The 57,451-nt window shown below is 34.7% G+C and carries 62 protein-coding genes, 5 pseudogenes and 1 riboswitch (2 of these 68 only partly in view); of the genes and pseudogenes, 25 read left to right on the forward strand and 42 right to left on the reverse strand.

Going from position 1 to position 57,451, the window contains the following annotated elements; translation table 11 throughout:
- Window positions 1-50 carry the start of an iron-sulfur cluster biosynthesis family protein gene (locus NLJ82_RS23410; RefSeq protein WP_000289578.1) on the reverse strand. 274 nt of this gene lie to the left of the window's left edge, so only the first 50 of its 324 coding nucleotides appear in the window; the start codon lies at window positions 48-50; its stop codon lies beyond the left edge, outside the window.
- Window positions 51-422: 372 nt separating this feature from the next.
- A complete protein-coding gene (locus NLJ82_RS28700; protein ID WP_088294454.1) occupies window positions 423-617 on the reverse strand; it encodes a hypothetical protein in 195 nt (64 codons plus the stop codon).
- A gap of 472 nt (window positions 618-1,089) precedes the next feature.
- On the opposite strand from NLJ82_RS28700, the gene NLJ82_RS28950 reads away from it, so the two are divergent.
- Entirely contained in the window at window positions 1,090-2,022 is a 933-nt protein-coding gene (locus NLJ82_RS28950; protein ID WP_411267625.1) for a collagen-like domain-containing protein, read from the forward strand.
- 238 nt (window positions 2,023-2,260) lie between these two features.
- Here NLJ82_RS28950 and NLJ82_RS23425 read toward each other — a convergent pair.
- A pseudogene (locus NLJ82_RS23425) lies at window positions 2,261-3,489 on the reverse strand (ATP-binding protein).
- Window positions 3,486-4,742, reverse strand: a complete 1,257-nt coding sequence (locus NLJ82_RS23430; protein ID WP_000664872.1) for an ATP-binding protein — start codon at window positions 4,740-4,742, stop codon at window positions 3,486-3,488. Before NLJ82_RS23430 ends, NLJ82_RS23425 begins: the two are co-directional and overlap by 4 nt.
- Window positions 4,743-5,010: 268 nt before the next feature.
- Between NLJ82_RS23430 and NLJ82_RS23435 the strand changes: the two genes are divergently transcribed.
- Window positions 5,011-5,820, forward strand: coding sequence for an alpha/beta fold hydrolase (locus tag NLJ82_RS23435; protein WP_000498290.1), 810 nt, complete (start codon window positions 5,011-5,013; stop codon window positions 5,818-5,820).
- Window positions 5,821-6,026: 206 nt separating this feature from the next.
- On the opposite strand, the gene NLJ82_RS23440 is transcribed toward NLJ82_RS23435, so the two are convergent.
- A complete protein-coding gene (locus NLJ82_RS23440) occupies window positions 6,027-8,096 on the reverse strand; it encodes an LTA synthase family protein (RefSeq protein WP_000873609.1) in 2,070 nt (689 codons plus the stop codon).
- 289 nt (window positions 8,097-8,385) lie between these two features.
- On the opposite strand from NLJ82_RS23440, the gene NLJ82_RS23445 reads away from it, so the two are divergent.
- Window positions 8,386-9,639 carry a glycosyltransferase family 39 protein gene (locus tag NLJ82_RS23445; protein WP_000956217.1) on the forward strand — a complete coding sequence of 418 codons (1,254 nt, stop codon included), beginning with the start codon at window positions 8,386-8,388 and terminating at the stop codon, window positions 9,637-9,639.
- An 82-nt stretch (window positions 9,640-9,721) separates the two neighbouring features.
- Here NLJ82_RS23445 and NLJ82_RS23450 read toward each other — a convergent pair.
- From NLJ82_RS23450 to NLJ82_RS23460, 3 genes and pseudogenes are all read right to left on the reverse strand, one after another.
- Window positions 9,722-9,796 (reverse strand): annotated as a pseudogene (locus tag NLJ82_RS23450) (DUF2196 domain-containing protein); the annotation flags it as partial.
- Between the two features lie 106 nt (window positions 9,797-9,902).
- Window positions 9,903-10,133 (reverse strand): hypothetical protein, encoded by a 231-nt coding sequence (locus NLJ82_RS23455; protein ID WP_000227427.1) that lies wholly within the window; start codon window positions 10,131-10,133, stop codon window positions 9,903-9,905.
- Between the two features lie 11 nt (window positions 10,134-10,144).
- The gene (locus tag NLJ82_RS23460) at window positions 10,145-10,441 is read right to left on the reverse strand and encodes a DUF3986 family protein (RefSeq protein WP_000455569.1); all 297 of its coding nucleotides are present in this window, start codon (window positions 10,439-10,441) and stop codon (window positions 10,145-10,147) included.
- Between the two features lie 120 nt (window positions 10,442-10,561).
- On the opposite strand from NLJ82_RS23460, the gene NLJ82_RS23465 reads away from it, so the two are divergent.
- Genes NLJ82_RS23465 through NLJ82_RS23475 form a run of 3 tightly spaced genes read left to right on the forward strand, consistent with a single transcriptional unit; the run spans window position 10,562 to window position 13,144 of the window.
- Entirely contained in the window at window positions 10,562-11,569 is a 1,008-nt protein-coding gene (locus tag NLJ82_RS23465) for an ABC transporter substrate-binding protein (protein ID WP_000733153.1), read from the forward strand.
- Between the two features lie 11 nt (window positions 11,570-11,580).
- Window positions 11,581-12,345: an ABC transporter ATP-binding protein gene (locus tag NLJ82_RS23470; RefSeq protein ID WP_000009047.1), complete on the forward strand. Its 765-nt coding sequence runs from the start codon at window positions 11,581-11,583 to the stop codon at window positions 12,343-12,345.
- Window positions 12,338-13,144: an ABC transporter permease gene (locus tag NLJ82_RS23475; protein WP_000368784.1), complete on the forward strand. Its 807-nt coding sequence runs from the start codon at window positions 12,338-12,340 to the stop codon at window positions 13,142-13,144. The genes NLJ82_RS23470 and NLJ82_RS23475 overlap by 8 nt, the downstream gene beginning before the upstream one ends.
- 34 nt (window positions 13,145-13,178) lie before the next feature.
- Here the strand turns inward: NLJ82_RS23475 and NLJ82_RS23480 are convergent, their stop codons facing one another.
- Together NLJ82_RS23480 and NLJ82_RS23485 are read right to left on the reverse strand one after the other, a co-directional pair.
- Window positions 13,179-13,406, reverse strand: a complete 228-nt coding sequence (locus NLJ82_RS23480) for a hypothetical protein (RefSeq protein ID WP_000849109.1) — start codon at window positions 13,404-13,406, stop codon at window positions 13,179-13,181.
- A gap of 214 nt (window positions 13,407-13,620) precedes the next feature.
- Window positions 13,621-14,736: a hypothetical protein gene (locus NLJ82_RS23485; RefSeq protein WP_000827054.1), complete on the reverse strand. Its 1,116-nt coding sequence runs from the start codon at window positions 14,734-14,736 to the stop codon at window positions 13,621-13,623.
- A gap of 93 nt (window positions 14,737-14,829) precedes the next feature.
- Between NLJ82_RS23485 and NLJ82_RS23490 the strand changes: the two genes are divergently transcribed.
- Entirely contained in the window at window positions 14,830-15,504 is a 675-nt protein-coding gene (locus NLJ82_RS23490) for an HAD family hydrolase (protein WP_000617303.1), read from the forward strand.
- Window positions 15,505-15,542: 38 nt separating this feature from the next.
- On the opposite strand, the gene NLJ82_RS23495 is transcribed toward NLJ82_RS23490, so the two are convergent.
- From NLJ82_RS23495 to NLJ82_RS23505, 3 genes are all read right to left on the reverse strand, one after another.
- Complete coding sequence (locus NLJ82_RS23495; RefSeq protein WP_000370315.1) at window positions 15,543-16,082, reverse strand: DUF3267 domain-containing protein; 540 nt, start codon at window positions 16,080-16,082, stop codon at window positions 15,543-15,545.
- Between the two features lie 108 nt (window positions 16,083-16,190).
- Entirely contained in the window at window positions 16,191-16,670 is a 480-nt protein-coding gene (gene mutTA / locus NLJ82_RS23500; protein ID WP_000276386.1) for an antimutator 8-oxo-(dGTP/GTP)ase, read from the reverse strand.
- An 84-nt stretch (window positions 16,671-16,754) separates the two neighbouring features.
- A complete protein-coding gene (locus NLJ82_RS23505; protein ID WP_000435818.1) occupies window positions 16,755-17,072 on the reverse strand; it encodes a hypothetical protein in 318 nt (105 codons plus the stop codon).
- A gap of 83 nt (window positions 17,073-17,155) precedes the next feature.
- On the opposite strand from NLJ82_RS23505, the gene ytzI reads away from it, so the two are divergent.
- From ytzI to NLJ82_RS23520, 3 genes are read left to right on the forward strand one after another with little or no spacing between them, the layout of a single operon-like run.
- Entirely contained in the window at window positions 17,156-17,305 is a 150-nt protein-coding gene (ytzI, locus tag NLJ82_RS23510; RefSeq protein ID WP_000472802.1) for a YtzI protein, read from the forward strand.
- Entirely contained in the window at window positions 17,298-17,504 is a 207-nt protein-coding gene (locus NLJ82_RS23515; RefSeq protein WP_046940845.1) for a DUF3953 domain-containing protein, read from the forward strand. Before ytzI ends, NLJ82_RS23515 begins: the two co-directional genes overlap by 8 nt.
- Window positions 17,505-17,518: 14 nt before the next feature.
- Complete coding sequence (locus tag NLJ82_RS23520) at window positions 17,519-17,749, forward strand: YczI family protein (RefSeq protein WP_000911961.1); 231 nt, start codon at window positions 17,519-17,521, stop codon at window positions 17,747-17,749.
- Window positions 17,750-18,243: 494 nt separating this feature from the next.
- On the opposite strand, the gene luxS is transcribed toward NLJ82_RS23520, so the two are convergent.
- Window positions 18,244-18,717 carry an S-ribosylhomocysteine lyase LuxS gene (luxS, locus tag NLJ82_RS23525; RefSeq protein WP_001141369.1) on the reverse strand — a complete coding sequence of 158 codons (474 nt, stop codon included), beginning with the start codon at window positions 18,715-18,717 and terminating at the stop codon, window positions 18,244-18,246.
- A 128-nt stretch (window positions 18,718-18,845) separates the two neighbouring features.
- Here luxS and yidD point away from each other — a divergent pair, with 128 nt between their 5' ends.
- A complete protein-coding gene (gene yidD, locus NLJ82_RS23530) occupies window positions 18,846-19,082 on the forward strand; it encodes a membrane protein insertion efficiency factor YidD (protein WP_000809333.1) in 237 nt (78 codons plus the stop codon).
- Here the strand turns inward: yidD and NLJ82_RS23535 are convergent.
- Window positions 19,079-19,642 carry a beta-class carbonic anhydrase gene (locus NLJ82_RS23535; protein ID WP_000838159.1) on the reverse strand — a complete coding sequence of 188 codons (564 nt, stop codon included), beginning with the start codon at window positions 19,640-19,642 and terminating at the stop codon, window positions 19,079-19,081. The two genes, yidD and NLJ82_RS23535, sit on opposite strands and share 4 nt — an antisense overlap.
- Before the next feature lie 224 nt (window positions 19,643-19,866).
- On the opposite strand from NLJ82_RS23535, the gene cydA reads away from it, so the two are divergent.
- Window positions 19,867-21,216 carry a cytochrome ubiquinol oxidase subunit I gene (gene cydA / locus NLJ82_RS23540; protein ID WP_001286199.1) on the forward strand — a complete coding sequence of 450 codons (1,350 nt, stop codon included), beginning with the start codon at window positions 19,867-19,869 and terminating at the stop codon, window positions 21,214-21,216.
- A complete protein-coding gene (cydB, locus tag NLJ82_RS23545) occupies window positions 21,206-22,234 on the forward strand; it encodes a cytochrome d ubiquinol oxidase subunit II (RefSeq protein ID WP_000017662.1) in 1,029 nt (342 codons plus the stop codon). Before cydA ends, cydB begins: the two co-directional genes overlap by 11 nt.
- Window positions 22,235-22,400: 166 nt before the next feature.
- On the opposite strand, the gene NLJ82_RS23550 is transcribed toward cydB, so the two are convergent.
- Together NLJ82_RS23550 and NLJ82_RS23555 are read right to left on the reverse strand one after the other, a co-directional pair.
- Window positions 22,401-22,634: a spore germination protein gene (locus tag NLJ82_RS23550; RefSeq protein ID WP_002028687.1), complete on the reverse strand. Its 234-nt coding sequence runs from the start codon at window positions 22,632-22,634 to the stop codon at window positions 22,401-22,403.
- A gap of 82 nt (window positions 22,635-22,716) precedes the next feature.
- On the reverse strand, window positions 22,717-23,535 hold the full coding sequence (locus tag NLJ82_RS23555) for an S-layer homology domain-containing protein (protein ID WP_001211242.1): 819 nt from the start codon (window positions 23,533-23,535) through the stop codon (window positions 22,717-22,719).
- 710 nt (window positions 23,536-24,245) lie between these two features.
- On the opposite strand from NLJ82_RS23555, the gene NLJ82_RS23560 reads away from it, so the two are divergent.
- Both NLJ82_RS23560 and NLJ82_RS23565 read left to right on the forward strand, forming a co-directional pair.
- Complete coding sequence (locus tag NLJ82_RS23560) at window positions 24,246-25,280, forward strand: YdcF family protein (RefSeq protein WP_000007819.1); 1,035 nt, start codon at window positions 24,246-24,248, stop codon at window positions 25,278-25,280.
- Window positions 25,281-25,467: 187 nt separating this feature from the next.
- Complete coding sequence (locus NLJ82_RS23565) at window positions 25,468-26,340, forward strand: YitT family protein (RefSeq protein WP_000411240.1); 873 nt, start codon at window positions 25,468-25,470, stop codon at window positions 26,338-26,340.
- 96 nt (window positions 26,341-26,436) lie between these two features.
- Here NLJ82_RS23565 and NLJ82_RS23570 read toward each other — a convergent pair whose 3' ends face one another.
- The 5 genes from NLJ82_RS23570 to NLJ82_RS23590 form a co-directional block, all read right to left on the reverse strand.
- Window positions 26,437-26,655 carry a hypothetical protein gene (locus NLJ82_RS23570; RefSeq protein WP_000180109.1) on the reverse strand — a complete coding sequence of 73 codons (219 nt, stop codon included), beginning with the start codon at window positions 26,653-26,655 and terminating at the stop codon, window positions 26,437-26,439.
- Window positions 26,656-26,752: 97 nt separating this feature from the next.
- Window positions 26,753-27,568 carry a DUF4247 domain-containing protein gene (locus NLJ82_RS23575; RefSeq protein WP_000071209.1) on the reverse strand — a complete coding sequence of 272 codons (816 nt, stop codon included), beginning with the start codon at window positions 27,566-27,568 and terminating at the stop codon, window positions 26,753-26,755.
- A gap of 12 nt (window positions 27,569-27,580) precedes the next feature.
- Window positions 27,581-28,087 (reverse strand): DUF4178 domain-containing protein, encoded by a 507-nt coding sequence (locus tag NLJ82_RS23580; protein ID WP_000051759.1) that lies wholly within the window; start codon window positions 28,085-28,087, stop codon window positions 27,581-27,583.
- Window positions 28,088-28,108: 21 nt separating this feature from the next.
- Window positions 28,109-28,513: a DUF350 domain-containing protein gene (locus NLJ82_RS23585; RefSeq protein WP_000220322.1), complete on the reverse strand. Its 405-nt coding sequence runs from the start codon at window positions 28,511-28,513 to the stop codon at window positions 28,109-28,111.
- Window positions 28,514-28,741: 228 nt separating this feature from the next.
- Window positions 28,742-29,407 carry a PspA/IM30 family protein gene (locus tag NLJ82_RS23590; protein ID WP_000110282.1) on the reverse strand — a complete coding sequence of 222 codons (666 nt, stop codon included), beginning with the start codon at window positions 29,405-29,407 and terminating at the stop codon, window positions 28,742-28,744.
- Window positions 29,408-29,811: 404 nt separating this feature from the next.
- Between NLJ82_RS23590 and NLJ82_RS23595 the strand changes: the two genes are divergently transcribed.
- Together NLJ82_RS23595 and NLJ82_RS23600 are read left to right on the forward strand one after the other, a co-directional pair.
- Window positions 29,812-30,390 (forward strand): lipoprotein BA_5634 family protein, encoded by a 579-nt coding sequence (locus NLJ82_RS23595; protein ID WP_000737506.1) that lies wholly within the window; start codon window positions 29,812-29,814, stop codon window positions 30,388-30,390.
- Window positions 30,391-30,504: 114 nt separating this feature from the next.
- Window positions 30,505-30,624 (forward strand): annotated as a pseudogene (locus NLJ82_RS23600) (IS3 family transposase); the annotation flags it as partial.
- Window positions 30,625-30,680: 56 nt separating this feature from the next.
- On the opposite strand, the gene NLJ82_RS23605 reads toward NLJ82_RS23600, so the two are convergent.
- Genes NLJ82_RS23605 through NLJ82_RS23615 form a run of 3 tightly spaced genes read right to left on the reverse strand, consistent with a single transcriptional unit; the run spans window position 30,681 to window position 33,077 of the window.
- Entirely contained in the window at window positions 30,681-30,848 is a 168-nt protein-coding gene (locus NLJ82_RS23605; protein WP_000989595.1) for a FeoB-associated Cys-rich membrane protein, read from the reverse strand.
- A gap of 16 nt (window positions 30,849-30,864) precedes the next feature.
- Window positions 30,865-32,853, reverse strand: a complete 1,989-nt coding sequence (gene feoB / locus NLJ82_RS23610) for a ferrous iron transport protein B (RefSeq protein WP_001044826.1) — start codon at window positions 32,851-32,853, stop codon at window positions 30,865-30,867.
- On the reverse strand, window positions 32,850-33,077 hold the full coding sequence (locus NLJ82_RS23615) for a FeoA family protein (protein ID WP_000060512.1): 228 nt from the start codon (window positions 33,075-33,077) through the stop codon (window positions 32,850-32,852). The genes feoB and NLJ82_RS23615 overlap by 4 nt, the downstream gene beginning before the upstream one ends.
- Before the next feature lie 194 nt (window positions 33,078-33,271).
- A riboswitch (TPP riboswitch) is annotated at window positions 33,272-33,373 on the forward strand.
- An 87-nt stretch (window positions 33,374-33,460) separates the two neighbouring features.
- Between NLJ82_RS23615 and thiT the strand changes: the two genes are divergently transcribed.
- Window positions 33,461-34,129, forward strand: coding sequence for an energy-coupled thiamine transporter ThiT (gene thiT / locus NLJ82_RS23620; protein WP_001246599.1), 669 nt, complete (start codon window positions 33,461-33,463; stop codon window positions 34,127-34,129).
- A gap of 207 nt (window positions 34,130-34,336) precedes the next feature.
- Here the strand turns inward: thiT and NLJ82_RS23625 are convergent, their stop codons facing one another.
- From NLJ82_RS23625 to NLJ82_RS23655, 7 genes are all read right to left on the reverse strand, one after another.
- A complete protein-coding gene (locus tag NLJ82_RS23625; RefSeq protein ID WP_001225363.1) occupies window positions 34,337-36,190 on the reverse strand; it encodes a sensor histidine kinase in 1,854 nt (617 codons plus the stop codon).
- Entirely contained in the window at window positions 36,187-36,876 is a 690-nt protein-coding gene (locus NLJ82_RS23630; RefSeq protein WP_001097108.1) for a response regulator transcription factor, read from the reverse strand. Before NLJ82_RS23630 ends, NLJ82_RS23625 begins: the two co-directional genes overlap by 4 nt.
- Before the next feature lie 37 nt (window positions 36,877-36,913).
- Entirely contained in the window at window positions 36,914-37,534 is a 621-nt protein-coding gene (gene srtD / locus NLJ82_RS23635; protein WP_000771566.1) for a class D sortase, LPxTATN-specific, read from the reverse strand.
- A gap of 89 nt (window positions 37,535-37,623) precedes the next feature.
- Window positions 37,624-38,028: an LPXTG cell wall anchor domain-containing protein gene (locus NLJ82_RS23640; protein ID WP_000728037.1), complete on the reverse strand. Its 405-nt coding sequence runs from the start codon at window positions 38,026-38,028 to the stop codon at window positions 37,624-37,626.
- A 160-nt stretch (window positions 38,029-38,188) separates the two neighbouring features.
- A complete protein-coding gene (locus NLJ82_RS23645) occupies window positions 38,189-40,930 on the reverse strand; it encodes an S-layer homology domain-containing protein (RefSeq protein WP_000760939.1) in 2,742 nt (913 codons plus the stop codon).
- Window positions 40,931-41,101: 171 nt separating this feature from the next.
- Window positions 41,102-41,434, reverse strand: coding sequence for a hypothetical protein (locus NLJ82_RS23650; protein ID WP_000415604.1), 333 nt, complete (start codon window positions 41,432-41,434; stop codon window positions 41,102-41,104).
- Window positions 41,435-41,618: 184 nt separating this feature from the next.
- Window positions 41,619-41,834: a hypothetical protein gene (locus NLJ82_RS23655; RefSeq protein WP_002156638.1), complete on the reverse strand. Its 216-nt coding sequence runs from the start codon at window positions 41,832-41,834 to the stop codon at window positions 41,619-41,621.
- 160 nt (window positions 41,835-41,994) lie between these two features.
- On the opposite strand from NLJ82_RS23655, the gene hpt reads away from it, so the two are divergent.
- The gene (hpt, locus tag NLJ82_RS23660) at window positions 41,995-42,522 is read left to right on the forward strand and encodes a hypoxanthine phosphoribosyltransferase (protein ID WP_001019304.1); all 528 of its coding nucleotides are present in this window, start codon (window positions 41,995-41,997) and stop codon (window positions 42,520-42,522) included.
- A gap of 257 nt (window positions 42,523-42,779) precedes the next feature.
- Window positions 42,780-43,682, forward strand: a complete 903-nt coding sequence (locus tag NLJ82_RS23665; RefSeq protein WP_000167906.1) for a diacylglycerol/lipid kinase family protein — start codon at window positions 42,780-42,782, stop codon at window positions 43,680-43,682.
- Window positions 43,683-43,742: 60 nt separating this feature from the next.
- On the opposite strand, the gene NLJ82_RS23670 is transcribed toward NLJ82_RS23665, so the two are convergent.
- Window positions 43,743-44,423, reverse strand: a complete 681-nt coding sequence (locus NLJ82_RS23670; protein ID WP_001168098.1) for a DUF7003 family protein — start codon at window positions 44,421-44,423, stop codon at window positions 43,743-43,745.
- Between the two features lie 181 nt (window positions 44,424-44,604).
- Here NLJ82_RS23670 and NLJ82_RS23675 point away from each other — a divergent pair.
- Together NLJ82_RS23675 and NLJ82_RS23680 are read left to right on the forward strand one after the other, a co-directional pair.
- Window positions 44,605-44,886 (forward strand): annotated as a pseudogene (locus NLJ82_RS23675) (Rpn family recombination-promoting nuclease/putative transposase); the annotation flags it as partial.
- 152 nt (window positions 44,887-45,038) lie between these two features.
- Window positions 45,039-45,728 (forward strand): annotated as a pseudogene (locus NLJ82_RS23680) (Rpn family recombination-promoting nuclease/putative transposase); the annotation flags it as partial.
- Window positions 45,729-45,781: 53 nt separating this feature from the next.
- Here the strand turns inward: NLJ82_RS23680 and NLJ82_RS23685 are convergent.
- The 6 genes from NLJ82_RS23685 to NLJ82_RS23710 all read right to left on the reverse strand — a co-directional run bounded on the left by NLJ82_RS23685 (window position 45,782) and on the right by NLJ82_RS23710 (window position 50,727).
- Window positions 45,782-47,686, reverse strand: a complete 1,905-nt coding sequence (locus NLJ82_RS23685) for an ABC transporter permease (RefSeq protein ID WP_000059448.1) — start codon at window positions 47,684-47,686, stop codon at window positions 45,782-45,784.
- Window positions 47,673-48,443, reverse strand: coding sequence for an ABC transporter ATP-binding protein (locus NLJ82_RS23690; protein ID WP_000855637.1), 771 nt, complete (start codon window positions 48,441-48,443; stop codon window positions 47,673-47,675). Before NLJ82_RS23690 ends, NLJ82_RS23685 begins: the two co-directional genes overlap by 14 nt.
- A 215-nt stretch (window positions 48,444-48,658) precedes the next feature.
- Window positions 48,659-48,838, reverse strand: coding sequence for a hypothetical protein (locus NLJ82_RS23695; protein WP_000924669.1), 180 nt, complete (start codon window positions 48,836-48,838; stop codon window positions 48,659-48,661).
- A 75-nt stretch (window positions 48,839-48,913) separates the two neighbouring features.
- On the reverse strand, window positions 48,914-49,261 hold the full coding sequence (locus NLJ82_RS23700) for a YxeA family protein (protein ID WP_000819354.1): 348 nt from the start codon (window positions 49,259-49,261) through the stop codon (window positions 48,914-48,916).
- A 297-nt stretch (window positions 49,262-49,558) separates the two neighbouring features.
- Window positions 49,559-50,149, reverse strand: a complete 591-nt coding sequence (locus NLJ82_RS23705) for a DedA family protein (protein ID WP_000418911.1) — start codon at window positions 50,147-50,149, stop codon at window positions 49,559-49,561.
- Window positions 50,149-50,727, reverse strand: a complete 579-nt coding sequence (locus tag NLJ82_RS23710; protein ID WP_001176059.1) for a class I SAM-dependent methyltransferase — start codon at window positions 50,725-50,727, stop codon at window positions 50,149-50,151. Before NLJ82_RS23710 ends, NLJ82_RS23705 begins: the two co-directional genes overlap by 1 nt.
- A gap of 380 nt (window positions 50,728-51,107) precedes the next feature.
- Here NLJ82_RS23710 and NLJ82_RS23715 point away from each other — a divergent pair, with 380 nt between their 5' ends.
- Both NLJ82_RS23715 and NLJ82_RS23720 read left to right on the forward strand, forming a co-directional pair.
- On the forward strand, window positions 51,108-52,337 hold the full coding sequence (locus NLJ82_RS23715; RefSeq protein WP_001065630.1) for a helix-turn-helix domain-containing protein: 1,230 nt from the start codon (window positions 51,108-51,110) through the stop codon (window positions 52,335-52,337).
- Between the two features lie 413 nt (window positions 52,338-52,750).
- Window positions 52,751-53,050: a YolD-like family protein gene (locus NLJ82_RS23720; protein ID WP_000099610.1), complete on the forward strand. Its 300-nt coding sequence runs from the start codon at window positions 52,751-52,753 to the stop codon at window positions 53,048-53,050.
- Window positions 53,051-53,142: 92 nt separating this feature from the next.
- Here NLJ82_RS23720 and NLJ82_RS23725 read toward each other — a convergent pair whose 3' ends face one another.
- A complete protein-coding gene (locus NLJ82_RS23725) occupies window positions 53,143-55,092 on the reverse strand; it encodes an ABC transporter permease (RefSeq protein WP_000176118.1) in 1,950 nt (649 codons plus the stop codon).
- Window positions 55,079-55,849 (reverse strand): ABC transporter ATP-binding protein, encoded by a 771-nt coding sequence (locus tag NLJ82_RS23730; RefSeq protein ID WP_000859654.1) that lies wholly within the window; start codon window positions 55,847-55,849, stop codon window positions 55,079-55,081. Before NLJ82_RS23730 ends, NLJ82_RS23725 begins: the two co-directional genes overlap by 14 nt.
- Window positions 55,850-56,154: 305 nt before the next feature.
- On the opposite strand from NLJ82_RS23730, the gene NLJ82_RS23735 reads away from it, so the two are divergent.
- Window positions 56,155-57,027, forward strand: coding sequence for an AraC family transcriptional regulator (locus tag NLJ82_RS23735; RefSeq protein WP_000377683.1), 873 nt, complete (start codon window positions 56,155-56,157; stop codon window positions 57,025-57,027).
- A gap of 42 nt (window positions 57,028-57,069) precedes the next feature.
- Here NLJ82_RS23735 and NLJ82_RS23740 read toward each other — a convergent pair whose 3' ends face one another.
- On the reverse strand, window positions 57,070-57,451 hold the 3' portion of the coding sequence (locus tag NLJ82_RS23740) for an SdpI family protein (protein ID WP_001225533.1). Its footprint extends 254 nt past the window's final position; only the last 382 of its 636 coding nucleotides appear in the window; its start codon lies off the right edge, out of view; its stop codon occupies window positions 57,070-57,072.

The raw sequence follows: 57,451 nt of genomic DNA on the forward strand, positions 1-57,451 counted from the left end.
ATCGTATCCACAATCTTTTTATATGCTGCTTCTGTTACAGTAACGTACATACTCTAATCTTCATCCTCTCTTCTCGTATCCTTCATATATTGTACCACCATTTTTCTTTTAAAATATATACAGAAAATTATGAACAATATACAATGTATGTAGTAAGTGAAAGAAACATTGATGTATGATTGGTTTAAAGAGAATTTTGAAGTGGATGTTACTTTGGTTCCACAGGAAAAATGGTGGTTATAAATTTTTAAAGAGATAGCTAATTTAGCTATCTCTTTTTACTAAACTTAAAATAGAAAAAAATTCGATATACAATACACTTTCACCCTACTGTTAAAATCTAAACACACTATACAATCAACCGCACAAAAATATAGAATTTCTAATATACATATAGTAGTTCTATTTTAAAAACTAGATTTTCAAAATATAGAAAGGAGAACATACATGTACCGACGTAATTGTTTTAGTTGCGATGGCAGACGCCCCAGTGGTTCTAACGGGAATACTGGACCCACTGGCATCACCGGACCTACCGGCATCACTGGACCTTCTGGCATCACCGGATCCACTGGCATCACTGGACCCACTGGCATCACTGGAAGTACCGGACCCACTGGAGCTACCGGCGCTACTGGGGGTACAGGAGCTGGTTTACAAAGTACTACCGCCTTTAGTCTTGCAGCCGCTCCAAACTATAAAGCCGGACAAGTTGTTACTTATACGAGCAGCGGCTATGTTGTAAAAAAGGATGCACCTCAAGGATTTCCTAATGTATCTCCAGATTATATTGTCTTAGTAGAAAGTGGGGCTACTGGAAGCACCGGACCTACCGGGAATACTGGATCCACTGGGAATACCGGATCTACTGGAAGCACCGGACCCACTGGCATCACTGGACCTTCTGGTAACACCGGATCTACCGGAAGCACTGGACCTTCTGGTAACACCGGATCTACCGGAAGCACTGGACCCACTGGGAACACCGGATCTACTGGAAGCACCGGATCTACCGGAAGCACCGGACCCACTGGCATCACCGGATCTACTGGCATCACCGGATCTACTGGAAGCACTGGACCCACTGGCATCACTGGACCCACTGGCATCACTGGATCTACTGGCATCACTGGACCCACCGGCGTCACCGGATCTACCGGAAGCACTGGACCCACTGGCATCACTGGATCTACTGGCATCACTGGATCCACCGGCGTCACCGGATCTACCGGAAGCACTGGACCCACTGGCATCACTGGATCTACCGGAAGCACTGGACCCACTGGCATCACTGGACCTTCTGGTAACACCGGATCTACCGGAAGCACTGGACCCACTGGCATCACTGGACCTTCTGGTAACACCGGATCTACCGGAAGCACTGGACCCACTGGCATCACTGGGCCCACTGGCATCACTGGACCCACCGGGAATACTGGACCTACCGGAAACACCGGATCTACCGGAAGCACCGGACCCACTGGCATCACCGGACCCACCGGCATCACTGGAAGTACTGGACCCACTGGCTCCGCTGGTAGTGCTTCAGCAAAAAGTATTGTGTTTCAAGGAACAAATGCTGGTTTTCAACGTATAGCGGGCTCCCCTGGAATTGACTCTAATGTTATTCCATATGTCACTGCTGGATTTGGTAGTATAGTTGGGTTTACGGCGTCTATAAATGTAAATAACTTACCTGCTGCTGCTTATACGATTGATATTTGCAGGAATGTCCCCACAAACCTCACCGCTCCTACTTCCAGTTACATTCTAACTACTATTACTTTAACTACCACAAACAAAATTACCGGAACTATAGTATTTTCCATTAAACCGACGGATACTGGATCGGGACAAATTCAAGTATTTAATCCTACTCCCGTAGTAGGTCCCGCTACTGTAACTTGGACTAGTATTACCACTGGAAACCTTGTTTCGAGAGGAGATGCTATATCCCTTTATATTAACCCTGGAATTACTGCCAGTGCTGTATATTCTGTTTTTTTAATCACTGACATATAACTCACACTTAAAACAATTCATTCCACAAAAAAGACCCGAGATTCGGGTCAACAAATAACAATACAAATGAATTAAAACAAATAACAGACAAGTTCATTATATACTTTCACTGCAAAATAACCATATTTCGAATTTTATTTTCCATATACTGCACTAATAGTGTGAACAATTTTGAATTTTTATTCAAAAAAAAGGAGTTCACTCTCAAATAAGTGATCTCCCTTTTTAAAATAACTTTTCATGATATCGGCAATACAACCTTCACCGTCGTTCCAACCCCAACTTCACTTTCAAAACTCATTTTACCGTTGTGGTCTTTAATAATTTTTTCTGTAACTACTAAACCTAAACCTGTTCCAGTTTCTTTCGTTGTGTAAAATGCTTCATTTAGCTTCGGAATTTTATCTTTTGGAATACCGCAACCCTCATCCTTAACTTGAATAATGATTGCATCTTCTACAGTCACTTAGTCACTTTAATCGTAATCGTTCCGCCAACTGACATTGCTTCAATCGCATTTTTAATTAAATTAAAAAACACTTGTTTTAATCGTTTTTCATCGCATGTAATCGATGGTATGTCTTTACTATAAATACCTTGTATGTGTACGCCTTGATTTAAAGCAGGCTTCCCCATAACTCGAATAACATAAGCGATAATTTCTTCTATATTATGAACTTCTGATTCTATTGATTTAGATTTCTCAAATCCACTAAGTTCTGTAGCGATTGTATGAATTCGTTCTACTTCTTGTTTCATAATATCACTATATATTTTATCCTCTGGATATTTACTCGCTTGCTTATTTACAAATTTATCTAAATTCGCTAGAGGTCTTCTAATTTTGTAACCAATAACTGTAGCCATTTTCCCAACAGTTGCTAGCTTTTCTGTTTGTTGTATTTCTTTATTCATCATCTCAAGCGTACGAACGTAAGATTGGAACCTTAAAAACATAATCCAACATATGATAGTAAATACGCTATATAATGCCATCGGAATTAAAACGAGTGATGAATGAATAATGATTCCTATAAGAGCATATTTGCCAACCAGTATGCTCGGAACTAACCAAAAATATCTTTTATTCACAAAGAGTGGGGCAAATAAAATAAAAAATCCTTCTACTATATTCCCACCATCAAACTCAGCATCACTACCGTAGTAAATCATAAAATTATGGATAAAATCTAATAGATTATATCCAATTAGAATAATATACTTTACTGCAAATGGATTTTTCCATTTCATAAAGTATATTCCAGTACAAAATAGAACCACCATCAGAAAATAAAGCCATAAACCTAAACCATCTTCAAATTGTCCTACTCCTTCTTGCTCTCCTCCTATTAAAGGTACAATAAATTCGTAGGCAAGATCGTATACAAAAAATATAATGAAAAATAAACTTAAATATATTTTCAGCGCCTTCATTTCTTCATTTTTAAATATATCGTCTTTATTCATATGGTAACTCCTAGCTTTTCTCCCCCTTGGATTTCACTATTTCCACGTTGCTTCGGGAGAATGATATCTATTCTAGTTCCAATATCTCTTTTACTTGAAATATGTAATTCACCAAGATGCTGCTCCGTAACAAGCCGATTCGCTACCGTAAGTCCCAAACCAATTTTATCTTGTTTCGTTGTATAAAAAGCTTCTGTAACACGAGCCAAATTTTCTTTCTTAATACCGTAACCAGTATCGATTACACTTAGCATTACATAATCTTGTCCTTTATTTTCTAATCGTAACTCTAGTGTGCCACCTTGCTCCATTGCCTCCAGAGCATTTTTTATGACATAGAGAAAGACTCCTCGTATTTTCCGCTCATCACATTCAACTTCTATTATCTTTTCTTCTATATTAGAAATAAGCTGGACACTAGATTCATTCATTTTTTCTCGAAGAATTGCTACTGCTTGTAATGCAATCTCACCTATATTATGTTTCTTATAAATAGAGGGTTTACATGTAGCAACTTCCATCAATTCACTTATCATATTATTCATATTTTCTATTTCAAAAATCATCTGTTTGTAAATAGGGTCCTCCCCATGCTTCTCTCGTTGTAATTGCGTAAATCCTTTTAATGAAGCAAGGGGATTTTTAATTTCATGTCCCACTGTCGCTGCCATTTTTCCGATTACTGCTAATTTTTGTGATTCACTAGCAATCTTAATACTTTCCTTTACCGCTGAAAGGTATTGTATAAATCGATTTAAAATGATGTATGCTGCTATTAATACGAGTGTATACATAATGAGGAACATAAATCCTTTTACTTCTTTTAATACAAATAAATAAATCACATATTTCACTACAATAGTTGAAAGTACAAACACAAAATATTTTTTATTTAAAAATATAGGTACAAAGAAGATGAGAATAATTTCTATTATATTTACCCCATCAAATGCCGCCTTATTATAAAGCATATACGAAAGTATATTAGCAATTTCTATTCCTATGTATGCAAATAAACATGCATATTTAACAAGATTCGCTTTCTCTTTTTTTATTAAATATACATTCACACCGAGTATTACAGTTCCCCAAATTACTTGCCATATTATGCTATGTCCCTTATCCGTTAGTGATTTATTCTCTAATACGATTGCATATAAAACTTGGTATGAAATAACAATGACGTATAGCACCCACAAAAAGATTTTGGCATTCCTTTCTTCTTCTTTATATGATAGAAAACTTTCTTTCACTTCAACACCCCTTCAACATAATATCTCGAAGAATACCATTTATTATAATAAATGATTTTCTTATACAAACAAAGATAAATCGAACATTTGAGGAAAATCATCCCAACGTTTTGATATTTTCAGACGATATGTAATCATAAAAATTATAAACAATAATACGTATATTATGTAGGAGAGATTTTATATAAATGGTAAAAAATGAAGGAAAGCTTGATGTCTTAATAGAACGAAATCCTACGCTTCTGGCGTATGAATAGGAGGCTCATTCATGTTTGTTACCGTCGAGAAAGATGTGCATATTTTTGTGCAAGATGTTAATCCCGGTCCTGGTAGTAAAACTGTGTTCTTCGTCCATGGTTGGCCTTTAAATCATCAAATGTACCAATATCAACTCAACGTGTTACCACAGCACGGTTTCCGCTGCATCGCTATGGATATACGCGGAAATGGGCAGTCTGATAAACCATGGACTGGTTACACATACGATCGTTTAGCAGACGATATCGCCATCGTTTTAGAAGCACTTCAAGTCGAAAATGCTACATTAGTCGGTTTCTCAGTAGGCGGTGCCCTTTCTATTCGGTACATGTCTCGCTATAATGGTCAGCGTATTTCTAAACTTGTATTAGTCGATGCCGTTTCCCCCTCTTTCGTTAAAAATCAAGAATCTCCCTATGGTGTCCCAAAAGAACAAGCAGATACTCTCATTAATCAAATGTATGCCAATCTCCCTAAATTTTTAAATGATGTATCTTTATCATTTTTTAATAGAAACTTAGGATCTGCTACGTTAGAATGGTTTTCTTATCTCGGTATGCAGTCTGCTTCCTATGCCCTCATCAAAATATTGCAAGCAGCTGCAAATGAAGATGTAACGAAAGATTTAAGTAAAATTAACGTGCCAACAAAAATATTCCACGGTATTCACGATCAACTTATCCCATACAAAAGCGCTGAACTTACACAAAAACAGATTAAAAATTCTCAGTTACATCCTCTCACCAATAGTGGTCACGGCTCCCCAATCGATCAAGCGGATGAATTAAACGAAGAACTTATAAAGTTTTTACATTCATAAAAACCTATGCCAAATCATATCGATAGGAACGTAGTTTTCAAAAACATTAAAATTCACACATTTCTCACAAATCAACTAATACAACGATTACATTTTCATTTATACTAAAGGTACAAGTAATACTCCCTAAACCCAGCTTGTCTGGTTACCCCGTTAAATACTATAAAAAAGAACTTGTATCGTTATACAAGTTCTTTTTGTTTCTTTTATTTAAAAAGGATATCTTTACTATATTGATTTCCGACGAGTAAATCATATTGGAGCATTTTATATTGCTCTAACATTTCTTTTTGTTTCTTTGTTAAATCATTGATTACTTCTCCATTTTTATCAACTTTTAATTCATCTCTAAGCACCGGTATTTCCTTATAAAATTCGGATAAAAATTGATAAAATAAGGATTTATTTAATCCTGCATAATCAAAAATAAGATTAGAAAAATAAATTGGACTTACTACACCTAAATTATCATTTGGCATATCAAAGTTTGCGTACATTAATAGCGGCGTTTGCGCCATCGCTAAACGTTCATTCGGTGTTTTTTCATTCGTTATATACCCATTTTCTTTATAAAAAGATTTATTTGTTCCTAATGATGGAAGATGATCTCCAAAAAATACTAATAATGTAGGTCTATCTAAATTATCTAGTTGTTCTATTAAATATTGAAGGGCCTCATCTGAACGTCTTAACCCTTCTGTATACGTCTCTAATTCTCCCTTTGATTCTTCATTTTCTAGCCCGCTAATTTCTATTAGGTTTTCACCAAATCGTCCCTCTGTAAATGGAAAATGATTTTGCATCGTAACTGCATGAATAAATGTAGGTTGTTTTTGTTTCTCTAACTCAGCAATTATCTCTTTACTCATCGCTAAATCACTAATATAATCTCCATCAATATCTACATTTTCCATCGTATCCTCTGCATTAAACTTATCAAACCCTAACACTCTGTATACGTCATCGCGTTTGAAAAATGAGCGACCAAATGAATGAATTGCACTTGTGTAATACCCTTCTTTTTTCAACGCCGTAGGGATTGATGGAATTTCTTTCTTATTTGTAATAACCTGCTGATATGGTATAGAACCTGGCTTTAACAAACTCATTGAATAACTCGTTAACGCTTCAAATTCGACGTTCGCCGTATTACCTCCAAATGTAGGAGAAATAGTTTGTCCACCAGGAAAATTTTCTATATAATGATGCAAATTTGGTACAGGATCTTCACTAAAAGAAAGATTTGTTACTTTCGTCGGATCCCAAAACGATTCACTCATTACAAAAATAATATTCGGTTTCTCTTTTTTCTTTTGATTCCCTATATTTCCACTATATTGTTGTTTTATATCGTTTGCTATTTGAAGCATATTTTCTTTAGAATAATTGTTTGGTTTTTCCATAACTGTTGTATCTAAATTGCTAATAAACCCAAGTACAAAACCATTTGAAGCATAGTTCTCATTTTGATCCCACAAAACAAAATCTACACCTGATTTTTGAAATACTTTATTCATAAATGTGTTCGCAAAATTACCGTACGCATATAGAACAAAAATAGATCCTACTACTAATAAGGCTCTTATTCCTAAATGAATCTTTACATTTTGAATATACCTTCTCATATATATCCCTGCTACAATACAAGCCACGATACTTAAGATAATGACAAAAATATAACTCCAGCTAAAATAGTCCATCACCATCGGTATAACAGATTGCATATGCATAATTTGTGTGAAATCAGAAGGATACAGCGGATCACCTCTAAAAATAAGCTTTAAATAATTCACAATACCTAAAATGACTAACGTACAGCTCGTTAAAATCATACTTAGAAAAACCTTGCCTATTAAATTATAAACAAGAATGTATATTGCATAAATTGCTACAACACTTAATATAAACTGCATGTTATAAAAGTAAATCCAATTCATTGCCTCTATGAAACTCATATTAACTTGCATGAAAATATAAAATAACGCTACTGTATGAGCTAGTAAAAATAATATAAAATGCACTCGTAGGGATTCCCTAAGTATAGACATCTCTTTTTTATTAAAATGTGAAATATAAAATGTTATGCCCCATATGAAAATCATCATAACAATTAAAACAAGATTTTGATTTAAATGAGCTTTCATTATGTCTAAATTAAAAACCTTTAAAATCATAAACAGCATAGTTATTACCAATAAAGTCACCATACTACTTATAATACTAGAAATTAATATATTTCTTTTTGGAAGATCAAAAAGTGTAGAACCATACTTCAATTCATTCCCTCGTTTCTATGTCTTAATTTCCCCGCATCGAAAGAACTATTTCTATTAAAATAACATATATGACATATTTCGTCTGCATACTTGCTTCTATCATAAATGTATTGTCTTAATATTCCCTTAATCACCAGTTAAATTGTGGCATACAAATTACTCATTCTTGAAAAACTTAATTTCAGCATTCCACTTTATGATATAATAACTATGTTTTGGAAATCCTTAATACTATTAAAGATTTCACATGAAAATACGAAAGAATTAATAAAAAAGGAGTTGCTCATTTTTGCTTACTAAGTTTAAGAGTTTGCCTAAAGCGGTATATGCAATTTTGGCGCTTTCTTTCCTGTTGCACGTTTTTTGTTTAGTAAAACAGCCAGGATTAGATGGAGAGTTAGTCAAAGTAACATATGGTGCAAATGATGCCTTTAACTATTCGTTAACAGCTGAACAACTATTAAAACATGGTGTATTTGGTTATGTGTATTTAGAACCTAGTGAAGTTCCAGGGAAAAATGCATATATTACACCAGGTCAGCCATTACTATTAGCTGGCGCTATGATTATTTCTGATATTACATCAATTCCTTACTATTACGTAGCAACTGTTATTAACATGATCATGAACCTTTGCACAGTGCTATTAGTATTCTTAATAGGAAAAGAATTGTTCGAAAAAAACATTTATGGAATTGTTGCAAGTATTTTATATGCTATTTATCCAAGTAACTATACATACTTCCGTACATTGCTAACAGAAGTTCCATCCATATTCTTATTGGCGTTATGTGTATATGTATTTGTTCTTGCATGGAAATACAATAAAGTGAAATTCCATATATGGTTTGGAATTGTCGTTTCAATTTTACTTATGTTCCGTCCAAATCCAGCTCCAATGATGCTCATTCCTGTTCTTGTTGTGTTATTTACATATGGATTTAAAGACTCCATTCGAATCGGATTGTTATGGTTTATCGGACCTTTCTTTATTATTGGTGCATGGGTTGTTCGTAACTATTTAGCACTCAACCAATTTATTTTATTCTCAACCCAAGGTGCTGATCCACTAATTGCCGGTGCTGATCCATTTAATAAAATTGGATATGAAAATATAGTAAATGAAATGAGAGCCAAAGGCTTAGATGACAAAGGGGCATACGCAAAAGAATTAATCAAGAACGGCTTTAAGACGGACTTCACTTATTGGTTCTCTTGGTTCACTGTCGGTAAAACAATTGAATTATTCAAAACAGCTCCTGCTGTAGATCAATACCGTATTCACAACTTTATGCAACTATGTCATAGAGTGTTTATTATCGGTACATTCTTGAGCAGCTTCTGCTTCATGCTAAATTCATTTAAACATAAACGCGTTATGATGCTAGTAGCAAGTTCTATTATTTACATTATCTTCTCAAACTTATTCTTAGCAATTAATCGCTATGGATTTTTCATTAATCCCCTTATGTGCTTAATTCTTGCATACGGATTAATTCACATTGTGCAGAAGCTTCCATTCTTCCGCACGAACCAAGCATAATAAGAAAGAGGTCGTCCAACAGTGGACGACCTCTTTCTTATTACCCCACACTTTGCACACAGCCAATTTGTCCATTCTGTAATCACACTTTAATTCCGTATGTATGTGTTTCTGTATTTGTCAAAATATCTTTCACAACACTACTCACTATTTTACTTATAACTGCAAGTTTTTTACAACTATTACTATAACGAAAAAATCCTGCCACAAGACAGGTTCTTTTCGTTATTTTATGATAAAAGAAAAAATCATTAGCATGTGTATTATATAAAAGGAAACAGCCATATTTTCCATACGATACATACGAGTACAATAACTACAAAATCAAAAAAATCTAATCTCGGACCCTTTTTCATATTCATCTCTAGCCACATATGAATCCATTTTGTTTTTGTATATTTTTGGATGTTTTTCTTTGCAAATCGGTAAATGAGCACTTGCATAATAAAAAATCCCACTACAAAAATGAATAAGAAAATGAGAAAATCGACCACAAAATTCCTCCTTATTTTTGCAGCGATTTTTCTACGATATGATTTTTCAAAACCCACTCTTCAAATTGAGCACTTCCCAATTCCCAACTAAGATCACGAGCATGTACAGAAAAAACGTAATAGCCAGCATATTCGTCCATAAATTTACCCGTCTCGATCCCATCTTTCTGAAGACCATATGCTCCAAAATTAAAATATACATCCCACACGTCTTCATTCTTCCGCTTATAAGCAATCGATTCCAGATCACATTCTGTTCCGAAATAATCAAGATGTAAATGTACGCTATCATCATATTCGTACTCCATTTTATCACCCCTTATATTTGTACTTCTTTATCCCCCAAAAAATTCCTGCTATCTACACTCACATATGGGCACTTACCTACATATCATGCTTGTAGAGTGACTTCTAGGAGGTGTTATATAGTGAAAAAATTAATAGCTATTTTTTGTATCATGTTACTAGCTGTTTTCACATTTGCTGCTTGCAGTAGTAAAAAAGAAAGTACGAAAGAACAAACTCAAAACGTTCGCGTCGGCGAAGTTACCCATTCTCTCTTCTATGCCCCGTTATATGTCGGGATTGAAAAAGGATTTTTTAAAGAGGAAGGATTAAATATTGACCTTCAAACGACAGCTGGCGGAGATAAAACGATGACCGCCTTATTATCTGGCGGGATTGATATTGCTCTCGTCGGTTCTGAAACGTCCATTTACGTTCATCAACAAGGCGCAAAAGACCCTGTCATTAACTTCGCACAACTTACACAAACAGATGGAACATTTTTAGTTTCGCGTAAAAAATTAGACTCTTTTAATTGGAATGACGTAAAAGGTGTTACGTTTTTAGGACAACGTAAAGGCGGCATGCCGCAAATGGTTGGAGAATACGTTTTAAAGAAAAATGGCATTGATCCTCACAAAGATACAAACTTAATTCAAAACATCGAATTTGCTAATATTGCAAATGCCTACGCATCTGGTACGGGGGAATTTGTACAGCTCTTTGAACCGACTGCAAGTATATTTGAAAAAGAAGGAAAAGGATATATCGTCGCTTCGTTCGGAAATGAATCTGGTACTGTTCCATATACATCGTTCATGGCAAAGGAAAGTTTCTTAAAGAAAGATAAAGCTGCTGCTGAAAAATTCACACGTGCTCTCTATAAAGCGCAACAATGGGTTGATACTCATAGTCCAGAAGAGATTGCTGATGCCGTTTCTCCGTTATTTAAAGATACTTCAAAAGACATTACAGTAAAAGTAATTGAACGGTATAAAAAGCAACATTCTTATGCGACAAATCCGCTATTAGATGCTGAAGAATGGAAACAGCTCCAAACGATTATGAAAGACGCTGGCGAATTACAAAAAGAAGTTCCACATGAAGCGCTCGTCAATACAAAAATTGCCGAGAGCGTTATTAAGAAATAGAGGCGAAGTGTATGAGCTTTTTACAAATACGTAACGTTTCTCACTGCTTTTTCGCAAAAGAGAATGCCAAATTGATTCTCGAAGATATGAGTTTACAAGTGGAAGAAGGCGAATTCATTTCGATACTCGGCCCAAGTGGTTGCGGCAAAACGACACTTCTCTCCATTATTGCCGGGCTGCTTGATCCAATTGAAGGTATCGTCTTTTTAGATGGCGAGCCCATTACAACGAAAACTTCATCTATGGGGTATATGTTGCAGCAAGACTACTTGTTCCCTTGGAAGACAATTGAAGAAAATATTATGCTTGGACTTCATATCCGAAACATTTACGATGAACAGACGAAAGAACATACTTTACAGCTTTTAAAGCAAGTCGGTCTACATGATGTAGAGCAGCAATACCCTCGTGAACTATCCGGTGGTATGCGTCAACGTGCCGCCCTCGTTCGAACGTTAGCGACCGATCCAAAAATTTTATTGCTAGATGAACCTTTTTCGGCACTCGATTATCAAACGAAATTGAAACTAGAAGATCTCGTTTTCAGCTTACTTCACAAATATAAGAAAACTTCACTACTCGTGACGCATGATATTGAGGAAGCAATTGCGATGAGTGATCGTATTTATTTACTACAAGCGAATCCCGGAAAAATTGCAAAAACATTTATCGTCCCAGAAAGCATCCGTTCCTTATCACCGTTAGAATCACGCCACCACCATGACTTCCCATCCCTCTTCCAAAATATATGGAAGGAGCTGGAGCGCCTTGGATAATATAAAGCAACTACATGAACAGTTTCGGAAAAAAGAACGCAGGCGCGCATGGTTAGCACGCTCTTTGCAGCTTTTACTGCTCATTCTTTTCTTTGCACTATGGGAAATCGCTAGCAAAAAAGAATGGATTGATCCTTTACTCTTTAGCTCTCCTTCAAGCATTTGGGATCTCTTCCTTAATAAATGGATGGACGGTTCGCTTTGGGTCCACATATGGACGACATTACTTGAAACGGGGGTAGGCTTCATTCTTGGAACAGTGCTCGGAGCCATTATCGCTACTTTCCTTTGGTGGATACCACTTCTCGCCCGCGTACTTGATCCATATCTCGTCGTCCTAAACGCCATGCCAAAAGTGGCACTTGGGCCAATTATCATTGTAATCTTCGGCCCAAATATTTCTTCGTCAATTGCAATGGGAGTAATCATTTCTATCATCATTACCATTCTCGTTATTTACAGCGCATTTCAAGAAGTCGATTCTAACTATATAAAAGTGATGGACACATTTGGCGCAAATAAATGGCAATGTTATAAACAAGTCGTTCTCCCTGCATCTTTCCCAGCCATTATTTCAACATTAAAAGTGAACGTTGGATTATCGTGGGTCGGTGTTATATTCGGCGAACTTCTCGTCTCTAAACAAGGCCTTGGCTACTTAATTAGCTACGGATTCCAAGTATTTAATTTCACACTTGTCTTACTAAGCGTACTACTCACATGCGTCCTCGCAACACTTATGTATGTGTTTGTTGAGGCATTTGAAAAACTTCTAATTGGGAAACGAAAAAGAAGCTGACTTAGAGCGATAGACTATAGTCAGCTTCTTTCTTTTACTTTTTATCACACATCTTTGTTTCATTTTTAACATTTCCATCCGCAACCGTAACTGTATGGAAACAATCTTTCACACGTACTGTAACGACATTATCTTTTCGATCTATCACATGATAATCATTAAACTTTTTATCCAATGCACTACGAATTTGCTCCCCTTCAAAAATCGGAAAACCGTGAGACATTACCCAAATGAGACCAGCGACAGCAAGAATCGTTTTCATACGTTTCATTACCTCCTCGAGAGTAAACTTATAGTCCCTATAACACGCGCATTATAATTGTGTCTAAATTGTGACATTTTTATACTAATTCTATTTTATAGTGATAGTTCCTTCTTCTTTTTAATAAAAATACAGAATTTTCAATTTTATCAACATAAAAAACGTAAAGAACTACAATTCTTTACGTTTTCTTAGCTAACATATATAACCCGCATTAGTTTCCACTTCGTTGTTCTATCGTTTTCGAAACATCATATAATCCTGCCAACACTTCCGCTCTCATTTTTACAAGCTCAGGGAATTGATAGAAAAAGGCAATTTTTTTATACTTTAACTCCGATCCTTCTTTCACCTTTTTGGAATCTTGCAAAATAAATGCTGTAAATGTATCTGCAATATCTTCTGCTACATTTGTCGTTCCATACTGTGATACAAACTCATCATGCTTTTCTTTAAAAAATGCAATTTGCGTTTCTTCACTTTCTTCTACTTTCTTTTCTGTCCACTCCTGCTCAATAGGCTTCCAGAAAGAATTATAAAATTGATTAATATAAGAGTTTTCCTTCGCACATCCCTCTTGTAAGAAAAGATTTCCACATTTATTTCGGTACGTTAAAATATCTTTATCCTCTTCAAAATCCTTTATATAGTTTTCATCTACTGGTATTTGCTTATGCCCGAGCGTCAACACGTGAGCTGTCTCATGAATTAATGTTTTCATCACTTCATCGATATTTACTGCAGAATCAAGCGTATCTAAGCTAAGAGTCCAGTCTTTCGGATTCTCTATACTAGGCATAACGTGAGCAACAACACCGTCATAACCATCCGTTATTAAATCAAATTCTGTTATATTCTCGCGATATTTAGCTGGAATGAGCGTGCGATACATATCCCACAAGTCTTCATGATACCCTCTATCTTGACGTTGTTGCAGTACTTCTTCTTTCGCTTCTTTATCTTCAGCAAATACTTTATTTAAACGTTTCCGTTCTATTTTTTCAAAATAAGGATCTACAATTTCATCACCATCAATATAATAAGAAGCTAAAAAGAAATAATTTTCATCATCATCTTCTTTTTTCTGCTCTGCCTCTTTCATATCCGCACTTTCATGCTCTTCTATTTCATAATCTTCTACTGCTTCAAGCTCAGATAATCCATCTATTTTTTCATATACTTTTTGAAGTTTCTTATCTCCTATTTCCACACATTCTTCGTCTGTTTTACACACTTCTTTTTCTTTCACACTCTTCATAGAACTTTCGCATCCTGCTAGTAAGCCGATTGCAACGATAACCCCTACTAACTTGCCATACAGTCTCTTCATACACTCCTCCATCATTCCATTCTACAAAAATATAATAATCTCTTTTTAACGAATATGCGATAATTAATTATAAAAATTGCAAGGAGGTTACCCATGATTCGAGCAGTCCTATTCGACTTAGATGGAACACTATTAGACCGTCATCAATCTTTAGAACAATTTATTCATGATCAATATAATCGCTTTACCTCTCACTTAATGAACATAGAAAAATCCGAGTATTGTTCTCGATTTCTCGAACTAGATAATAATGGCTATACGTGGAAGGATAAAGTATATGCTACTCTCCTTTCCGAATACAACATTACTACTTTAACGCAAGAGCAACTGCTGCACGACTACATTACAAATTTTCAACATCATTGTATTCCTTTCAAAAACATGCATGAATTACTTCGACGTTTAACACAACAAAATATTAAAATTGGTATTATTACAAACGGCTTTACTGACTTTCAAATGAATAATCTTCGCGCACTAAACATACATACGTATACAAATACAATTCTCGTTTCAGAAGCGGAAGGAATAAAAAAACCGCATCCTGAAATTTTCGAAAGAGCTTTAAAAAAGCTAGATGTGAAGGCAGAAGAATGTCTTTACGTTGGGGATCATCCTGAAAATGATGTACTGGGTTCTGAACAAGTAGGGATTCTTGGTGTTTGGAAAAGAGATTCATTTTGGGGTGATTTTGAGCATTCACGTGTGGTGGATGATTTGTTGGAGGTGCTTTCGCTTTTAGAGATAGAGACAAAAACAAGACAATAGTAAAAGGAGGCTTCGTTTCCCGGACGCCTCCTCTTCCTTTATGATTCATATACTGTAAACTGCGGTTTACTCGGATGATCTTTCACTAGCGCATCATCTGGAAACTTTGAAACTTTTTGATATAAGGCAATGTCACCGATACAACTCGCTGTTAGTAAAATTCCTAAAAATGAGAGTGGCTCCAGATTCATAACTAATCCCAATACAATTGGCAAAATTCCAGTCGGTAAAAACGGTAACATTAACACTTTCTTCATTTGCTTTACTGTAATCGCCTGTTTAGAATGAGCATATGCAACACCTAATTTCCAATTGACGCCCCATTTTAGTTCACTCCACGGAACACCTCCGATATAACGAAATCCAATTAAATGTATTGCCTCATGAATACAAACGAAAACAATCATTCCAATAATCAAAAGAAACATAACGGGCAATGTAAATTCAAATTGCACCCCGCCTGAAAGAAATATATGCAAATAACCAATTCCAAACGCCAAAGCGAATATTATAAGAAGTGCATAGATATTTAATTTAACCATCGAAACAGTAACAGTCGTTTCTTTTCTGTTATCCATCTTCCTCCTCCTAAAATGTAAATATATCTTTACAAAATTGTATAATATACCCAAAATAATGTAAAGATATATTTACATTTGATCTTATAAAAAAAGAAATCGGCCACTTTACTTCGTAAAACAGCCGATTTCTTCTATATGTTTCATCGTACGCGCCAATACATCGTCGCGCATTATAAAGCTAAATTTTCTATCCGTTTTAATGTTGTCAGGAATGTCTGTTAATAAAACAGAGCCTTTCGTTTCTTCGTAATGCGTATGTTCTTCTACCGCACTAATTGTTGCAAAATAAATGTTTTTAATGATTATTTTGTCTTTTCCAGATACTTTATATTGTCCTAAGTAAGTTAAATCAGAAACTATGCCGCCGGTTTCTTCATGAACCTCTCGAACTGCCGCTTCTTCCGGTGTTTCCCCTAGTTCTACTTTTCCACCTGGAAATTCAAGACCGCGACGTAAATGATGCGTTAATAACCATTGATCCCCGTACCGGCATACAACCCAAACATGCTTTGGCTCAGGAGAAAATGGATAACGTTCAAACGATAATTGTACAGTGTTGTGGTAATAATCTTTAAATTTGTACATGCCATTACTCCCCTATTGATGGTTACAAGTTTTTCCTACCACAAATTGTAGCATATTCTCGCTTTTCTGCATAATATTATCCAATTATAATCCATTGATTATTCCCATTTGCGCGACTAATTCTTTCGTCTCATGATTTCCTAAATCGTAAATCATTTTATATGCTTTTTGTAGTTGTTCATCATATCGGTCATTATTTGAATCATGATGATACTCAACAAATGGAACGTGGGAGCGTACAAATGAACCTAAATCCTCTACATACGCTTGATCAAAGTACTCTCTTAACTCCGTAATTTCCTCATCATTTGCGGAAATCTCAAAATTATACGTATCCGCTGTCTTCACTTGTGAAATTTGACCGTTTGCTATTGATATATAATATGTTTTTTTCTGCTCCATGTAACACCCTTCTTTCATCCTTTTTATTTCTATTGTTTTCATCAATTACAAAATTATGTAAAATAAAGAAAAGGAGGGATTCCATGTTTAAAATATTAATTATCGGTATTATAATCGTCCTAGTCATATTAGTACTCTCCGTCATGACGATTAATAAAGGCTACGCTTATAAACATTCCGTCGATAAACCAGAAGATAACCCGTATACAAAAAACAGCAAGAAGAATTCATAATACGCTTCGTATACTACTACTTATTTTAGGCCACATCATATCCAGTATTCGTTTACTAGCAGTTCAACATAACTTTCTACCACTTTCACAATTTCTATTAGGAGCTTTACTATTCCTTATTGCCCTTGAACAAATAAAGAAAAAAGATTCAGGAACCGGATTTATTTGGATTTTCCTCATCATTAGCTATATAAAATAACAGGGGGGATATATATGCTAAAGGGATTACAGATTATTTTTGCACTCATTGCATTATGTATAGTAATTTACGGATATTTTACTGGTAATAGAGAAATGATGCCTTATATGTTCATTTTCTTAGGATTAATGACTTTCACTATAGGACTAGGAGAAATAAAACAAGACAGAAAATCTAGTGGTATATTTGCTTTCATAGCTGGAGCTGGTGCTTTATTTCTTAGCTTCTCAGAAATATTCCGATAAATAATCTATTTAAGGGGGAATTACATGCTAATTGGTTTACGGATTGTTTTAGGACTTTCCACGCTTCTCATACTCACTCTTTGCACTTATATCCAGATTACCGATCATTTCTCACTTCTCCCATACGTACAATTTATTCTCAGTTGTTTCTTTATTCTTGTCGGAATTAACGAATTTATATTCGGACGAAAATCAATGAGCATTCCGTTTTTTTTCGTGTCTATTCTTACGCTCTTCGTTCTCATATCAAACTACCTTCGCTACATATAGAATGAAATCTTGAGCAATTTCGCATTTACAAGCACGTAATAAAATAGGGATGATTTTTTTGTCAGTTTTTGTCGGTAAGTCGATATTCCATGTCGAAACGTCGATATATTAAAAAAATCGTTGATATATTTCAAGTTACGGTCGATATATTCGAAAAATCGTCGATATAATTTTATTTATTATCATGACAAAAAAAACTGCCCTTTCACAGGCAGTTTTTCTTCCTATCCAAATACTTTCTCAAGTTCATCTTTATCTTGGCTTAACCAGAAGTTCATTAAGCGTTTTGCTCCTTCTAAATCGTGAAGCTTCGCTTGACCACATTGCGTTTCATTTGCAGCTGGAATTTCTGTAATTTGAACCGCATCTTTTAATGTTAATTCTAATAAATCAATGATTTCTCGAACTGTCGGTGTTCCGCTTACTACAAGGTAGTATCCTGTTTGGCAGCCCATTGGTGAAATATCGATAATATCGAAATGCGGATAACGATCAATATATTTACGTAAATTAAATGCTAATAAATGTTCTAACGTATGAATAACATCTGGTTTCATCGCTTGTTTATTCGGTTGGCAAAAACGAATATCAAATTTATTTACAATACCGTCACTACCTACATTGTGAACTCCGCAATGTCTTACATAAGGTGCCTTTACAATCGTATGATCTAATTCAAAGCTTTCTACTGATGGCATACAACATCTCTCCCGCTTTTAATTTAATTCCGTTATATCCAATATGATATAACGGAAATGCACATTAGTAAAGTATTATGTACAGTCGTGCTATAATACTTTAAGAATATGCTGAAAAGGAGATCGTTATGAAACAGATTTTTATTGGGATTATACGCTTTTATCAAAAGTTCATTTCTCCGATGACACCACCCACTTGCCGCTTTTATCCAACTTGTTCTCATTACGGATTAGAGGCGTTTCAAAAGCATGGTGCACTCAAAGGCTTTTGGCTTACTTGTAAGCGTATATTAAAATGTCACCCTTTCCACCCAGGAGGATTTGATCCTGTCCCAGATAAAAAGGATGACAAAGTACATTCTTAATTGTCGTAACCATTCACAACTAAATCTAATTTTCCTGTATCAGGATCGATAACAAGACCGTGAACAGGTACTTCTTCCGGAAGTAATGGGTGGTTGCGAAGTACTGATACGCTATGTTCTACACTTTCTTCTACACTAGAGAAACCGCGCAAGAATTGTTCTAAATCGATTCCAGAATAACGAAGCATATCTAATTTCTCTTCTGTTATACCGCGCTCTTTCATTTTCTCAATCGTACTACTTGCTTGAATTTTTGCCATACCACAATCATGGTGACCAACTACACATACTTCATCAGCGCCAAGTTCGTATACAGCGACCAAAATACTACGCATAATACTTCCAAATGGATGTGAAATAACAGCGCCTGCTACTTTAATAATTTTCACATCGCCGTTACGCATATTCATCGCTTTCGGCAATAGTTCAACAAGTCTTGTATCCATACAAGAAATAATGACCATCTTTTTATTTGGAAATTTCCCCGCTACAAACTCTTCATACTTTTTCTCTTCCACAAATTTCTCATTGTATTGCAAAATCTCTTCTAATGACTTCATAGTAAAAGGCCCTCTTTTCTCTCGTTTACACTACATAAATAGTGTACCAAAATATGAAAAACTCAAAAAGGATATCGCTTTATAGTAAAAATAAGATATTTTCAGATAATCGACATAATTCTTTCAAAATATACACACAGCTTTGTAACAAGTCTCACATACTTTAAACGCATTTTCACTATAAACTGATTGTAGATAATGTAAAAAAGGAGTGAATATTTATTATGTCCGACGTTCTGTTACTGAGTCGTTTTCAATTTGCAATTACTGTTTTTTATCATTTTTTATTTGTACCTTTGACAATCGGACTTGTTATTTTAGTAGCGTGTATGGAGACTCAATACGCCCGCACATTGAATCCAACATACCGCAAAATGGCAAATTTCTGGGGTAAATTATTTACAATTAACTTCGTAATGGGGATTATAACCGGGATTACGATGGAATTCCAATTTGGAACAAACTGGTCTGAGTACTCCAAATATATGGGAGATATTTTCGGATCACCTCTCGCAATCGAAGCACTCGTTGCCTTCTTCTTAGAATCTACTTTCATGGGAATATGGTTATTCGGTAAAGACAAAATTTCACCAAAGTTCCGTGCCTTCTGTATGTGGATGGTTGCACTTGGAACAAATATTTCCGCCCTTTGGATTATTACAGCAAACGGCTTTATGCAAAATCCTGTTGGCTACGTCGTGCGTAACGGCCGCGCTGAATTAAATGATTTCTGGGCACTCGTTACGAATCCATACGCTTGGAATATGTTCTTCCATACTGTAGTTGGTTGTTATATTGTTGGTGCTTTCTTCGTTATGGCAATTAGTGCCTATCACTTATTACGTAAGAATGAAGTTGAATTCTTCAAAAAATCATTTAAATTTGGCTTAATGTTAGGCTTATTCGCCGCAACAATTACACCGTTTATGGGACATCAATCTGGTGTATCAGCAGCTAAATATCAACCAGCTAAAGGTGCTGCGATGGAAGCTGTTTGGGAAACTGGAAAAGGACAAGGCTTCTCGATTGTTCAAATTCCTGATGTAAAAAACGAAAAGAACTTTGAATTCCTAACGATTCCAAAGTTAGGAAGCTTCTTCTATACAAATTCATTTGATGGCGAAATTGTTGGTTTAAAAGATATTCCGAAAGAAGATCGTCCAAATGTTAACCTCGTGTACTATAGCTTCCGCTTAATGGTTGCCCTTGGTATGTTCTTTATGGCATTAACTTGGTACGGTTTCTACTTAAACCGAAAAGGAAAACTAGAAAACTCAAAACGTTACTTAAAAATGACAATATGGTCTGTTTTACTACCATATATCGCAATTAACGCTGGCTGGATTGTTGCCGAAGTAGGTCGTCAACCATGGACAGTATATAAACTCATGCGTACAGCAGAATCTGTATCACCTATATCTGTCCCGCAAATTTGGTTCTCATTAATTAGTTTAATCTTGTTCTACACTTTACTTTTAATCGCAGACGTATACTTAATGCTGAAGTTCGCGAAAAAAGGACCCGCAGCATTAGAAGAACCTGCTACTGAAGGAGGTGCGGCTCATGTCTCATGATATGCTTGCAATCATCTGGTTTGGTTTATGGGGCGTGATTTGGACAGTTTACTTTATTCTTGATGGGTATGCACTTGGTAACGGAATGATTTTCCCTTTCGTTACGAAAGACCGACAAGAACGAAATCAATTACAAGAAGCAATTGGCCCGTTCTGGGGCGGTAATGAAGTGTGGTTAATTACAGCTGGTGGCGCAACATTTGCTGCCTTCCCAGTCACATATGCAAATATGTTTAGTTATCTATATACACCGTTATTCTTAGTATTACTTGCACTATTTGCTCGTGCTGCTGGACTTGAGTTCATGCATAAAGATGATTCACCAATTTGGCAAAAAACTTGTAAATGGGCATTTGCAATTGGTAGTTTCTTAATTGCTTTCCTATTCGGTGTTACATTTGCTAATCTTTATTACGGACTGCAAATTGGAAAAAATGGCTATGAAGGAAATTTACTTAGCTTACTAAACCATTATGGTATTTTAGGAGGGTTGTTCTTCACTGCTATATTCGTCGTATCTGGTGCCCTTTGGGTTATGATTAAAACGACTGGTGAAGTATCTGACCGTGCTTATAAAATCGCAAGACCATTTTCAATGGCAGCTGCTATCATTTTAGCTATTTTCTATGTAGCAACTGCAAATCGTACAAATTTATTCCAAAACTTCACAGAGTACCCGGTACTATTCATTCTTCCAGTACTTGCAATGTTAATGAGTGTACTCGCACTTATTATGGTGTACAAACATAAAATCGGTCTTGCATTCACATTCGTTTGCTTAACAATCGCAATGTTTATGACAACTGGCTTTGCGGGTATGTTCCCAAGAATGTTACCATCTCGTATTAATGATGCTTATAGTACAACGTTATACAACGCAGCTGGTAGTCAATTAAACTTAAAAATTATGTTCTTCGTTGCAATGGTTATGGTACCAATTGTTATTGGATATCAACTTTGGAGTTACAGTATCTTTAAAAATAAAATTCATAAAGACTCTGCTAAAGGGTATCACTAAAATGAAAAAAGACACTTCGGTTGAAGTGTCTTTTTTATACGTATGATTTTCGATAAGATGTTATATTTCTAATCTAACAACTATAATACAGAAGAATCATTAACAGCTCACAGCTAGATTGTAGCACAGGGTAAGTTCATCATTTGATGCAATTTTGCATATTTCTCTATAAAGTAAACTGCATTCCCTGATCATTCACATCGCTATCTCCTACATCCGCTGTACTAACCCCGCTAAATGTTTGTACTTTAATCCCTGTATTCGATGATCCCGATCCATTATAAGCTTTCGTTTTTTCAATCGGCTGCACGTTATATTTATCTCCTAAATTAATCGTTCCGTTGCAGTTTTCAATAATAACGCCTTCCACAACTGACGGCATTTTGTCACCCACTTTCATTTCCTTACTTTCATTTTATGAAAAGCTCCTAAAAAAATAGCATGTCTCCATAAGAAAAAGCACTCAAATTGAGTGCTTTTTCTTATTTACCTTTTTTCTTTTTCTCACAAGCAATTCCATCGCCATCACGGTCTAAATGCTTACCATAATACGGGCTATCTCTTGTAATGTCATAATATCCCGCATCGTTTGCTTCTTTACAGTTCGCAAAACGTTTCGGATCTGGTTTCACTTCCGGTTTTACTTCTGGTTTCGGTTGTGGCTGTGGTTGTTTTGCTCCAGGTCTTTCTTCAAATGGTAACGTTGCATTATATAAGAACTGAACGTATTGCTCACGACTTACATGCATTTTAGGTGCGAATTTACCATCACCAGTTCCAGCCGTAATATAATTTGATTTAATTGCAGTAATCGCAGGATTCGCCCATCCATTTCTATCTACATCCGGGAAATTATGATCCCCTCTAATTTGCAATTGGAATCCTCTTGTCAAAATTTGTGCCATTTCTTCACGAGTTAACGAATCTTTCGGTCTAAATTTTCCTGTGTTATCTCCAACAAATATACCCATCTCTGTTAAAGCAAGAATCTCTTTTTTAAACATAGTTGAACGATCCGTAATATCTTTATATGGATTGTTATACTGTTCTTTTACTGTCGGTTTTAAATGGCGGAACATAAGAGCTGCAACTTGCTCACGCGTTACATCATCACCAAATCCAAAAATCCCATTTCCGTATCCAGCAACAACGTTTTTATTTGCTAAATCCATAATTGCTTTATAAGACCAATGATTGTTTGGAACATCTTTAAAACCTGCGCTTGCCTCCGCTGTTCCAATTGAAGTAAATGCTGTAGTTGCAACAAGTGCACCTGTTAAAATTAATTTTTTAAATCTCATACTTAAGTCTCCTTCTCTTTCCATAATAACCATTTAACAATATAACAAATTATTCAAATGTACTTTGTCATATTCTGTCGAACACAAAAAAGAATCCTGCAGGATTCTTTTTTGCTAAGCATGAATGGCAATTTTGGAGACAGTTGACTTCTTCAAAAATTTATTAGGGGTAATATTTTGAAAAAGAAAGCCTTTCATATGTAGGTTAACACTACTGGAATATATAGTAAATTGATAATATTTATACGGAAGATTGCTAATGTTTAGTATAGATACTTTCCACTATACCAACAGTGAAAAGTATCTACATGAAACAACAAAAAAGGCGCCTTCAAAGAAGATGCCTTTCATAAACAGACACTATAAAACAGAATTATTTATTGTTATACGATTGTTAGATACAAAAAGTAGAGGGAAATGTTTGTATTACATTCTGTTTTATAAAGTATGTCTACCACTTATATTTTAATCCTCTTCACTTGAAAATAAATATAATATGCATAATTACATACGAAAAAGAAAAGACACTCCATAGAGTGCCTCTTCAACCATTTTACTTTTAATATATCGCTTTACATACATTGTAACATATGTATCCATATATTTTATTGAGAAAATTCTAAATCATTTTTTCTTTCGTTTTCAATTATAAAATCATGTAATATAAAAGGTATGTCAAATTCTTATACAAATTGAGGTGTACTATATTTATGTCTTTCGGAATTATTCCTCTTATATTGTTTATTATTTTTCTTATCTCCTATTTAAAAGATCCACGAAAAATAATAAATGGGTTTTTATTTAATACTTTTATCTGTTTTTTCCTTCTGTTTTGTATACTTGTCTCTTGGAACTCCAGTAATACTATCCTAGGCTACATAATAGTCTTACCTATTTTAGCACTTATCGTTATGATTCCTTTTGGTATTGTTGCTTTAATGTTTGGACTATTTCTGAATGCGAGAATTTTAATGAAACGAGAAGGCCGACGTTTTACTAACTGTTTAACACTTATTGCTGCTTTAGGTATTTTATTCTGTATATTATTCCTTTTCATAAGTCCAGCAAGTTTCTTCTCATCACATTTCCAGCCTATTTTCGCTGGTATTTCTCTTATAACCGTATATTTCTTTATACACTTATCTAACTTCTTAAGCGCTTATTTTCTATATCAATTCAACAGACCAAGGCGTAATCAAGATTTCATTATCGTTCTCGGTAGCGGCTTAATTAATGATAAAGTACCACCTTTACTTGCAAGTCGTATTCATAAAGCGATCGACTTTTACTGGAAACAAGCCACTGTGAATACGCCACCAACAATTATTTTCTCTGGTGGACAAGGTCCAGATGAAGGCCTTCCTGAAGCAGAAGCGATGCAAAAGTACGCTGTTGAAAAAGGAATTCCGCTTGAACATACAGTGCAAGAAAATCGCTCTGTAAACACATATCAAAATATGTTGTTCTCTAAAGAAATTATGGATTCTTTAAAACCAGACGGTAAGTATAAAAGTATTTTTACAACGAATAATTTCCACCTTTTCCGCGCTGGTATATATGCAAGACAAGCAGGGCTTAATAGCCAAGGAATCGGATCAAAAACAGCCTTTTATTATTGGCCTAATGCAATGATTCGTGAATATGTCGCAATTATTGTGATGGGACGTAAACGTCATATGAAAGTTTGCGGAGTTATTTTAGGATTTTCTTTATTCCTATCCTTACTTAGTTTTATCATTTCTTAATAGTCTCCCATCCTTTGAAAGGATGGGATTTCTTATACTCATTTCAAAAATATTTTAAAGTTAATATGGTCATAATATTCCCTGCATACATCCATTAAAGGAGAATTTTTTCAAATAAAATGTTAAAATAAAATTTAAGTGTGAATGACGTAACAAATAAGAAACTAGTTTGAAACGAGGAAATCATATGGAGAAAATTATCAAAAACAAGCCCAATAAGCTTAAAATCGCTTCAAAAGCTTTGATGATTATTATTGGGGCATTTATTACAGCGTACGGATTAGAGGCAGTATTAATTCCAAATAACGTATCAGACGGTGGTGTAACTGGTTTAAGTATCGTTAGTTCAAGATTATTTGGATTGCCATTAGGAGCTCTAATCGCAGTTATTAACATTCCTTTCGTTTGGTTAGGATATAAGCAAATCGGTAAAAGCTTTGCGATTTATTCTATTATCGGGATTGCTTCATTAGCAATAGGTACCGTTGTCATGCACGGAATACCAGCTATTATTGAAGGCGATACATTATTAGTTACAGTTGTTGGTGGTATTATCATCGGTTTTGGTATGGGACTAGCATTGCGTAATGGCGGGGCATTAGATGGAATCGATATGCTAGCTGTATTGCTTTCTCGTAAGTTACCATTTGGAACGAGTGACCTTATTTTATTCTTAAACATGTTCGTATTTATTTTCGTATCAACCGTATTCGGTCTTCAAGGAGCTATCCTTTCGGCAATTGCTTACTTTATTGCTTCGAAAGTGATTCATATCGTTGAAGTTGGTTTAAGTGGTTCGAAAGCATTTAAAATCATTACGAAAGAGCCTGAATTGATGGTAGAAACCATTCGTGATCGTTTAGGCCGAAGTGCAACATATAACGAAGTATACGGCGGTTATTCTAGAGAGAAATTCAAAGAAATTTCTTGTGTAATTAACCGTTTAGAAGAAAGTAAAATGAAAGAACTTATTAATGAAATCGATCCACACGCCTTTATTACAGTTTATGACGTAGCAGAAGTAAAAGGCGGTAACTTTAAGAAACGTGATATTCATTAATCATTATGAAAGAAGAGGGTGTGCCAATATGTTGGCACACCCTCTTCTTATTATTTGTCAGTAAGTCGATATATTCCAATAATCGTTGATATATTTTTACTCGCCCCATCTTCCCCCGCTCTTAATCCATGCCACGTATTTTTGAAAGGCTGGCACTTCTTGTTGAAAACGAAGCGGAACATATAGAAAAAGAGTACACGTACATAGTATCCATAGAATACCTACTACAAAGTGAAATTTCATCGTTGTGCTAATAAACAAACTTAAGAATAATACGAGGAACATCATTACACTAAATCTTTTATACATAGTCATAATAATCTCCTCCTTATAACTTCATTGTACCAGCTATAAGGAATTAATTCCCATAATAAAAAGACCGAAAAGCCAATTCCACTTTTCGGTCTCTACACTATCTTCTCTTCGTAATCTTTCCTGAACCACCGACCCTCGTTTTTGGGGGAGATGTATTCCTTGGCGGCGTTTTAATAGATGATTTCGGCTTCACATCTGATCCGCTCGAACCACCTGGTGTTTTCGTTATTTTCCCTTTGCTTCCAGTAGAAGGCGGAGGCGTGCTGCTTCCTTTTTTCGTAATACTTCCTGTATCTCCTACAGAAGATTTCGAATCTACATTATCGCCACGCTTAATGATAGACCCTTTCCCTTCCTTCGTAATTGGAGGCGGGGTTTTCTTTTCTTCTTTCGTAGGCGGTCTCTCTGGAATAACTGGTTTATGATTTTGTCTGTCATTATATCCGCGATAATCACCGTACGATGATTTTCGTGAACCGAATATATCATTTAATATACTACCCATAATATATCCTTGCAGGAAGGACGGTTGGTAATTTTGACGGACAAACTCTTTATTACTTATTTCAATTAACGTATCAGATGGCTTCTCTTTATCCTTTTGCAGATTATAAATCTTATCAGAATAAACGAGGAACATTTGATTTTCGTCTTCTTTAGATGCTTGCTGCGGTTCTCTTTCATTAATGAGTTCCTTTGCGACTTCTGGAACTGACCGATTGGCGGCCCTATACACGTAAGATTCTTGTTTACCTTCCTTTGCGACAGATTCAAGTGGATAACGGTCTTGAATCGACTTTGTCTGTCCGCCCTGACAACCTGATAAGGCATATCCAGCAACAACAAGTAATGTAACGATAGCAAGTATAGGGATCACGAACGATTTAATCATGGTAAACAATCGGTTTGACATGATTACGCCCCCTTACGTTGCTCTTATAATTTGTACATCAGCAGGAATAATTGCTTCTCCCTCATACATCATTGTGCGACCATTTTGCCATTCAATACGTAATAATTTTCGATTATCCGATTGGAACTCCCATACATACTGTTCTTCTGAAGCTGAGAATGGTGTTTTCCCCATCACAACAACACGTCCGTTATATTGCTCTTCCATATGGTACTCTGTATCATCCATCTCAATTGTCGTCGGAATTTCATCAATCGAATCTAAACGACCATCAATTGGTGTATATAATTTGTAATACGTATTTTCACGATCTTCAATTTTTAAATAACGAATATCTTTCCCGTCTTGCAGTGTTAAAACAATTTCTTTACGAGAATGCATACTCGTTTTCCCAATTAATTCATACATGACTAATGAAACTTCAACCATATCGCCAGGAGCTAACGTTAACAAACTTTTCTCTGGTTTCGGCGGTTCTGGGCTTTTCATTATATTTTTAATTCGTTTAAATAAACTCATGAGCTACCCCTCCTTCTCTCTTTATAAACAAGCACCTAAAATAAGTGCACCCACAATATGTAATGATCCGGCCAACATCGCGTGCGCAACACTGCCTTCTTTCGTACCTTCTTCTAAATCTAAACCAGCCATTTTCTTTAACACAAATTCGATAAACATTTCTACCACTAATAAAATAACGAAAGAAACTGCTGATGCAAGTAGCGCTTGCCATAAGTCATTTGCTTTCGTTATCGATTGAGATAAAATGTACCCTTGTGCGAATAATTTCATAACGAAACGAGTTGTTACAGCTGTATTCCCATTTTTTATTTCTTTTAAGTCATTGTATTTAGTAAAAATTGAATCAACCCACATAATTGCAAATAAAAGTACTGCACTCGCTCCAGTCCATACAAGCATGGCTAATACATTTGTCCATGTCATTGCAAAACCTCCTCTAAATATAAAGTGAAACTTTAATCAGTGGGGAGGTGTTCATTCCCCGCTGATTATTAGTTGAACCAATCGGGCATTTACGGGCAGTAGATCTCCCCCCACCTCTCTGCTTTCACAAAAAGTAGAGGTGGGAGTCTTACTGCCCGTTAATGCGGGGTAATAGAAAACCGACATGAATTTGTTTAGACATGTCGGTTCATTTGTCTCTATTCTATATTATTTCTCATACTGCTTCATAATACGAGCTAATTCATCGTCAACAGCAGAATTTTTGTTTAAGCTTGCGAATTCATCATCTAGTGATTTTTCTTTCTTGTACACTTCACCGCTTGCTTCTGCTTCAGCCTCTAATTGAAGAGCTTTCTCTTCCATACGGCTTAAACCAGCTTTCGCTGAGTTTGAATCAAATCCAGACATCGCCTGATTAATATTCTTTTGTGCTTTCGCCGCATTTACACGTGCTACAAGTGTCTCACGTTTATTTTTCAGCTCAGTTAATTGCTTACGCATTTCTTCTAGCTTCAGGCGCAGATTATCAGCAGCAACTTTATTTTGCTCATAGCTTGCTTTATACTCATTCATCTTTTGCTCTGCATTTTGTTTTTCTTCTAATGCACGGCGCGCAAGATCTAAGTTGTTAGCTTGAACAGCCATATGAGCTTGCTCTTCACGTTTTTTCACAAGCGCTTCTTGCTCTTCAAATAAGATTTTGAATTTCTTCTCAAGTGCAATTTGAGCGGCTACACTTTTCTCAGCTTCTTGTACATCCGCTTGCATATCGCGTAAATATTGATCCGTCATCTTAACTGGATCTTCCGCTTTTTCAATTAATGAATATACGTTCGACATTGTTAAATCTCTTAATCGTTTAAATACAGACATCTAAATTCCTCCTATGATATACCTCATATTTCAAATTCACTACTTGGAAAACTGAAAAATCTCCCTTTACAGTAAAGAATATTCATTTTTACAGCCCATGTGTTTATTATAACAAAACTAATATGTCCTTACATGTTATTTCCAAAATACATCCATTATAATATGACATTCTATATATAATATTGTATTTCTAATATATTCTCATTATCCCTCTTTAAAATTAACTTACTTTTGTGCAATTTCACTAAATTACATAAGTGTAATGTTACTGTAAGCTAACTCGATAGTTGCGTCTCCCTATTTCTTATACACTAATACCAGAAGCAACAAAACAAGCTTCTCATCATTTCAAAACTAATACAAAAATTGTATTTACTATAAAACAGATAAAAGGAGAAATCATCATGAAAAAATTAGTAGGAATCGGATTAGCAGCAGCAATTTCACTTGGAGCATTATCAGGTTGTTCTTTATTAGGAGAGAAAGCAAACGGTTTTGTACTGTACGGAACAGAAGATCAAGTAACACAAATTGCAGATAAAAACAAAAAAGAAGTGAAAGAAAAAGACTTCTATAAAATGAAAATGACAACATTAGAAGGTAAAAAAGTTCTTGTCATGGATAAGAAAACTGGTGAAGAACTTGTAAAAAAAGAATTGCTTAACAAAGTGGATGAAAAAGACGATACGAAACCACTTGATAAATTACCAGCTGTAACAGCAGAGCAAGGTGTATTATTTGCTAAAGAAAAAGTAGAAAATGCTACACTTGATGGAGCAAAATTAAAATATGAAGGCAACACAATTATCGGCAGTGGCCGTGCATATGCCGACATGTTCGCAATTGTTGATGATGCAACTTACGGAAATGTAAAAGGTGAAGAAAAATCTGTAGGTGTATTAAAATTCGATAAAGATCCAAGTAAAGAGTTCCCTGGAAAGAATGGTGTAGAATCATCACAACTTGTAAAAATTAAAAAGTAAAACAAAAAAGCTTCACGAAATGAAGTGCCCCCCAATTGTTAGACACATAATTAACAATTGGAGGTGCATTTTTTATGGCTAAATTTTCTTCAAAGGATAAAATACAAGCAGTAAATGGAACAATTTAAGCAAGAACTAGAAACTTATATTTATTACTACAATCATAAAAGAATTAAAGCAAAACTAAAAGGATTGCCCCCTGTGCAATACAGAGTTCAATCCTTAGTAGCTAGCTGCTTAATATATTTGTCTAACTTTTTGGGTTCAATTCAAATTCGAAAAGCTTTTTTCTATTTATGAGCAATTTGCTCCATATCCGGACTACAAGTATTCGACTGACACGACTTATTTAAAGAACATGCCGCGCATTTTCCTTTTTTACTTCTCTTTACAAAATTAACTAACGTGTATGCTGCATAACCAAAAATGATAGCTCCAATTATAATATTGACCATCATCACAATACATCTCCTTCTAGAATCCGAGTAGGGATCCAACTTGGTATATAATGAGCGTTAATACATAAGCAACTACGAGTGGATACACGACTGAGAAAATCGTCCATTTCGCTGATCCTGTTTCACGTTTAATAACAGCTACCGTCGCTAAACACGGAACATATAATAAAATAAAGAACATAAATGCATAAGCTGATAATGCTGTATAATGTGCTCCCATTACATTTCCAAGCACATCTTCTTTCACCGCATAAATAATGGCCATTGTAGAAACGACAACTTCCTTCGCTAAAAATCCTGTTAAAAGGGATGCCGCAGCTTGCCACGTTCCAAAACCAAGTGGTGCAAATAGTGGTGCGATAAATCCACCAATCATTGCTAAGTAACTGTCTCCCATATCAACACCAAATCCTGATGGACCTGCATAGTTTAATAACCAAATGACAACAGAACCACCAAAGATAAATGTACCTGCTTTACGAACAAATCCTTTTCCTTTCTCCCACGTACTTAACCATAACGTTTTCGCTTGTGGCACGCGGTAAGGAGGTAGCTCAATAACGAAAATAGATTTTTCCGCTTTTAAAATGGTAAGAGACATAATTTTTGTAACTAATAACGCAAGGACAATCCCTGCAACATATAGGGAGAACACAACAGTTGCCTGACTATGAGGGAAGAATACTCCCGCAAATAACGCATATACAGGTAAACGTGCCGAACAAGACATAAATGGTGTTACAAGAACTGTAAGTAAACGTTCTTTTTCTTGTTCAATCGTTCTCGCTGCCATAATACCTGGAACATTACATCCAAAACCGATAATCATCGGAATAAACGCTTTTCCGTTTAAACCGAAGAACTCCATAACTCTATCCATAACAACTGCAATTCGCGCCATATATCCTGAGTCTTCTAATAATGAAATGAAAAAGAATAGTGCAAAGATTTGTGGAACGAATACTAATACAGCACCAACACCAGCAATAATACCTTCTGTAATGAGTGCTTGAATAAAATCAGAAGCCCCAACACTTGTAAGTCCAGCTGTCACCCAATCCGTAAGCTGTCCAGCAAAAAACTCATCTAACATATCAGATAACGGTGTCCCAATCCACGTAAACGTAACCTGAAAAATAAAAAACATAACTGCTAAAAAGATTGGAAGTCCTAAAATTTTATGTGTAATTAATCTATCAATTTTTTCCGAAAAAGGAATTTTTCCTTCTTTCTCATGCTTCATAACATTTGTTTTTAACTTTTCAATATACGCTTCACGAGTCTTGTAAATGTGCTCTTCCAACGTACAATCAAGTTTTTCTTCTAAGCGAGATCGAATGGCTATGAGTTCCTTATAGATTGGTAATGCTTTCATTTCTTTTTCTACTACTTCGTTATTACTTAAAAATTGAAGAGCTAACCATCTCGGATGCTCATAATTCGCTGTCTCTAAAAGAGAAATTACTTCTCCAATTCCTTCATCCATTCGTACACCATATGAAATAAGAAATGGCTTTTTCTCGTTTTTGTCATTTTCTTTAAGAGTCGCAAGTAATTCTTCACAGCCTTTTCCACTTCTTGCAACGACAGGAACGACTGTTACACCTAATAGTTCTGATAATCGTTTTACATCAATGACAATTCCTCTTTGCTTCGCCACATCAATCATATTTAAACCAATTGAGACCGGCTTACCAAATTCAAGTAATTGCAACGTTAAATGCATATTTCGTTCGAACTGCGAAGAATCCACAATATTTAACATATGCTGAAATTCTTCTGTTAATAGAAAGTTTGTTACAACACCTTCATCACGTGAAACTGGATTTAAATCATAGACGCCTGGTAAATCAATTAATGTTCCTTGCTTATCTTTTAATTTACCAACCTTCTTTTCTACTGTTACACCACTCCAGTTTCCTACATACTCATAAGAACCAGTAAGTGCATTAAATAATGATGTTTTCCCCGTATTCGGATTCCCTAGCAAAGCTACCTTATTCACGCTAATTCCACCTTTATCATTTTCGCGTCACAATGACGAATACTAATTAACTGTCCACGACACTCCAATGTACAAGGACCTTTAAACATCGCCTTCTGTTTCAGGCGAAGTTCGCTTCCTTCAGCAAGACCGAAAGCAGCTAGTCTACGCTTTAATAGCTGATCTAAAGACTGAATACTTTTTACTAACACTTTCTCTCCAATTTTAATATCTACTAAGCTCATAACCTTCCCCCTCAGAAGAGAATGATAATTATTTTCAAAAAAATTATAGCATACTCTATTTCTCTTGTACTATACCCTTTTGCTTCATATTTATTAACATTTCACTACAATTCTATTTCAATTATTGTCATACTGTATTCGTTTGCCATTCTCATCCATTTCGCTTACAATAAACAGTAGCAAATAAAGAATCTCGTTATCACAGGGGGAGCCATGCCGCTGAGAGGGAACACTTCGTTCCGACCCTTCGAACCTGTTAGTTAATGCTAACGCAGGGATTGTGCAAACGTCCGAAATACATACCTCTTTTTTTATTTACGTATTTCGTATCCTCCTATGATATCTATTCTTTTTTGTACAACTTGGATTTAGGGGGAGACAACATGCGTAACACCAATTTACAAGCGATGATCGAATCTGCTATTCTTGCAGCCTTCGCCATGGTCATCGACATTTTACCATTATCAATCAAACTTCCAACAGGCGGTTCCATTTCATTTGCTATGATTCCTATTTTTATTATTGCATACCGCTGGGGCTTTAAATCGGCTTTCTTAGGTGGTTTAGTTTGGGGACTATTACAAATTGTTGTGGGAGATGCTTACATTTTAACACCTGTTCAAGCATTCATTGAGTACTTCATTGCCTTTGCTTTTATCGGATTTGCTGGCTTATTCTATCGTCCAATTCAAAAAGCACTTTTAACGTCCAATGAAAATAACTTAGAACAATCAAGTTTAGGTAGCCGTAAAGACAAACCTTCATCAAAACAAAACGAAGGAAAGAAAGTCCTTGCTTATATTATCCTTGCTACATTTATTGGTAGCTTTGCCCGCTACTTCTGTCACTTTATTGCCGGTATCATTTTCTGGGGACAATATGCGCCGAAAGGTCAATCAGCTGTGCTTTATTCATTAATCGTAAATGGTAGTACAATGATTGGGTCTTATATTTTATGTACCGTTTTACTTATATTTTTATTCCTCACTTCACCACGCTTATTCAAGAGCATCAATGCTTATCAAATAAATGCAAACAAAAAGGGCGCTTAATAAGCGCTCTTTTTTCATATCGTAATATCAATTAAAAATACAATAAATGCACAAAAGAAAATAAATACCATTATACTTAGCCAATTGCTATGCACGGTTCATCTACTCCTTACATAACCTCATTTTCTAAACAAATTATACTGATTAAAGATAAAGATTAGGTAAAGATAATATGAAAATAAATTAAAAAAGCATAGATCATATTGTCTACGCTTTTTTCAATAAGTAGAAATAAAATAATACACCATCTTCTGTATTCTTTACTCCATATTCAACTTCATGCAGTTCTAAAATATTCTTTGAAATGGCAAGCCCGAGCCCTGTTCCACCTTGCGAACGCTGACGAGCTGCATCCACGCGATAAAAACGATCCCAAATTTTATCTAATTGTTCTTCTTCAATATGAGTACCTTTATTTTCAATACACACTTTTATACGATTTTTTTCATCTATTGTAGAAATAATAATATCTTCTTTATTTGGTGTATAACGTATGGCATTCGTAATGAAATTCACGATCACTTGTTCAATCCGGCCTTGATTTGCGACTACTTCAAATGGACCTATATTTTTATGAACACGAAGCTCTTTTTTCTCTATTTCTACAGAAAGTTGTTCACATATATCTTCCATTACTGTATCGATATAAAATGAATCCATTTTCATTTTATATGTGCCTGACTCAAATTTAGCTAACTCCAGCATATCCAAAATTAATGTATCCATTTTGTCTACTTCTCGTTCCATCGCTTGAAAATAATACTCCTTTTTATGCTCAGCTACTCCATCTTTTAAAATAGAAATACAGCTTTTCATAATACTCAGCGGTGTTTTTAGTTCATGCGAAACACCAGAAATGAATTCTTTCCGCGTATTTTCTAATTTTCTTTCCTTTTCAATATCTTGTTCTAGCTGTCCAATATGTGAATGGAGCTTATTGGATAATACATTAATATTTTTCGATAAATCCCCAATTTCATCTTTTGAAGTAATCGGTATTTGTTCTGTGAAATCTAAATGCGCTATTTTCTTCGTTGTATCATTTATTTTTAATAACGGCTTTGCGATTTGTTTAGAGTAATAGAACGAAGCTAGAAAAATGAGAACGACTACAAATGCAATGATGTAAATGTAGTAATCTTGCACCATTTGTACAGCTTCATCTACAGGCTGTAAAGAAGCCATCGCATATATATATGTTACGGATCCGTCTTTTTCTTTTATTGGTTTCACTAATAATTTATATTTAATATCATTTTTTTCATAGTCCATTGTTTGTATTGCATATTGTATGTGCTTGCTCTCTTTTAATAATAAATCCTTTTGAAATTCTTTTATGTTATCTAAGAATATACTATTTTTATAAATTGGATTTACAAGACCTTTTACATCGGGAAATTGGACTTTCGTAACACGCCCTCTTATGTAAACATCTGGTTCTTGGGCAGCTGGCTCCTGAACGACCGGCTGCTTTTCCTTACCAACTTGTTCTTCAGCTACTTTCTTTTTCTCCTGATCTAATTTACTCATTTTTTCCTTAAACGCTTTTTCTAACGGTTTATTAGATCCGCTTAAATTTTGCTTACCTAACGTGAAAGAGAATGGAATATAACTATCATCTTTTTTCACGCCAGAAAAATAAATTTCTTGTCCTAAAAATGGATCTGATGATTTATTATCAATCTCTTCTATATTGACGAGATTGTATAAGGGAATTTTAAATATTTGTTGTCCAAAGCTTTTTTGTTGCCTACGATCTATCGTTACCTCAAAATAAAAATCATCCGCATGTTTTAAATTTCCATTTTGATCTAATGTCGTAATCCACGTATTATTTTCTCTTAAAAAGTCTTGCTCTAGCTTCTGAATTCCTTCTGCACTTCCTACATAGTTCAAATAATTCTTTTCGAAGGAATTTAAATTCACTTTAATATCTTCCACTTTTCGATTCGCATAATATTGTTTAAAAAATATCGTTTGTCCAATAAATATCGTCGCTAAAATTAACATACATAATGCTGTTGTAAGGGTAAATAATTTTAGTACAATCCCTTTTCTCATACATTCCCCTCAAATTTATAACCTGTTCGTACTACAGTTGTAATGTACTTTGCTTTCTCTCCTAATTTATTTCTTAAATTACGAATATGACTATTAACCGTTCGATCGTCACCAGCAAATTCATATCCCCAAATTCTCGAAATGAGTTGCTCTCTTGTTAAAACAATCCCCTGATTTTTCATCAAGTACGCTAATATTTCAAATTCTGTATGAGTTAAATTAATGTCTGTTTTATCTACCGTAACAGTACGCGATGGAAAATGGACATGAATACCATGAATTGATAATGTATCATCTTCATTCTCTAAAAGTTGTTTTGTTATTTTTCTACTTTCTAACAATCGTTTCGCTCTTGCTAATAAAATTGGTGGACTATACGGCTTCGTCACATAGTCATCCGCCCCAAGTTCAAAGCCAAGTAACGTATCATCTTCATCAACACGTGCCGTTAGCATAATGATAGGAACCTCAGATGTTTTACGGATTCTTCGGCAAACGGACCACCCATCAAGTTCTGGCAACATAATATCTAAAATAACTAAATCAACCACTTCTTCTTCAAATACAACTAAAGCTTCTTTCCCATCCCTTGCTTCAAACACTACATATTGCTCACTTAAAAAATAATCTTTTAATATTTCACGCAAAATATCTTCATCTTCTACAATTAAAATGTTTTTTGCCATAACTTATATCCCCCTCTCGCTTTCAGAAACTACAATTTCATTTTGAATAACTAGCAGTTAACTTCGCCTCGATAATATATCTATCTGGCGCATCCCCTATATAATTAAATGGATAGCAAGTCGTGAGTGTTAGTATCGGTTCTTCTTTTTTTATAATAACAGTACGATCATCCGCATGGGTAATCCATGTTTTTTGAATTTCATATGTGTAAGTTTTATTATCATACTCTAAAATAAGAGTGTCTCTTTCTTTTAACTCTCCTAAATCTGTAAAGACAGTATCTCGATGTCCACTTAGTACAGTATGTCCCCCTCCAGATGGTGTTGTCGTTACATCACTAACGAACATTCCAACCCCTTTTTTCAGCGTTGCATCATCTGCTCCCCAATATATAGAAAACTTCTTTTTTATTTTCGGTATATGTAACATCGCTACCTTTTCTCCTTCTTTATGCTCTGTTTGAGAAGAAGGCACTTGAGAAGTTACGGGTGTTTCATGTGAAAGTTGATTATGTTGTATATTGTTAAGACTCTTTATTTCTTCTTCTGTCAGTTGCTGAGCAGAGCTTTTTCCTTTATACCATTCTATAGCGTAATATGATCCCATAAATAGCCCTATAGCCATCAATATGATACCGATATAATTGAGTAACTTCATGTTTCATCCCTCCATGCCAAAAATGGTAGGAATAACCTACCATTTTTAATATATGAAATTATTCCATTCTTTATAGGAGAATATTTTATTTACGCCTTAACTTTATTGCGACGATTCAAACCAAATAATGTCCCTAGTCCTACAAGGCATGCGCTTAGTGCCATCATTGCTACATTATTAGAAGCTGTGTTTGGTAATTTTTCACCTTGTACAACTGGCTTTGCTACTTCTTTTTTTGCTACATCATTTTTTTGCTGTTCCTTAATTGCGGCTTCTTTTTTTGCCATATCACTTTTTAACTGTTCTTGCGCTATTCTCTTTTTCTCTACTTCACTTTTTTGCTGTATCTTAATCGCTTCTTCTTTTTTAGCTTTATCTTGCTGCAGTTGCGCCTCTTCTTCCTTCGTTACTGTTCCAGTATCCGCGCTTGCTACTGAAGAATGTCCTACTGTTAAAAGTGCCATTGTACAGATTGATAATAGTTTCTTTTTCATTTCATTTCTCTCCTTTTATACGTTTTACATCACTTCGCATCGGATGTATCACTAGAATAAACAAGAGATATAAATATAAGATGCAGATGAAATATATTTCATTTAAAGATTTCATTGTAAAAAAGGTTATCCGAAATCATCTTCGGATAACCTTTTAAAATTAATCTACACTTAAGGCCTTCTTGCCCATTTGATTATAAATACTTGCAAACCGGCTCTTACTCACTTTTACATTTTTCGTTCCATAGAACGGATCATTATAGTATACGTAATTATCATCCACTCCTGTTAAAACAACCGCATGCGTATTCATTCTTGCAGAAATTGTCTTTCCACCTGGTGTTTTCCACGTTGTAATTGGTCTTGGATTATTTAAAGCGACAGTCACCCACGTTACTACTGGTTTTCCATTTCTCACATAGTCTTCTAAAACAGAAAGATCATTTCCAGTTAAATTCGTTCCTCTTGCATATTTATCTAACAAACGTTTTAGTGGTTCGGGATTAATAGAATATCCTGGCGTATTTCCTGTCACATCACCTACAAACCCTACATCTGGATCTCCCCAAATTTGTGATGATGTTTTATAGTTCTTTAATTTCGTTTGATCAAAAGGCATTTCAAAAGCAAATACTACTTTATTTAACGAGCGACCAATTTGATGTTCTACAAGCATTTGTAAAGAAACGACTTCACAGCCATTATGCAATTCTGGGAATTGATACAGTGACGGTACGTTCAATATAACTTGACTACGATTAATATTTCCTTCATTAACCCACTTTAACCCATTACTAGTTTGAATTTGAATCCAACCACCGTCTCTTTCACCATAAACCTCGACTGTCTGTGGTGCATACCTTCCTGATACACGAGATACAAAACTTGGACTATCATAAGCAAAGAACACTTTAGATAAATACTTCGCTTCTTTTTTCGTATCCAACCATTGATAGCCTGCATATGTACGTATACGAAGCCAAGTTCCTCTTTCCTCTACAACCGTTACTGCTTGAGGCCCATAATAATCTAGTATATTCGCAGACCTGAAAGGAGCATCATAAGTAGTAAAGTCTCTATCAATCTGAACTTTTTTGTCTATTAAGCAGACCCACTTATAGCCTAAGGCCGTATAAACTTTAATCCAATTTCCTTCTCTTTCTTCAATAACCGTTACACTTTGCGGAGCATACTCACCTGAAATCCCTGAAGATAAGGATGCCTCATTATATGTCAAAAAGTTTTTATTCATATTCACTTTCTTTTCAACTAAACAAACCCACTTAAAACCAGTATCCGTATGAATTCTAATCCAGCCACCATCTCGCTCTTCATACACTGTTACTTCCCTAGGGCCATATTCCTTTGAAATTCCAGATGATAAAGATGGTCCATTATACGTAAAGAATTTTTTCGAAATGCTTATCTTCTTCATCTTCAATTCATTGTCTTTAGACTTATCTGTAACTGCGACGAGCTGTGCTGCCTCTGCACGTGTAATGGATCTATCTGGTTGCCAACGTCCTCCATCAACACCACTTGATATACCCATGCTTACTAAAATATTAATGAATTTCTCACCCCAATGATCTTTTACATCAGGAAATAATGTTGATAATTCTTCATGAACCTTTTTCTCTAGTTGATAGGCTTGTACTAACATCGTTGCCATAGCAGCTCTTGTCATTTGACCATTCGGATTAAATTTCCCATTTCCTTCCCCTTTAATGACTCCTGCCTTTTCCACAGCAGCAATATAAGGAGTTGCCCAATGATCTTGAGAGTCTGTAAAAGTTGGTTTCTCCCCCTCTTTAACTTCTAATCCTAAAATTTTCGCCATAATTGTTGCTGCTTCAGCTCTGCTTAATACTTTACTTGGTGAAAATGTTCCATCTGGCATCCCAGAAATAACTTTTTTATTAACTAAATAATATACAGACTCTTCCGCCCACCTTGGAACGTCAGGAAATGATTGCGGTGCTGCTTGCATCGTAATGGTAGCTTGTTTTAACTCTGTCTCTCTCTTTTCTTGTTCTTCTTTTTGCTTCCATTCAAGTTCTTGTTTTGCTTGTTCCTCTTTTTGTTTTAATTCAAGTTCTTGTTTTGCCTGTTCTTCTTTTTGTTTTAATTCAAGTTCTTGTTTTGCTTGTTCCTCTTTTTGTTTTAATTCAAGTTCTTGTTTTGCTTGTTCCTCTTTTTGTTTTAATTCAAGTTCTTGTTTTGCTTGTTCCTCTTTTTGTTTTAATTCAAGTTCTTGTTTTGCCTGCTCTTCTTTCTTTGTTAACTCAAGCTCTTGTTTCGTTTTCTGCTCCAATTCTAGCTGTTGCTTCTTCAATTGTTCCTGCTGTTTTCGTAATTCCTCTTGTTGCTTCTTTAGCTCTTCTTTCTTTTTTTGTTCTTCTAATTCTTCAAGTTTTTTTTCTTCTTGGCTATTATTTTCTTTTATTTCTAATGCATTCTTCTCTTCAATTTCTTCTTGTTTCTTTAATTCAGTAGTTTTTTTCTCTTCACTATTATCCCGTACTTGTAATTGGTTCTGCTCTTCAATTTCTGCTTGCATCTTTTTCAATTCATCTAATTCCTGCTGCACTTCTTCCAATTGTACTTTCTGCTCACCATCTTGTTTCAATAACTCATCTTTTTTCCGTTTTAATTCATCTACCTTAACAAATAATTCTTTCTGCTGTTTTAAAATTTCTTCTCTTTTTTCTAATTCTATTTGTCGTTCTTTTACAGCTTCTAATTGTTGTTGCAGTTCGCTTTTCTCATTGCTCTGTATATAGGAGAAAGCTTCTATACTATTTCTCGTTTTATTTTCAATTTCCGCTAGCGAACTAGAAGGAAAGGTTAATAGATTTGTCGCTAACAAACTCGCTACTGCAATTACACTATATTTTTTCATCATACACACACCTTTTCAAATTTTATTACGATCATACTTTCATAATAAATGTAAAATGTAAGATTCCTCCATAATCATAGCAAATTTTTCCTCAAACAAAATACTTTTTTGCAAAAAAGAAAAAGAGCACTGTATGATACAATGCTCTTTTCGGGTGTGTGTCTCAATTATTTACATGTTACTTTCGCGTGATTTAGAAGTAGAATGGGCCGGAGCGATAACTAATTGTCTCGGCTCAGTTTTCTTTAAGTGATTTTTGACGTTACACTTACGACGTTGAACAACCCACGCTTTAATAGGGTTTGTCAAAATAATTTTTTGCGCTTCGTTAGGGGCCTCTTCTTCAAACCTACAACTCTCGCTCCACTTACTCCATTTCATTGTAAATTTAGAAGAAGAATGATCGTCTTCTCGATCAAACAAGTGCAAAAAATCCATTTCGCCAGCTAGCATTACGGTGTTGCTAGTTGCTAAAAAAGAAAAAGTCGTCCAACGTTTCTCCATGCCCTCCTACTCCTTTTTCACATATAGAGTGCCTAAAACTGAATTTACCTAAAATATGCTTGCCTTTTACCTTACACCCATAGTTTATCCAAAACACTACTATGCAACTATCGATTTCCCTTACAACTACCTTACATTTTTGTAAGAAACAAAAAAACCTTCACTATGCCTATGTGAAGGTCTCTTATTTCTTATCTATATGATCTTTCATATCATCAAGTCCAGCTTCTTGTAGCTGCGACATCATACCATGAGAAATTGCGCCTAATACTAAAGTCATTCCAATTAGTGAAATCCGAATCGCTGGTACATCAATTATATAAGCCAACAATCCAAGAACAATTGTTAAAAGTAATGCTTTTATAAATGTTACAGTTGTGTACTGTTTCTTCTTCATTATCATCACCCTTCATGGAAGCGTTTTCTTAATACAATTAGTATATCATATCATCAGATGATTTTGTTCGTATTTTGTAAAAAATTACTATCTCCTTTGACTTTTTCCTTTCTATCCTTTACAGTCGAAATGTTCACAAGTTTTACACTGTAGGAGGACTCCAATGAATATTGAAATAAAAGACACTTTAATTTCTGAAGAACAATTACAAGAAAAAGTAAAAGAACTAGCACTTCAAATCGAACGTGATTTTGAAGGAGAAGAAATCGTAGTAATCGCTGTATTAAAAGGATCTTTCGTATTCGCTGCTGATTTAATTCGTCACATTAAAAACGATGTAACAATCGACTTTATTTCTGCATCTAGCTACGGAAATCAAACAGAAACAACTGGAAAAGTAAAACTATTAAAAGATATCGATGTAAACATTACTGGAAAAAATGTAATTGTCGTAGAAGACATTATCGATTCTGGTTTAACACTTCACTTCTTAAAAGATCACTTCTTTATGCATAAACCAAAAGCATTAAAATTCTGTACGCTACTTGATAAACCTGAGCGTCGTAAAGTGGACTTAAAAGCTGAATATGTTGGCTTCCAAATTCCAGACGAATTTATCGTTGGCTACGGCATCGACTGCGCAGAAAAATATCGTAACTTACCATTTATTGCCTCGGTTGTAACGGAATAATCGTATAACTAAAAAAATCGATAGTACATGAAATTTATATCGGCGATTTTCAAAATATATCGACCGTATCTTAAATTATATCGGCGATTTTTCAAATATATCGACTGTAACTCAAATTATATCGGCGATTTTTTCAATATATCGACTTACCGACAATAACCGACAATCTTAGCACCCTATTAATAGGAAGAAGCTGTTCTGAAATACATCGGAACAGCTCCTTCTTTCCATTACAAAAAAACAGGGAGAGATGAAAAATGACAAAGACAAAATTTGAAAAAGTACTCCTCATCGTAAATCCAAAAGCTGGACAAGGCGACTTACATACAAATTTAACGAAAATCGTACCACCTCTTGCCGCAGCTTTTCCTGACTTACATATCCTTCATACGAAAAAGCAAGGTGATGCAACGAAATATTGCCAAGAGTTTGCTAGTAAAGTAGATTTAATTATCGTCTTTGGTGGTGACGGCACTGTATTTGAATGCACAAACGGCTTAGCACCTCTTGAAACTAGACCTACACTTGCAATCATTCCAGGCGGAACTTGCAATGACTTCTCTCGCACACTAGGCGTTCCGCAAAACATTGCAGAAGCAGCAAAACTTATCACAAAAGAACACGTAAAACCAGTTGACGTTGCAAAAGCAAATGGACAACATTTCTTAAACTTCTGGGGGATTGGACTCGTATCTGAAGTATCAAACAATATTGATGCAGAGGAGAAAGCAAAGCTTGGTAAAATTGGTTACTACTTAAGCACAATTCGAACTGTCAAAAATGCTGAAACATTCCCAGTTAAAATCACTTATGACGGACAAGTATATGAAGACGAAGCTGTTCTTGTCATGGTTGGAAACGGTGAATATCTTGGCGGTATCCCATCCTTTATTCCGAACGTAAAATGTGACGACGGAACACTTGATATTTTCGTAGTCAAATCAACAGGCATTCAAGCGTTTAAAGATTATATCGGAAAGAAACTATTTGAAGACTCAAATGAAAATGACATCTTCCACGTAAAAGCGAAATCCATTCATATCGAAACAGAAGAAGAAAAAGAAGTAGATACAGATGGAGAAAGCTCACTGCATACACCTTGTCATATTGAAGTATTACAAGGGCACTTTACGATGATTTATAATCCTGCGGTTGTGTAATACAAAAAGACGAGCTAAAGTTTTAACATTTTAGCGCGTCTTTTTTATTACAAAGATATTTCAATATGAATTTTCGTAATCAAACTCCACCCAATTTTTCCAGTGCGTATTAGCATCCTTCTTCACAATAATACTTGGATCTTTCTTCTCTATTGCAGCGGCTACTGATTGGAAGAATTCATTTTCACTTACTTTCTCTTCCTCAACATGTTGCCATTCTTCCGTTTCATACGCTACTTCCCAGTTGCCTTCTAAATCAAACTCTTCTAAAATCTCTTCTTTACTCCACCACAATAAATTTCGTGCTTCATTATTAGTAGCAAGCATACGCATGAAGTATGTTGGATAAGAATCTGTCGTTTTTACTTCTATTCCATTATTCACATAATCCTCTTCTGTAAATTCATACTCAAAATGATGATCACGAATTTTCACACTGTCATTATAAATATTTGGCATAAATTCACCTTCATCATCAAACAACTCATACTCTCCATCATTTAATTGTAAAATACCATCATCACCAATTGAATGATTTATTCTATCACCGTATACTTGAATATCATTACATACACCTAATGATCCTACACCGACAACCTGAAATACCATTAACCAATCTTTATTATCTTTAAAGAAAAGAGAGAATTTCACTTGTGAAATATCCATATATTCATTATCAAAGGCAGGAAATTCATAGTTACTTTGCTTTTTATCTAATAGTTTCAAAATATCTTTTTGCATCTGTAGCATCTTCACCTCTATATAAATTTTTCAAATTTACTAGAGTATAACATAGCTATACTTACCTCTGACATTATAATAATCCTACTTAAAAATAGCAGAATGGTCTATTTGCATCCTCTAGTTATTTTTAGATACAATTAAGAAAAGAAGCACCTTCATATAAGGGAGAGGGCATACTTTGTTCAACCAACAATTAGTGAATTTACGCATTGATTTTGCATTTAAACAATTGTTTGGTACGAATGGTAGTGAAGATATTCTCATTGCCTTTTTAAACGCGATGTTACAAGAGTCTTTAGAGTCACCTATTGCTTCTCTACAATTAGAAGATCCACATTTACACCGAGAACACGCAAATGATAAATTATCAATTCTAGACATTTCAGCAACATTAGACACAGGGACAAAAGTAAATGTAGAAATACAGCTTAATAATAATCACGATATGATGAAACGCAGTTTATCCCACATTAACGGGCAGTAAGACCCCCACCTCAAAATTCAGCGGAAGCAAAGAAGTTAGGTGGGGAATCAACTGCCCGTAAAAGTCCGATTGGTTCAACTAATAATCAGTGGGGGATGAACAAAACCCCCACTGATTAAAGTTTCACTTTATATTATTGGGGAAAATTATACACATCTCAGTTACAAAAAGGTATGCCCTACAGTGCACTTCGTAAAACCATCACCATTAATTTATTGAACTTCATAATGTTTTTAGATCACAAAGAATTTCATACAAAGGGCACATTGTGGAATACACAACAACAGAAACTCTTGAGTGATGACATAGAAACTCACATTGTAGAAATTCCAAAGTTAACAGAACAGTGGCATGAAGAAAAAGTAAATCCGTGGAAAGACCCATTTGCTCGTTGGCTTTTATTGCTTTCAGCAAATGAGGATGAGCACTTAACTAAACTATTGGAGGATATTGCTATGAACCAAGACCCTATTTTACAAAAAGCAATAAACAAATGGGAACGTATGAGTCAAGATTCCTCTTTCCGACAAGCCTATGACGCAAGGGAGAAAGTTTTAATGGATGAAGCAGCAAAATTCGCCCACGCAGAGACAGAAGGTATAAAAAGAGGCATGGAAAAAGGCATGGAAAAAGGTATGGAAAAAGGTATGGAAAAAGGCTTAGAACAAGGTATAGAAAAAGGTCGAAAAGAAGGAGTTCAACAGGGAAAAATCCAAATGATTAAAAGTATGTATGATCTTGGTATACCACTTGAGACGATTGCTAAGGCAAGTAAATTAAGTGTACATGATGTTGAACGAATTTTAGAAAATAAATAATGATAAAAAGCGAAAGAGAACATAATTTTCACTATGCTCTCTTTCTCTCTTTTCTATTTACTAACGATCCCAAAATAAGCACGAACCGTCAACAAATAATAACCAATATAAATAACACTATACACGCCGATGCTAATTAACAACGGAACTGCAATTTCATACGGAAGTACTGTCGCTAATCCTGTTAATGCAAATAAAGTGTGTAATATGCCAACTACTAAAGGAATGAAGAAAATAAATCTCATTTGTTTTGCGATTGCCCTTTTCATTTCTTTTTTCGTGACACCTAGTTTTCGAAGAACAATGTAACGCTCACGATCTGCATGTGCTTCTGTTAATTGCTTGAAGTAAATGATAGACCCTGTTGCGAGTAAAAATACAAGTCCTAAGAACATACCACTAAACATCATTAAACCTGATACCTCAATACCATCACGGAAAATAGTATAGAAATCACTGAATTGTTCTTTACCTTCTGCATCTTCTTCCGGTATTACTTTCTTTAAATTCTCCGTTAATACTTTACTATTTCTTTCATCTTTCACATCAATATTTTTTACAGTATGAGAGCCAATTGTCTTCTTTGCTTGCTCATATACTTCGTCGGGAACAACAACTAGAAGTTCATATAAGTTTGTAATGTTTTTTGCTTGTACATCTTTCACTTGTACTGGTGCTACTTCTTCAATTGGGAATGTAGCTTTTCGATTTTTATATACCCCACTATCTCTCTTACCTTCACTGTACATACCATCAAATGCATACAATTCGTTCTTCTTTAAATCTAAAGTTTCTTCATTTAAATATTTTGCAATTTTATTAAATGATGATTGTGCGATAAGTTCTGTTGTTCTTGATTGTAATGAAGTTCCATCACCGTATTTTCCTACTACTTTTACTGTTTCTAATTCATATTGATGAATGACTTCATTCTTTCCTTCTTTTAAAATCCCACTCACCTTACGATCCAATTCTATATCTTTCTTTTCATATGAATAACTAACTGGGTGATATTTCTTCGCCTGCATATATGTGTTGTAATACATCGTAACAGACATTCCAACCGCTGTTAACGTTACTGCGCTTAATACAGCAATTGTCGCTAACGATTTTGCATTTCCTTTAATGCGGTATAGTAATTGAGATGTCGTCACCATTTTCATTCCATTATAAAATGAAGATTTTATATCTCGCGCTCTTTTTAATGCAAAAACAGTAAAGAACCTAAATAATAAATACGTTCCAAGTACTGTTGCTAATACAATATAAAGCGCAAGTGGCATAAAGTTATCGTTGCTTGCATTTTTAATAGCCGTTACTGACAAGAAATAACCTGATCCAATTAATAATAAAGAAATGATAGCCATTATTTTAGAATCTTTTGGCATAACTTCGCCTTCGTTATCTGCACGAAATAGCTCGATTAACTTAAATTGATAAATAACGCGGTATCCTTTAAATGACGTATATAAAATAATGAAACAAAAAATAACTGCCGTATCTATAATCGCTCCAATTGGTACTTCAAAATGAACATTTACATGTAGCTCTAACATATTTACAAGTAGCTTTAGGAATCCTTTTGAAAGTAAGCTACCAATTACAGTTCCGATTACTAACGATAATAAACCCATTAACATATTTTCATAAAAAAGCATTTTACCTATTTCTTTCTTTCGAATACCGAGTAAAGAATAAAGACCTATTTCCTTCTTACGCTTTCGTGTAAAGAAACCATTCGAATATATAATAAATACCGCAACGAAAATAATGAGCATAACACTCGCGAGCTGGAATCCTCGTCCGATGTTATCTCCAGCTTCACTTATTTGTGAATTGTATTGCAACGCCTTAAACGTAAAATAAATGACGATGCTAAAAATCATAGAGGCAAAGTATATAAAATAATCTTTAAAATTTCGTTTTATATTACGAAGTGCAATACTAGATAAGCTCATTTGTCGCACCTCCAGATATGGAAGACATCATATCAATAATTTGCTGGAAGAACTGTTTTCGTGTCATCCCTTTACGATGTAACTCTTTATATAACTTTCCATCTTTAATAAATACAACACGTTTACAATAACTTGCCGCAAACGCATCATGCGTTACCATTAAAATCGTTACAAGATCTTTTTCATTTAATGTCTTCATACTTTCTAATAAATCCGTCGCTGACTTTGAATCAAGCGCACCAGTTGGCTCATCTCCAAAAATCATACTTGGACTTGTTACAATTGCCCTTGATGCTGCGCAGCGTTGTTTTTGTCCACCGGATACTTCATACGGATACTGATTTAAAATATGATCTATTCCAAACTTCTTCGCGATCTTCTCAACGCGAGATTCTACTTCTTTCGCCTTCACCTTTGACAAAGCAAGTGGCAATGCAATATTTTCTCGTACCGTTAACGTATCTAATAAGTTATAGTCTTGAAAAATGAACCCTAAATGATTACGGCGAAAGAGTGCCAATTCATCATCATTCATCTTCACAATATCTTTTCCATCAATTAAAATCTCACCCTTTGAAGCCGTATCAATAGTAGAAAGAACATTCAAAATTGTCGTCTTACCAGAACCAGATGGTCCCATAATACCGACAAAATCTCCTTCTTTCACCTGCAGATGAATATCTTTCAACGCTTCAAACGTATTCCCGCCTGTATTATATATTTTCGAAATCCCTTTCGCTTCTAACATCGTTTTCATCTATCTGTACCTCCTGTTATAATTCTTGCTGTTCGTTTTAAGCAACAGAATTCAGTATAGATGCATTTTCTTAACAAATAGTAATGGGGTTTCTTAATATTTTCTTAAAAGAAATGTAATAACCATAAAAAATTCTGCAGTTGTTACACTGCAGAATTTCAAATGTTTAATAAATGGATTAAGCTAAACATGTTCGTTGTGGCCTTTTACCTTCTTTAAAAGATTACATTACATTTCGAACAAAAAGGAGCAGAATTCCCTTTTCTAATTTTCGCATCACATTTTGGACAATATACATATCGTTCTTCTATCTTTTCTCGTTCTATCATATGTAATAATACTATTCTCATACTACACATGATTCCAATTAAAATAAGGCTAACAATGAGTAGCATAACTTCCGCCCCCTCCACCCCTAAATTTTACCATATAATAAAACCGATTCTCTAAATTAAGAATCGGTTTTATACTTATAATCCTAACTTTACCTTTGCGCCGTCAGGAATTATTTCTTCTTCTATTTGCACTTTATCGTGTACAGACTTTCCTCTCGTAATTACATGCCAGTATGAACCTTTTTGCAATGTATCCACTCCATCAATTGTTATCTCTTTTTTATTTCCATCCTTGTCATATGTGTTCACTGTGTATGCACGGCCTTTATTTCCACCTAAATCTTTTCCATCATTATCAATTACCGCATAACGATATTCTAATTTAAGAAATGGGTTCATGGAATCTACTGTAGCACTCCCATTTAATAAATATGCCGCTCCTGCGACGATAACAAGTAATGATCCAAAAATAAATCTTTTCATTTATATTCCGCCTTTTATTATGTTTTCTTGAGAACATTTCTAAGTATAGAGCGCATTTCTTAATAAAAACTCGTACTGTTTCTTAACTTTTTCTTAATGTAGAAGAAATGTGGCGTTACATCTAGGTACATGAAATTATATCGACGATTTTTCAAATATATCGAACACAACTCAAAATATATCGACGATTTTTCGAATATATCGACGTTTCGACAAGGAATATCGACTTACCGACAAAAACTGACAGTAGAAACAACAAAAGAGGCTGTCCAAAAATATATTTTGGAACAGCCTCCGCTACTTACTCACTACTGCACTTCTTTTTATATAAAACAAACTACCAATTAAAACGACAATTACGCCAAAATATACGCCATACTCTATCGCAACTGCTACAATTCTTTCAATATGTTGTCCGAATAAAGAACCGAGCACAAAATAAATGAGCGTCCAAACAAATCCTGTCGTATAGGAATACAAAGCATATATCCGAAATGACATGTTATTCATTCCAACTACATACGGTACAATATGTCTTACAACTGGTATGAAGTAACTTGTAACTAACGCATAATGACCATATTTCTCTACCATTTGTTGAGATTTCAAAAGATATTTTGCCTTTTTCTTTTTCATTAGTTTATGAAGTACTTTTGTACCAAATATTTTCCCTAGTATATAACCTAAAGAAAGTCCGGATACAACTCCTAAATACGTTAATAAAAATGCAGGAATGATACTTAATATCCCTAGTGAAGAGACAAATCCGCCACTCATTACAATCATTTCGTCTGGAATTGGCATACCGATAATACCTAACCATAAACAGAAAAATAATGCCCAATAACCGTATTGTTCAATATAAGATAATAATTCATGTAATTCCATTATGCATACGCTCTCCTTAGTTCTTTTTTACAACTAAAGACGTAGGCTGGCGGGAAATTGAGCCACACTTTCTCTAGCGTAATTTCAGGAAAGAAATGCTGTATAAATCCTTTTTTCACAAGTGAATATTGAAATGTAATAAATTCACCATTCTCATGTATCGCTTCCATTACATTGTTTAAAATACGCTTTGAAACTTCTTCTGGTAAAGAGGTAAAAGGTAATCCCGATAAAACGTAATCCACGTATTCTATATGGAACTCTTCCATATACTTCTTTATATTTTCAGCTGAACCATGTACAACAATGACGTTCTGCTCATTTTTAAACTTTCTCTTTAACTCTTTGCAAAACACTTCATTAATTTCAATAAGAAGAAATATTGTTTCCTTCTTCTTTCTTTTCATAATTTCCTTCGTAAAAACCCCTGTACCAGGCCCTAATTCTACGATACATTTCGCCTTATTAAAATCAATTACATCGACCATTTTCTTTGCTAATATTTTTGAACTTGGCGCAATTGCACCAGTATGTTTCGGATGTTTAATAAATTCGTGTAAGAATGTTATGAGTTGCATATAAACCTCTCCTCATTCGTTCGATAGTTTTTAACTTGTTTTTAAGTATAACTATCGTTTCTTAACAAAAATTGAGGAGATTTCTTAAGATTTTATGAAGAATGAAACATTTCGTATTCCATATATAAATACCTCTTTTATATTTATTAATTTAGTATAATAGATATAAAAGGACTTTTATGGAAGGTACCATCACTACGTCTATTTTCATACAACATCTGAGGAATATTATTTGTAAATCACCTTTCATTATTATCCAATATATGTAATCCTTTTCGTATAACAATAAAATTCAAATAATAAAAACTTTATACTTTATAGAAACAAATGTAAATCTAATTAATATGTAATATCTCAAAACGATTGAAAAGGAGAAAATAATGAATAATTCCATCGATATACAGCACTTATGCGATCTTGTACATAGCACTTTTCATGTACCCGTTCAATTTTTATCTACTAATAAAAAAATTGTATATGAATCTACTTCTCATACGATTGTTAGTCCGTTTTATTCTTCTAAAGAGGAACATCTGAATGAAATTTATCAAGAAAATGCTCCTTGTAATTTTCCAATTTTCAAAGGGAATAAATATCTTGAGAATTTCATTAGCATTCATATAACAAAACATGAACATATAAAAGGAACAATTATAATCGGCCCTACTACTTATCCAAAAGTATCAGATGAAATGGCGATTAAACTTATGAAATATTTTAACTGTACGAATAACATGCAACAAGGAGTAGACTACTATCAATTTCTACCTGAGATTAAAAAAAGCACACTAATTGATATAAGTATTTGGTTACATTACGTCATTTTTAATGAAAAATTAGATCGCGATATTATTTGGAAAAAAAATAAATTGCTCGAAGACGTTTCTTATAAAATCGTAAATCCTGATCTATACATTTCAAAACGTCTTCGGCATGATCCGCAACATTATGACATATCATTGGAACGTAAATTTTTTTCTGCAATTAAAGAAGGCAATAAAGAAAAAGTCATACAATATGCATATTCCTTCCCGCAAGAAGATTCAGCAATTTCATCTAAAGGAGATCAACTGAGAAACCAAAAAAATAATGGCATTATCGCCATTACGCTAGCTATTCGATATGCGATAGATGGTAATCTTCCATCACATATTGCTTTTTCACTCGGTACTTTATATATTCAAACCATTGAAAAACTAGACAACATGTATTCCGTAAATAGATTAATTGAAGATGCATTATGTACTTTTGCAGAACGTGTGAAGGAATATAATAATCAAGCATATTCTAATTCCATTACTACATGCTTAAATCATATTCACAAACATATTTACGATGAAATAACTCTCAATGATCTTGCTAACCTTTTACATATTTCCCCTACTTATTTATCAAAGCTATTTAAAAAAGAAGTGGGAATCCCTTTAAGTGAATACATTCAGAGAGAACGAGTAGAAGAAGCAAAAAAGTTATTAACATTAACGACCTATCCTTTATCAGATATTTGTGCCTGGCTTAATTTTAATGATCAAAGTTATTTCACAAGAGTCTTCAAAAAAATTACGAGTATGACTCCTAGACAATATCGTGCAAATCATACTGTAATATAAAATAAAACTTTAATCAGTCGGAGTTTTGCTCATCCCTCACTGACTATTAATCCTCCCTCTACCTAACTGCTTTGCTTTCGCTGAATTTTGAGGTTAGGATCTTAAGCGGTATAAAAATGCTTTCCTAATAGAAGGTGAGATAGTTAGCATACTAGCTCACCTTCATTCATTTATTCTTCTTCATCCAAATTCACCTTAATAAAGTTTTAATCCCATTCAAAAAAGTACAAGAATGACAAATAATTACTATAAATAAGTGAATGAATTTGATAATTTTTTAGTGCTAAGCAAATTCGACTCCCAATCAGACATAATAAAACTAACACAAGGTACTTCTGAATAATCAGTAGTAGCTACTTCCATAGTGATTACCCTTCCTATATAGAAAATATATTGTTAGGAGAATAGAAAGCATGAGTAGTACAAATATATCAAAACCGGTTCAATTGACTATTATGTCTAAACAATCTGCTGACATGAAAGGATCGCGAAAAGCATCACCATACGATGATAGAGAAAGAATTGAAGATACTTTATTACGCTCATTCATTTCAGAAAAAGAAATATTGATCACTTGTTATAAAGATGGTTATTTCCCTACAAGCTATATGACTGTAATTGAATTAAATCCTTTAAAACGTTCTTTAATTTGCATAGATGCCTTTGACCGAAAACATACTTTTAGTTTCATCGACATAATCGATGCACGTTAATTATCTCTTCATTATAATTAGATCGTAAAAAAGCCATTCACCTCATAAAAAATGAGGTGAATGGCTTTTTTATTTTCTCACAGCTTCACTTATTATTTCGCACTCACAATCTTATAATAAGAACGAACTGTTAAGAAGTAATATCCGATATAAATAGCGCCGTATACTCCAATACTAATTAGGAGTGGGATCATGATTTCATACGGTAATATGTTCCCTAAACCTTTTAGTGCAAACAAGCTGTGCAAAATTCCGATTACTAACGGAATAGCGAAGATAAAGCTTACTTGTTTTGCGATAGCTTTCTTCATTTCTTGCTTCGTTACACCAACTTTATGAAGGACAATGTAACGATCACGGTCAGCACTTGCTTCTGTTAATTGTTTAAAGTAAATGATTGAGCCTGTCGCTAATAGGAAGACTAATCCTAAGAATAACCCAATAAACATCATTAAGCCTGTCGTTTCAAGCCCCATTTGGAATCCTGTATAGAAATCGTTAAATGGTTTTAAAATTTCTGATTCACCAGCTGGCATAACGCTTGCTAATTTCGCTGTTAACTCTTTACTATTTCGCTCACCTTTTACATCAATATTTTTTACAGTGCGCGTTTCGTTTACTTGTTTCGCCTGCTCATATGTTTGATCAGGAACGATTACAAATAGTTCATTTAAGTTTGTAACACTTCTACTATTTACACCTTTAATCTTTAACTCTTTCGATTCATTTCCAACAGGGAATACAGCTGTATTTCCTGTGTAAAGAGGACCAAAATCAAGTGTTTCAATATATAAGCTATCATATACAAAAGCTTCATTCGCACTTAAATTTACAGGTTCTATATCTAAATGTTTCGCGATTGTATTAAAGTTTGATTGAGAAATAAGCTGGTACTGCTTCGTCACATTATAGTGTGTGTTCAGAACTTGATCCGCTCTTTCACCTTTAAATGTTCCTTTCACAGGAATCATTTCAACTTCTGCTTCATATGTCACTGGATGATTCTTCTTTTCTCCAGCAAGTATTTCATTTACTTTTTTATCTAATGCTGTATCTTTTTTCTCATAGGAATAACTATACGGCGCAGCCACCTTTGATTGCGTGAATGTGTTGTAATACATCGTAACTGACGTACCAACCGCTGTTAATGTAACTGCACTTAAAATAGCGATTGTCGCCAGTGATTTCGCATTTCCTTTAATACGATATAGTAACTGCGATGTCGTTACCATATTCATACCATTATAAAATGCTGACTTATTATTTCTCGCACGTTTCAATATAAATACTGTGAAGAACATGAACAATAAATAAGTTCCTGCTACTGTCGCTAATAAAATGTATAATGCAACGACCATAAAGTCTGCATACATAACTGCTTTCATGTACATTAGCGCTAAGAAGTAACCTGAACCGATTAAGAAAACTGAAATGAATGCCATAATAACAGAGCCCTTCGGCATTGCTTCTCCTTCACGTTCTGCACGGAAAAGTTCAATTAGCTTGAATCGATAAATTAAACGATATCCTTGAAGTGATGTATATAAAATAATCACAAAGAAAATAATTGCTGTATCAATAATGGCAGCCATCGGTACTTCAAAATGAACATTTAAATTTAATCCCATCATATTTACTAATAACTCAAGGAATAATTTTGAAAGGACACTACCAATCGCAATTCCGATAATTAAAGACATTAACCCCATTAACATATTTTCATAAAAGAGCATTTTACCAATTTGTCTTTTACGAATACCTAATAATGAATATAAGCCAACTTCTTTTTTACGTTTACGTGTAAAGAATCCGTTCGAATATATAATGAACACCGCTACGAAAATGATAAGCATCACACTGGAAACTTGGAATGCCCCGCTAATTTTTTTAGAAGCTTCCGCTGCTTTTTCCATTTGTGAATTATATTGCAGTGCTTTAAATGTAAAGTAAATAACGATACTAAAAATCATAGATGCAAAATATACAAAGTAGTCTTTAAAGTTCCGCTGTATGTTGCGGAGGGCAATGCTAGATAAGGTCATCAGCCATACCTCCGGAAATAGAAGACATTACGTCAACGACTTGTTGGAAGAACTGTTTACGCGTTAACTCGCCGCGGTGCAATTCTTTATATAACTCACCATCTTTAATGAAAATAACTCTTTTACAGTAACTTGCCGCAAACGCATCATGCGTTACCATTAAAATTGTAGAGTTATCATATTCATTTAGCGACTTCATACTTTCAAGTAAATCTGTCGCTGATTTCGAATCAAGTGCTCCCGTTGGCTCGTCCCCGAAAATCATACTTGGATTTGTAACGATTGCACGTGATGCCGCACATCTTTGCTTCTGTCCACCAGATACTTGATATGGGAACTGACTTAAAATATGATCAATACCGAATTTCTTTGAGATTTCAAGAACACGACGATCAATCTCACTCGCTTTCACCTTTGATAACGCAAGAGGTAACGCAATGTTCTCTTTTACAGTTAACGTATCTAATAAGTTATAATCTTGGAAAATGAAACCTAAATGATCGCGGCGGAATAACGCTAACTTATCATCATTCATTTTCACAATATCTTTTCCATCAATTAAAATTTCACCGTTCGTCGCATTATCAATTGTAGAAAGAACGTTTAGTAAAGTCGTCTTACCAGAACCAGAAGGTCCCATAATTCCAACGAACTCACCTTCTTTTACTTGTAAGTTAATACCTTTTAACGCTGCAAATTTATTACCACCCGTGTCATATACTTTTTCAATATTTTTTGCTTCTAACACTGTTTTCATCTCGACATCCCTCATTTCATCTATTCTCTATTTTCACTATATACATTCTCTACTTTTTCCACTATCGATGTTTCTTACACAAACATGACAGTTATGTAAGACCAGTAAGCAAAGAAATCAAAATTTAACCTAATGAATCAAAGTACTTTGTTACTATAACATTGGGATATCATGCCATCCATTCATTCTCCTTACAGGAACATTACAATTTTGTAAGGTACAAAATGTACCCTACAAAGTTGTGCACGAAATGTCGGATGGAGCTATTTCGTTCTTGCTATTCTATGTACAGAGGAGGTCATCATATGGATTCACTTAAAAATATGAATGCTGCAATGCACTATATTGAAAACAACCTAACAAATGAAATTAATTTTAAAGAAGTTGCGAAGCTAGCTTACTGCTCGGAATATCATTTCAAAAGAATGTTTTCTTTTCTAGCTGGCATATCACTATCAGAATATATTCGTTGTAGACGTCTGACTCTCGCTGCTTTTGAACTAAAAAATAGCGATGCAAAAGTCATTGATGTAGCTATCAAATATGGGTACAACTCACCAGATTCTTTTGCGCGTGCCTTTCAGAACTTGCACGGCATAACACCTTCAGAGGCCCGAAATAGTAGTCATTCCCTAAAAGCCTATTCACCAATGACCTTCCAATTATCCATCCAAGGAGGAAATGAAATGAATTATCGAATTGAAGAAAAAGAACCATTTCGAATTATTGGTATTACAAAACGCGTACCGATTGTATTTAACGGTGTAAATGAAGAAATTGCTTCTATGTGGAAAAGTTTAAATCCAGATGTCATTCAAACTTTAAAGTCATTTTCAAATATGGAACCTACTGGAATTATTAGTGCTTCTACTAACTTTTCTGAAGGAAGAATGGAGGAAAAAGGAGAACTTGATCACTATATTGGCGTAGCCACAATGAAAGATTGCCCAGAGCAATTTGCGCAACTTGAAGTTGCAGCTTCAACGTGGGCTATATTTGAAGCTGTTGGTCCATTTCCGGATGCACTACAAAATGTATGGGGACGCATTTATTCCGAATGGTTTCCTTCCTCAAACTATGAACTAGCGGAAGGACCGGAAATATTATGGAATGAACAGAAAGATATATCTTCTCCAAACTTTAAAAGTCAAATTTGGATACCGGTTTTGAGGAAATAAAAAATAAAGCTGCTTTTCCTTAAAAGGAAAAGCAGCTTTGTTTTACATTTTTAGTTCTTTTTTATAAGCAACATATGAATATCCCATCGTTAATCCTACTGCACCAATAATAACTACAACCATTACGAAAGATTTCCACGTTACTGGTACAAAAACACTTAGAATCATGATAATTCCTAATATAACAAACACCTTTCCACTAAAACGGTGCGTTTTTCTCCACACTTCTTCGTTACTTAACGTCCACGGCGTTTTTATACCGACAAAATAGTTTGGTTTGCACTGTGGTAAATAGTTTCCGATGACTATAAATAAAATACCAACTAATAATTCCGGCACACGGTTAATGAATAAGTTGTATCCTAATCCACTTGTAATAATATCTATATTCCCTACAAATAGTAGCAGTAGTATCCCGTTATTC

It is taken from the genome of Bacillus paranthracis, from assembly GCF_024296885.1.
In the GTDB taxonomy this organism is placed as follows: Bacteria; Bacillota; Bacilli; order Bacillales; family Bacillaceae_G; genus Bacillus_A; species Bacillus_A paranthracis.

Excerpts from the sequence above, each read along its gene's own strand:
- NLJ82_RS23435 (WP_000498290.1), top strand. The coding sequence starts at position 5,011 with ATGTTTGTTACCGTCGAGAAAGATGTGCATATTTTTGTGCAAGATGTT.
- NLJ82_RS23460 (WP_000455569.1), bottom strand. The coding sequence starts at position 10,441 with ATGGAGTACGAATATGATGATAGCGTACATTTACATCTTGATTATTTC.
- NLJ82_RS23470 (WP_000009047.1), top strand. The coding sequence starts at position 11,581 with ATGAGCTTTTTACAAATACGTAACGTTTCTCACTGCTTTTTCGCAAAA.
- NLJ82_RS23480 (WP_000849109.1), bottom strand. The coding sequence starts at position 13,406 with ATGAAAACGATTCTTGCTGTCGCTGGTCTCATTTGGGTAATGTCTCAC.
- NLJ82_RS23485 (WP_000827054.1), bottom strand. The coding sequence starts at position 14,736 with ATGAAGAGACTGTATGGCAAGTTAGTAGGGGTTATCGTTGCAATCGGC.
- NLJ82_RS23490 (WP_000617303.1), top strand. The coding sequence starts at position 14,830 with ATGATTCGAGCAGTCCTATTCGACTTAGATGGAACACTATTAGACCGT.
- NLJ82_RS23495 (WP_000370315.1), bottom strand. The coding sequence starts at position 16,082 with ATGGATAACAGAAAAGAAACGACTGTTACTGTTTCGATGGTTAAATTA.
- mutTA (WP_000276386.1), bottom strand. The coding sequence starts at position 16,670 with ATGTACAAATTTAAAGATTATTACCACAACACTGTACAATTATCGTTT.
- NLJ82_RS23505 (WP_000435818.1), bottom strand. The coding sequence starts at position 17,072 with ATGGAGCAGAAAAAAACATATTATATATCAATAGCAAACGGTCAAATT.
- ytzI (WP_000472802.1), top strand. The coding sequence starts at position 17,156 with ATGTTTAAAATATTAATTATCGGTATTATAATCGTCCTAGTCATATTA.
- NLJ82_RS23520 (WP_000911961.1), top strand. The coding sequence starts at position 17,519 with ATGCTAAAGGGATTACAGATTATTTTTGCACTCATTGCATTATGTATA.
- luxS (WP_001141369.1), bottom strand. The coding sequence starts at position 18,717 with ATGCCATCAGTAGAAAGCTTTGAATTAGATCATACGATTGTAAAGGCA.
- yidD (WP_000809333.1), top strand. The coding sequence starts at position 18,846 with ATGAAACAGATTTTTATTGGGATTATACGCTTTTATCAAAAGTTCATT.
- NLJ82_RS23535 (WP_000838159.1), bottom strand. The coding sequence starts at position 19,642 with ATGAAGTCATTAGAAGAGATTTTGCAATACAATGAGAAATTTGTGGAA.
- cydA (WP_001286199.1), top strand. The coding sequence starts at position 19,867 with ATGTCCGACGTTCTGTTACTGAGTCGTTTTCAATTTGCAATTACTGTT.
- cydB (WP_000017662.1), top strand. The coding sequence starts at position 21,206 with ATGTCTCATGATATGCTTGCAATCATCTGGTTTGGTTTATGGGGCGTG.
- NLJ82_RS23550 (WP_002028687.1), bottom strand. The coding sequence starts at position 22,634 with ATGAAAGTGGGTGACAAAATGCCGTCAGTTGTGGAAGGCGTTATTATT.
- NLJ82_RS23555 (WP_001211242.1), bottom strand. The coding sequence starts at position 23,535 with ATGAGATTTAAAAAATTAATTTTAACAGGTGCACTTGTTGCAACTACA.
- NLJ82_RS23560 (WP_000007819.1), top strand. The coding sequence starts at position 24,246 with ATGTCTTTCGGAATTATTCCTCTTATATTGTTTATTATTTTTCTTATC.
- NLJ82_RS23565 (WP_000411240.1), top strand. The coding sequence starts at position 25,468 with ATGGAGAAAATTATCAAAAACAAGCCCAATAAGCTTAAAATCGCTTCA.
- NLJ82_RS23570 (WP_000180109.1), bottom strand. The coding sequence starts at position 26,655 with ATGACTATGTATAAAAGATTTAGTGTAATGATGTTCCTCGTATTATTC.
- NLJ82_RS23575 (WP_000071209.1), bottom strand. The coding sequence starts at position 27,568 with ATGTCAAACCGATTGTTTACCATGATTAAATCGTTCGTGATCCCTATA.
- NLJ82_RS23580 (WP_000051759.1), bottom strand. The coding sequence starts at position 28,087 with ATGAGTTTATTTAAACGAATTAAAAATATAATGAAAAGCCCAGAACCG.
- NLJ82_RS23585 (WP_000220322.1), bottom strand. The coding sequence starts at position 28,513 with ATGACATGGACAAATGTATTAGCCATGCTTGTATGGACTGGAGCGAGT.
- NLJ82_RS23590 (WP_000110282.1), bottom strand. The coding sequence starts at position 29,407 with ATGTCTGTATTTAAACGATTAAGAGATTTAACAATGTCGAACGTATAT.
- NLJ82_RS23595 (WP_000737506.1), top strand. The coding sequence starts at position 29,812 with ATGAAAAAATTAGTAGGAATCGGATTAGCAGCAGCAATTTCACTTGGA.
- NLJ82_RS23605 (WP_000989595.1), bottom strand. The coding sequence starts at position 30,848 with ATGATGGTCAATATTATAATTGGAGCTATCATTTTTGGTTATGCAGCA.
- NLJ82_RS23615 (WP_000060512.1), bottom strand. The coding sequence starts at position 33,077 with ATGAGCTTAGTAGATATTAAAATTGGAGAGAAAGTGTTAGTAAAAAGT.
- thiT (WP_001246599.1), top strand. The coding sequence starts at position 33,461 with ATGCGTAACACCAATTTACAAGCGATGATCGAATCTGCTATTCTTGCA.
- NLJ82_RS23625 (WP_001225363.1), bottom strand. The coding sequence starts at position 36,190 with ATGAGAAAAGGGATTGTACTAAAATTATTTACCCTTACAACAGCATTA.
- NLJ82_RS23630 (WP_001097108.1), bottom strand. The coding sequence starts at position 36,876 with ATGGCAAAAAACATTTTAATTGTAGAAGATGAAGATATTTTGCGTGAA.
- srtD (WP_000771566.1), bottom strand. The coding sequence starts at position 37,534 with ATGAAGTTACTCAATTATATCGGTATCATATTGATGGCTATAGGGCTA.
- NLJ82_RS23640 (WP_000728037.1), bottom strand. The coding sequence starts at position 38,028 with ATGAAAAAGAAACTATTATCAATCTGTACAATGGCACTTTTAACAGTA.
- NLJ82_RS23645 (WP_000760939.1), bottom strand. The coding sequence starts at position 40,930 with ATGAAAAAATATAGTGTAATTGCAGTAGCGAGTTTGTTAGCGACAAAT.
- NLJ82_RS23650 (WP_000415604.1), bottom strand. The coding sequence starts at position 41,434 with ATGGAGAAACGTTGGACGACTTTTTCTTTTTTAGCAACTAGCAACACC.
- hpt (WP_001019304.1), top strand. The coding sequence starts at position 41,995 with ATGAATATTGAAATAAAAGACACTTTAATTTCTGAAGAACAATTACAA.
- NLJ82_RS23665 (WP_000167906.1), top strand. The coding sequence starts at position 42,780 with ATGACAAAGACAAAATTTGAAAAAGTACTCCTCATCGTAAATCCAAAA.
- NLJ82_RS23670 (WP_001168098.1), bottom strand. The coding sequence starts at position 44,423 with ATGCAAAAAGATATTTTGAAACTATTAGATAAAAAGCAAAGTAACTAT.
- NLJ82_RS23685 (WP_000059448.1), bottom strand. The coding sequence starts at position 47,686 with ATGAGCTTATCTAGTATTGCACTTCGTAATATAAAACGAAATTTTAAA.
- NLJ82_RS23690 (WP_000855637.1), bottom strand. The coding sequence starts at position 48,443 with ATGAAAACGATGTTAGAAGCGAAAGGGATTTCGAAAATATATAATACA.
- NLJ82_RS23695 (WP_000924669.1), bottom strand. The coding sequence starts at position 48,838 with ATGCTACTCATTGTTAGCCTTATTTTAATTGGAATCATGTGTAGTATG.
- NLJ82_RS23700 (WP_000819354.1), bottom strand. The coding sequence starts at position 49,261 with ATGAAAAGATTTATTTTTGGATCATTACTTGTTATCGTCGCAGGAGCG.
- NLJ82_RS23705 (WP_000418911.1), bottom strand. The coding sequence starts at position 50,149 with ATGGAATTACATGAATTATTATCTTATATTGAACAATACGGTTATTGG.
- NLJ82_RS23710 (WP_001176059.1), bottom strand. The coding sequence starts at position 50,727 with ATGCAACTCATAACATTCTTACACGAATTTATTAAACATCCGAAACAT.
- NLJ82_RS23715 (WP_001065630.1), top strand. The coding sequence starts at position 51,108 with ATGAATAATTCCATCGATATACAGCACTTATGCGATCTTGTACATAGC.
- NLJ82_RS23720 (WP_000099610.1), top strand. The coding sequence starts at position 52,751 with ATGAGTAGTACAAATATATCAAAACCGGTTCAATTGACTATTATGTCT.
- NLJ82_RS23725 (WP_000176118.1), bottom strand. The coding sequence starts at position 55,092 with ATGACCTTATCTAGCATTGCCCTCCGCAACATACAGCGGAACTTTAAA.
- NLJ82_RS23730 (WP_000859654.1), bottom strand. The coding sequence starts at position 55,849 with ATGAAAACAGTGTTAGAAGCAAAAAATATTGAAAAAGTATATGACACG.
- NLJ82_RS23735 (WP_000377683.1), top strand. The coding sequence starts at position 56,155 with ATGGATTCACTTAAAAATATGAATGCTGCAATGCACTATATTGAAAAC.